This window comes from Pseudoflavonifractor sp. An85 (assembly GCF_002161235.1).
Lineage (GTDB): Bacteria > Bacillota > Clostridia > Oscillospirales > Oscillospiraceae > Enterenecus.
The window spans coordinates 1-57,671 of sequence record NZ_NFHE01000004.1; the positions used below are offsets into that span (position 1 = coordinate 1).

A 57,671-nucleotide genomic window follows, 5' to 3' on the forward strand; every position below is an offset into this window, starting at 1 on the left:
GTGGGAGGCTGGAGCCTGCTGGTGTACGACACTCGCACGAAGCTGTGGTACCGGGAGGACAACACCCAGGCCACCCACTTTGCCTTCTCAGGCGGAAATCTGCACCTGCTCAACCAGGCGGGGGAAATCTGGCTGGTGGGAGACGTGACCGACCCGCCGGAGGAGGCTCAGCAGGAGGGGCCGGTGGCGTGGGTGGCGGAGTTTGCCGACTTCACCGACGGCAGCCCGGACAAAAAGGGCATTGCCCGCCTCCACATCCGCCTGGAGGTGGAAGAGGGAGGCCAGGTGCAGGCCTGGGTGCAGGTGGATAGCGACGGCACATGGCGGCCCTTAGGCCAGCCCATAGGGCCCACCCCCAAGCGCAGCTTCCAGCTGCCCATGGTGATTCGGCGGGGGGACCATTACCGGCTGAAACTCACCGGCACGGGGGGCTGCAAGATTTACAGCATCACCCGGGAACGTTACAGCGGCTCAGCCTACAACGCCACCCCGGGTCGAACCTAAAGGAGGGAACACCATGGCGTATACTTACAACGACTTTTTGAAAAAGGCCACGGACAACGGCACCTTGTCCAGCTTCACCCCCGAGGAGCTGAGCTTAGCCAAGGCGTATCCGGAGTATGGCATTTCAGCGGCCAGTCTGAAGCAGGACCAGAACAACGCCACCACCAGCGCCCAGAGGGCGTTGGCCAACGAGGCCGCGGCGCAGCTGGCGGCCAGCTACAAGGCCACCAGCTATAACGGATTTACCGGCAGCAAGCAGGACGAGATCGACAAGATTCTGGGGGAGATCGGCAGCTTCCCCGACTTCTCTTGGGATCAGGAGGCTCCCACTTACGACAACAAGTACGAAGAGGAGCAGGACTCCATTCTGGACCAGATCGGGAAATACCCCGATTTCTCCTGGGACCAGGAGGCCCCCACCTACACCAACCCCTACGAGCAGCTGCAGCAGGAGTTGCTGGGCAAAGTGCTCAATCGGGAGGACTTCACCTGGAGCAAGGACACCGACCCGGTGTTTGGGGAGTATCAGAAGCAGTACCTCCGGGAGGGAGAGCGGGCCACCGCAAACGCTCTGGCCCAGGCCGCGGCGGCCTCCGGAGGCCAGACCTCCAGCTATGCCGCCACGGCGGCGTCCCAGGCGGGGAACTACTACGCCGCCCAGCTCAGTGATAAGATCCCCGAGCTGTACAACCAGGCCTACCAGCGATACCTCAGCGAATACGAGATGATGGCCAACGACCTGGGGCTGGTCAACTCCCAGCAGCAGCTGGACTACCAGGAGTATCTGGACCAGTTGGGCCAGTACAACCAGGATAAGGAGTTCGCCTACCAGCAGTACCTGGACGATTACAACAAGCTGCTCAGCTATCTGGACGCCGTCAACGGCCAGGAGCAAATGGATTATCAGGAGTACCTGGACAAGCTGGGCCAGTACAACGGGGACAAGGAATTTGCCTACCAGCAGTATCTGGACAACTACAACAAGCTGCAAAGCTACCTCGGCAACCTCCAGGATGTCAACAACGACGAGTACCAGAAGTATCTGGACGAGCAGGAGCAGAAGCGCTACGAGCAGGAGCAGCAGCAGGCCCTGCAAAAGCAGAAGCAGGAGATGGCACAGGCCCAGGTGGATGCTATCTTGCAGGCAGGCGGAACGCCGTCCTCTGCCCTGGTGTCGCAGTCTGGATACTCCCAGGAGTATATCAACTCCATGGTCAACTATTACCGCCAGCAGGCGGCGAAGGCTGCGGCGTCGTACCGCTCGTATAGTTCCGGCGGGTCGTCGAGCTCCAAGAGTTCCAGCAGCTCCAGTAGTTCGAGCAAAAATAACCACGGGATTGTATATGTGCCTAAGTATGGCGAAATTAGCTATGACGACGTGGAGATTCTGCAAAAGAAAGGCCTTGTACGGGTAGATGGGGTGGATTCAAAGGGAAACCTGAAAGTGACGCCGCTGAAAAACAACAATTATAGTGGATTCACTCAGTTGACCAGATAAGGAGGAATGCACATGCCATTCATCGGAAACGGTAATACGACAGCAAAGGAGCGCCTATTTGCTCAGGCTAAGATTGCACAAAAAAGGAAGGACGAGGAGGAAAGAAGAAAACAGGAGCAGAATGCACAGGTTAAGCAAACAAGCGTATCGAGCCAGACGGGATTAACACTCCCGTCTGGCCTAAGCCTGGGAGGGTCTGCGCCAATTCCGGCCAGTGCTGGAGTAAGTGCCCGGGGACTGGCAGGCATGCAGCTGGACCCGGCAGACTTTGCTAAGCTGGGTGGAGAAGCACTGACCTCCGGGACTGTACAGAGTGCAGCAAACAAGCTGGGAAGCTATAAGAAAACCACACAGCAGAATACAGCTGGCCCGGTCAAAGTGGACTGGATGGGGGTCACAGCGGAGCGAAACAGCCGCGTGAAGATGCTGGAGCAGACTTTGCGTGAGCTGGAGGAGAGGCGAAAAGAGGAAGAAAAAAAGGCGGCAACAACCCAGGAACAGCAAAAGGCGTTTTGGGACGCTCGGGCAAAGAGTACCGGGTACAGTGTGGATATTCCGGACATGAGGACTCAGGCCCAGAAGACGGCGGCCAAGACGGCCAGTGAGCTGAAGAACCAAGAACGAGAGATGAGCCAGTACGTCAAGTGGCTGGAGGCGGCAAACACACGGGATATTGCAGAGAATAGCTGGATGCCCCAAGATGCCCAGAGGGGATATGCCTCAGACATTGATCTGGGCAGCCTGAATGCGGAGAACCAAAAGGCCCGAGAGCTGGCCAGAGCGATCCAAGTTGATGAAATGGGTGGTGCTGCTGGTATCTCTGCCAATGCGAAGATGGCGCAGGCACTCACAGACCGGCAAAAGGATACGTTTATGGCTTTTGTTGGCCGGGGAGACTGGGACGGTGCCACCAGGTACATGGACACCATATCTGATTCGGTCAATCAACAAGTGGCCAAGAACACCTATGAATCCATGCCAACGGCGGGGAAAGCACTGTACTGGATCCCCAGCGGCTTGGACCAGTTTGCAAGTGGTATGGCTCAGCTGGGGCAGAGTGAAGCAAATACCCCAAGCGTGACCAGCCGCGTGAGCCAAATGGTGCGGGAAGATGCCGAGGAGATCAGCCCCGCCCTGGGCTTTGCATACGACATGGGGACAAGCATTTCCAACATGGCCCCGTCCATCTTACTGTCTATGGTAGCAGGCCCCGCCCTGGGAGCTGCAGGAATGAGCGCAGGGGCAGCTGGAACCGTGGCCAGTGGTGTTGGCTCTGCCGCCCTGGGCGCCTCTGCCGGAGGAAACGCATACGCGGAGAAAAAGCGCCAGGGATACGGAGACGATGAAGCCGCAGCATACGCCACTCTGGTGGGCGCTTCTGAGGCGGGCTTGCAGTATGTTTTGGGTGGTATATCCAAGCTAGGGGCTACACCGGCCTCCAAGGTGGCTGCCCAGGTGGCCAAGATCGACAATGCCTTTGGACAAGCGGCGTTGCACCTGGGAGCCAATATGCTCAGTGAGGGCGTGGAGGAAGGCTTGCAGTCTGTCCTGGAACCCGCCTTTGCCACTCTGATCCTGGATGAAAAATACCAGGTCAGCCCCCAGGAGGTTGTGACCAGCTTTATCATGGGTGCATTGACCGCCGGTATTCTGGAGGGGCCGGGGGCTGTCCGAGCCGGGAAAGCTGGCAAAACTGTTTCCCAGAACGGCGGATTTGACGCCACTATAGACGGCTACCTGGGAGCGGATGGTGTGGACTACTTCCGGGGCGTGAAAAACCTAGAAGGAACCGAGACGGTATATGAGATCCTGAAGAACTACTATTCCACTGTCCAGGATGGTGCGGGCGCCACACAGCAGGACATCACCCGTCAGTATACCATGTGTAAGGCTTGGTACGAGGGACAGGAGCAGGCCAGAAGAGCCACAGGGACCCAGCAGAATACCGCACAGACGGCCCAGGAGGCCCAGGAACAACCAACAACCGTCCAGGGCACCCAGGGACAAGGATGGAGCACACAGGCCCAGCAGGAGGCCACACAGCCCCAACGAGAGATTGAGGGGCTGAGATTGGGTGCTATGTGGGAGGACACCCAGCAGGAGGCTCAGAGCCAGGAAGGACAATTCCAGCGGGTACAGCCCGCACAGGCGTCCGAGCCGGAGGGCTTGACGATGGGGGCCATGCAGGCGGATAATAACCCCAGCAATACCCAAAATCTGAATGAAGGAGCGGGAATCCATGAGCGAACAGAAAATGCAGCCACAACAGCAGGAGCAGCAACAGACCCAGCAGGAGCAGGTGCTTTTGGTGGAGGACAAGGACGGGTTTACGGTGAGGGTACCGGCCAGCAAGCTGGAATCCTGGAAAGCCGCCCAGGAGCAGCCGCCCAGACCTCTGAACAAAGCCGAGCAGCAAGTGAGAGACTTGCTCGTGCAGCGAATCTTCGGGGACAAGAAGTAAGCAGCACGCAGCTGGGCATTTCCCGAGGCACAGACACCGCCAATGTACTGGTGATGCCTCAGGAGATGTGGGACGCCGAGATGACGCAGGTGGCCCAGGAGGTGCAGCAAAAGACCGGGGCCACCGTGACCTATGTCATGGGCGGAATGGAAGTGACCCACACGGATGGCAGCGTGGGAAAAGTGCGTGGGGTGCAGATGCCGGGGCAGATCATCGTCCAGGCGGATCACTCCAGGCTGTCCGTGTCGCAGATCGCAAACCATGAGGCGTTCCACGAGCTGGCCAGCCGAGACTCTGAGATGGTGCGTACAGCCGAGGAGCGGATCAAGGCCCGGTATGACGCCGACGAGTACAACGCGGTGGTGGCAACGTACATCCAGAAGCTGCAGGGCGTCATCGACATTCCGGTCAATGGAACACAAGAGCAGATTTTGGACGCATACTATAAAATCCTGGAGGAGATTTATGCTGATGCGTACGCCGGGATCAACGCCTTTGGGGTGCAGGCCAGCCAGTACCAGGAGACCGTCCAAGAGGTAGCACAGGAGCGGGAGATCGCGGCACCCAGCCGGGAGAACGCCCGGGCCACAGAACGAACAACCGGGCCGACCTCAGAGGACGAGGTGGCCCGGGAGACGCAACGGTCCAGGGATATTGAAGAAACCAGGAGAAGCCTCCGGGAAGCGTATGCAAACGGCTCCATCAGCGAGGAAGCATTTGACCAGGCTATGGACATTATCCTAGAGCAGGAGAGCTTAGACGATGTATCTATGCTGGAGATCCGAGGTCAGGAGGATGGCCGGGAGCGGTACTCTGTGAACGAAGAGTTCCAGGATGATATTGAAGACTGGAACCGACGCGGAAGACCAGACGATGAAGTGTTCATCATCGGTTCAACATCGGATGTATTGCAGGGGCTTGGAGCCATTGAGAATGACATCTACCTCAGAGCAGACAAGGTGAATAAAATTCTCTCAAAACACCGTGAGATTACGCTTCCAGAAATAAAAAGTATTCCGCAACTGATAGATGATCCAGTGTTTATTCTGAAAAGTGCTGGAAGAGAACGAGGGAACAGGCCGAACACCAGAATGGTACTATATGGGAGCGTTCTGGCACGCAACAGAAAGCCTATGTTGGCGGTTTTGGATTTGCAGCCAGTAGAGGGGAAATTGGTCATTAATGACATGCAGAAAGTCAACAGCGTATACACCAAGGACAACCCAATGTATATGCTGACCAACAGTGACGTTCTGTATGCAGACAAAAAAAGAACCATCCCGCTTCTTCGATCAATGGGCTTACACATAGGACCCAAAGATCTTCTGCAGAATGGTTCTATAGGTAGAATAACATATGGCTATAAATCCGTCAAGTTGGATGGAGTTCCGTTTCGGGAAGTGGTTGATCTTTCAGGAAGACTTACCGAAGAAATCCTGACCGAGACGGAAGTGGGCGACGACGGAAACATCTACCTTCCAGGTGGGCCTGTACCAGAGGCGGTGAAGCGGCAGCGGGCCAAGGACGAAGCCAGAAGCCAGGAGACGAAGCGGCAAGAGAAGTTCTCGGTGGAGGATGAAGAAATTCTGACCGAAACGGAAGTGGGAGATGACGGAAACATCTACCTACCAGGTGGGACGGTGCCGGAGGCCGTGAAGCGCCGCCGAGCAGTGGAACAGGGTACCAACACCACGGGACAAAGCTCCAGTGCGGCGGAACAGAGGGCCACAACAGCAACAGATAACACCGAGACGCAAGCGCCCAAAAAGAAGAAATCGAAGAGTAAGAAAGCCTTGAAGGACACCAAGGCTGTGGCACAGAGCAAGGCTATTATTGCCAAGAATGATTTGAACAAGACCATGATGAGCTTGTTCTCCATTCCGGACGGGAAAAAGCAGATGGCGAGCCAAATTATTGAACGCTATGCGGATAAGATGATCCGAGATGGAGAGCTGACCTATGAAGATCGAAATGCCCTCTTCAATCGGCTGTATGAGGAGGGCGTGGTGACCGTCGAGGCAGAAGACCTCTACCAAGAAGGCCGTAGGGCGGTAGCGCGGGGACGTGTCTATGTAAATGAGAAGGTCAAGGGAGAGTTTTCGGACGACTGGAATAGCTTTTACAAGCGCGCGTTTGAAGCCGGGGTATACCTCACCAACAACCCAAGCGACGCCACGCCGGACAGCTGGAATGTGGAGCTGTCGCAGAGCTTTCCAGGTTTGTTTGACCCGGGCGAGCTGAGCGAGAGAACCATTCTGGAACGGATTGTGGAGGTAGCCGAAGAAGGAAAAGCGGAGAAGATGACCCTGGCCGAGTATACAGCATCCATGGTGGGGCAGGAGTTCCAATCGCTGGATGATGCCATGGAGGGAATCGAACGGCAGATGGATTGGGCGTTGCGCACATTTGCAGAAAAGGCCAATCTGGAACTGTACCTCCGAGACCGAACGGGGAGAAAAATCCAGCAGGAGCGGGAGGCCAGTGCAGAGGCCAGACGCGCCCAGGAAATCCGAAACCAAGATGCAAGGGCCAAGGAGCGGGAGGCCAGAAGAAAGATCGTAGAGAGACAGCGAGAGCGGCGGGAATTGTCCGAACTCCAGCAAAAGACATTGAAACAGTTGCAGTGGCTGAGCAAGAATCGGTACCGTGCGCCCAATGAGCTGAAGAAGCAATTTGACGAGGTGCTGGGAGACATCGACATTTTGGCTGTAAACGCTGCCAATGAAATGAATTGGAGTAAAAAGCACCAGGCCACCTGGAAGGATTTGCGGCAGATGTATCTAACGGCCCAGAAGCAGGACCCGAACTTCTTGCCGAGCCCAGAGCTTGAAAGGATTGTCAGCCGATTGGACAAGGACAAGATCGGGGATATGGATGTTGATGCCCTGGGGGACCTGTACAGAGCAGCGATCGGACTGCGCACCGAGTTCTATAATCGAAATAATGTGCTGGGCTCCCAGAAAGGAGAATTGTTCAGCGAAGTATACCGTGATGCAGTCGATGAGATTACCAGCGCTCCGAAAAAACTTCCAGGGGAGCGTGGAGCAGTGGGCGAGGTAGCAGACACTATCTTCAACACAGAACTGCTGACACCATCCAACGTCCTGCAAAGAATGGCAGGGTGGGCCCCAGAAGGGGCTTGGCACGAAATGGCCATGCAGCTGGAACGCGGTGAGCGGGATGTGCGAAGCTACTACGTCAAGGCAAACAAGATGCTGGAAAACTTCCTGAAGGAAAACGAGGCGTGGGTGAAAACTGCGGACGGACAGGGAAAGAATGGCGTATGGCACGAGCTGGAGGTACCACAGCTGCTGGAGCTGAATATGGGGGACAAGCCTATTTTTGGCGACACAGTAAAGGTGTACATGACGCCGGCTCAAAAGGTGCATCTGTATCTGGAAAGTAAAAACACCGAAAATTTGCGCCACATTGCGATGGGTGGCCGGACATTTGCCAATAAGGAAATTTATTCAAAGGGGAAAAGAAAGGAAGCGTTTGCGGCAGGGAAAACCATTAGGCTGGCGCCGGAGAGCGTTAAAAAGATCGTGTCCGATCTGACAGAGCAGGAGATGGCTCTGGCAAATATCCTGGAGAAGTACTATAACAACTTTGCCAGGGAGGAAATGAACCGGGTATCAAATATCCTAATCGGATATGATAAGGCTGTAAGCAAGGACTATGCCCCGATTTACACCAACGAGAATTATTCCAAGTCTGAGATCGGCGTGTATGAAACAAAGGCGGAGACGGTCAGCAGAAGCAAGAGCAGACAGGAATATGCCTCCAATGCGACGTACAACATGTCGGCGTTTGAAGCATTTGAGCGCCATGTGGATGATATCAGCAGGTATGTGGGAATGGCTATCCCGGCTCGAAATTGGCAGACACTCATGAACTGGCAGGTGAAAGACGGGAGCATGAAGGACAGCATCACCCACCAATGGGGACAGGAGGGAGTGGATTACATCAATGAGTTGCTGACAGATCTTCAAACCTCCAGACGACCGGACAGCTCCAAGGTGGGGAAATGGGGAGACGCACTGGTGAGTAAATATATCTCATCCATCTTTGGCCTGAATCCATCCATTGTCCTAAAACAGCTGGGGTCAATTCCTCTGGCAATGCCGTATTTGGGTGCATCCAACATGCCGGGCCTGGTTAAGGTGGCAAAGATTGACCGTGCGCTCATCAGTAAGTACACCCAAGACCTGGACTATCGGCTCATGGGCTACTCCATGCCAGAGACGAAAATCCTGAAGGAGAACCCTGGGAAACTACAAACCAACAAGGTGTTAAACTTCACCATTGGAGGAGGAGCAATCACTGCCACGGACGGGTGGGCCGCCAGTGTCTTGTGGCCATGGGCAGAAAACAAGGTGCGCAAGGAACAGCCTGACCTGCTGGTGGGCTCCCAGGAGATGATTGACAGCGGCCAAAGTCCGTTCTACCAGGCGGTAGCGCAGGAGTTCGAGAGGGCGGTGAGCCGGTCTCAGAGTACCACGGCAACAATGTTCACCTCCAGGTTGAGAAAGAGCAGAAATGTTTTGGCCAGAACGTTGACCCTTTTTAAGACGGATGCGGCCCAGGGGTACAATACGCTCCGACAAATGGTGGGTGAAGCGCAGTATTACGCCCGTAAGGGAGACAAGAAAATGGCCAATCGTCTGAAGCTGCGCTTTGGGCAGGGGGTTGTCGGCCTGCTGGCTGGCTATCTCGGGTCGGAGGGAATCAACCTTCTCATGGAACTGTGGAAGCGCCAGGGCGACAAGTACAAGGATGAGGAGGGAGAACTGCAAGCGGAAAGCATGGCCCAGGACCTTGTTTTGGGTGTAGTGACCAGTATGTTCGGGCTGGTACCGCTGGCCGGAGAACTGGCGGAGCTTGTGGCCTCAAAAATGACGGGTGACAAATGGTACGGCATGGAGGTCATGGGCGTGGAGCAGATCAATGAACTGGCGGAGTATTTTACAGGAGCTGCTGGGGGGATTGCTGAAACTATGGAGGGGGCAGTAGATGTTTTGTCCAAGGGGGGAGATTTGCCCAAGTATCTCTCGGACAGTAGCGAGAAAATCATGAGCTGGATCAGAGATGCAGCGAAGATGGCAGGGCAGGTATTCGGCCTACCGGTGTCCAATTTTGAGACATATTTCTTGGGAGCTATGAAGTGGATCCGCCCAGAACTGGCCACAGCATATGAGGACATGCTGGGAAGCGGAACGAAAAGCAACCTGAGCGGCCTGAGAGGTGAGGCACTGGAGGCCAGAACCCAGTACATCCTGGAGCGCCGCGCCGGTGAGGTGAGCATGGAAACCGTGGAACAGTTGGCCCAGCTGTACGAAGCTGGTATGGCCGATGCCATTCCAGCAGAGCCGACATACAAGATAAAGACTTCTGATGGAGAACGAGAGATGACGGCGGCAGAACGGCAGCTGTATGATGCGGCCTGGGGCGAAGTAGGAAAGAGCTTAGAGGAGTTGGTGCAGTCTCAGGAGTTCCAGAATTTTGACCGAGCGAAAAAAACCAGCGCGCTGAAGACCCTGTATGATTACGCAAAGGCAAAGGCTGATGCCGCCGTAAACCCAGAGCACGAGGTGGAGAAGTCAGAAGCCGCCATTGACACTTTCCTGAAGGAAGGTGGAACCATTGAGGAATGGGCCACGCTGAAGGCCGGAACAAAGGATTTGCAATCTGGAGATAAGTACAGGGCCATTGCAGAATCGGACATGACCGAGGATGCAAAAATTGCCGCGATCGGGGCCGAGATGGGAACTGAGATGAAAACAGTCAATGGAAACCCCAGCCAGTACGCAAAAATGCTTAAGGTGCTGGAATACGGCACGGATCTGGATGAATACCTTGACCTCCGAGAGGAAGGAGAGGTAGATGCATTCCTGGCCCAAGTCGAAGCTGGGGTAAACATTGATGCCGACACATTCCTGAGGGCAGTAAAGGCCATTGAGGCCGTGGACGACAACGGAAGCATCACCCAAGCGGAGGCGGAAGAAGGGCTGCGAAACATCAGCGGCTTGACCGACGAGGAGCGGGCGGAGTTGTGGCAGCTCCAGGATAAGCGGTGGAAGCCAGAGAAAAACCCGTTTGATGTGGATGCAGGGAGAAGAATACTGAGTATGATTCAGGGATAAAGAAGAAGGCCGAGGGCATTAAGCCCTCGGCCTTCTTCTGTGTAAACAAGGGAACCCCGTTGCGGGGGTGGCAACGGGGTTCCCTTTAGGTGAAACAGATGCGAGTGAAGAAAATGGGGTGACAATAACAAGATAGCATTTGGGGAAGGTGAGGTCAACAGATGGAGGGGAAATGTGTGGTTTGGCGTTTGTAATTTCGTTTGTAATTTTTGCGTATGACGGGTGATAAAAAAGGATGTGGGACGGAAGAAAAAGACGCGAAAGAAAACCGGAAAACCGTTGGGAGAGTAAGAAAAATCCCTCAACCTGTTGCGACGCAACGGCTGAGGGATTGGTGGAGGCGAGGGGAGTTGAACCCCTGTCCGAAAACCATTCCACAGGACTTTCTCCGGGTGCAGACGGTTATTTACATTCCCTTCCTGTACCGTGAATCGTCACACCGCACAGGTTGGTAGAGTCATGATGCGTGGCACGGTCAACTCTTTCCGTACGCACGGGCACCACTAATTTGACGCCCCGGCCGGCTCGTGGTCCTTCCGGCAGGGACGGCCGCATTAAGCAGCGGCGAGAACGACGTTATCGTTGTTCTTTAATTTATAAGTTGCCCATTTTAAGGCGGCTGGGCGCCGCCACCCGCTTATCCTGCTTCCTAGTCCCCGTCGAAACCAGTACGCCCCCGTAGAGCCTCCCGGTTGTGCCGGGAGGCGTGGGTGTTTGAATTAGATGGTCTCAGGCTCGGGATACTCCACGCCGAAGGTCTCCACAGTGACGGTCTTCATGCGCTGATCCTGGAGAGGCTTGTCGTTGTAGTCCCGCTTGGTGGACACGATGCCGTCGGCCACTTCCATGCCCTCGATGACCTTACCGAAGGCGGCGTAAGCGCCATCCAGGTGGGGAGCCTTCTCCACCATGATGAAGAACTGGCTACCGGCAGAGTCAGGCCGCATGGAGCGGGCCATGGACAGCACGCCACGGTCGTGGGCCAGGTCGTTCTTGAAGCGGTTCTGAGCGAACTCGCCCTTGATGGAGTAGCCGGGGCCACCCATGCCGATGCCCTGGGGGTCGCCGCCCTGGATCATGAAGCCGGGGATGACACGGTGGAAGATCAGACCGTTGTAGAAGCCCTTCTTCACCAGGGAAATGAAGTTGTTGACGGTGTTGGGAGCCACCTCGGGATACAGCTCGGCCTTCATGATGCCGCCGTTTTCCATTTCGAAGGTGACGATGGGATTTTGAGCCATGGGAATTTCCCCTTTCCGCATATTGCGTATTTTTTATATTTTGTGCATCTGTTGAGTTGCTGCCCTAGGGTCTGGCCTTATAGGCAGAGAATATCGAATGGACGAGAGATTTTCCTGTCAGACAAGGCGCTTTTCTGAAGCCATACTTTGTGTATGGCAAGGGAAAGCAACGCAGTCTGGCGGGAAAAGATCCGGTCAGGCGATGTTTGATTGCTTATAATGACAGATCCTCAATATCTACCGCGGGAGAGTCGGTCCATCTCCCGCTTGGCGTCCCGCTTGGCGGCCGCCTCGCGCTTGTCGTACAGCTTTTTGCCCCGGGCCACCGCCAGCTCCACCTTTACCCGGGGACCGGAGAGGTAGAGAGAGAGGGGGACCAGAGAATAGCCGTCCTGCTGGACCTTGGCCTGGAGCTTGAGAATCTCCCGCTTGTGCAACAGCAGCTTGCGGGTGCGCCGGGGGTCCTTATTGAAGATGTTACCCTGCTCGTAGGGGGAGACATGCATGCCGTGGAGGAACATTTCTCCGTCCTTGACGATGCAGAAGGAGTCCTTCAGGTTTACATTTCCCTTGCGGATGGATTTGACCTCCGTTCCGCACAGTTCGATGCCGGCTTCGTATTTCTCTTCAATAAAGTAGTCGTGAAAGGCCTTACGGTTTGAGGCCAGCTGCTTCACCGATTGCTTTGCCACCTGGGACACCTCCGTTCTGAGCAGGGTAATAGTATATCACGGATTCCCACGGCATGCAAGGGGGAAATGGCTCGAAAATGGATAAAATCCGGTCTGGCTCGTGAAATATGCCGGATTAGTTGACAAAATTATAAAAATTTGTTTAATATAGAAAAGTGAAAGCGGATCCATGTGACCTGGCGAAAACAGAAAGGGGAACTGGTATGAATATCACAGAGTTTGCGGCGTTGGCTGGTGTGTCTAAGACTGCGGTGAGCCGCTACTTTAACAATGGATATCTCAGCCCGGAAAAGCGGGCCATCATCGAGGAGGCAGTGCGCCGCACCGGGTATTCGCCCAGCGAGACCGCCCGGGGATTGCGCACTCGCCGCACCCATCAGATCGGTGTGGTATTGCCCCGGCTCAGCGGCGAGAGTACCGCCCGGGTGGTGGACGGCATCAGTCTGGTGCTGGGAGACAAAGGCTATCGGATGTTGCTGGCCAACACCGCCAACCGGCCCGAGCGTGAGGTGGAGTATCTGGACACCCTGCGCCAGAGCGGGGTGGATGGGGTTATTTTTATGGCCAGTATCTTCACCCCTGAGCACCGGGCGGTGCTGAAAAGCATGCACATGCCGGTGGTGATCGTGGCCCAGCAGTATGAAGGGTACAGCTGTGTGTACCACGACGACTTAGGGGCCGCCCGGGACTTGACCCAGCTGCTCATCCAGCGGGGCACTCACCCGGCCTATATTGGTGTCACCGCCCAAGACCAGGCTGCCGGTCTGTCCCGTCGAGAGGGATACGTGCAGGCCATGCGTCAGGCGGGGCTGATGGTGCGCACGGAGGACATGGGCGTCACAGGCTTCCGTATGGAGGACGGCTATGAGATGGCCAAAAAGCTGCTGCAAACCCGCCACCCCGATGGCATCTTCTGTGCCACCGACAGTTTGGCCATTGGAGCCATGAAGGCCTGTCGGGAGCTGGGCGTTCAGGTGGGGAAAGATGTTCTCATTGCCGGCGTGGGGGATACCACCATGGGACAGGTGTGCGCTACCCCCCTTACCACTGCCCACCTGCACTACCAGACCAGCGGCCAGGAGGCGGCCCAGCTGCTCATGCGGTTGCTGCGCAGCCCTGGCGGCGGCGTGCGCAGCGTATGCCTGGGATACGAAATCATCGAACGGGCTTCCACCAATGGTTTGTGTGAAACCCTGTGAAACAAACAAGATATGAAAAGGATGTTTTGCCTGTAGACCAATAGATTTCCCGGTATATCCATGATAAAATAAACCCAACAAGATGAAAACGATTCCATATCGGTTTCATTGGAAACATGAAAAAGGAGAGGGAATTTCATGGATTACAGGAAAACAGCCATGGGCATTTTAAATGCCATTGGCGGCGCGGAGAATGTGGCCAGTGCGGCCCACTGCGCCACCCGTCTGCGCTTGGTGATTGCAGACGATCAGAAAGTGGACAAGAAGACCCTGGAGGATGTGGACGGCGTCAAAGGTGTGTTCCAGGCACAGGGCCAGCTCCAGATCATTTTGGGCACCGGAACGGTGAACAAGGTGTATGCAGAATTCATTGCCCTGTCCGGCACCGCTGCGGTGAGCAAGGACGAGGCAAAGGAGCAGGGGGCCAAGAAGGGAAACTGGTTCCAGCGGGCCATTAAGACCCTGGGTGACATCTTTGTACCCATCATTCCCGCCATTGTGGCCTCCGGCTTCCTGATGGGCATCATGGAGTCGCTGAAGTTCATGACCAACAACGGGTTCCTGGATCTGAACACCAGCAGCTCTCTGTTTGTGTTTGCCGACCTGTTTTCCAACGTGGCATACACCTTCCTGCCCATTCTCATTGCATTCTCCGCAGCCAAGGTCTTTGGCGGAAACCCCTTCCTGGGTGCGGTCATCGGCATGATTATGCTCCACCCCAACCTGCAAAACGCCTGGACAGTGGCCACCGAAGGCGTGCAGACCTATCAGGAAGTGTTCTTTGGCCTGTACAAGGTGCCCCTGGTGGGCTATCAGGGCCACGTGATCCCCGTGATTATCTCCGTGTGGCTGATGTGCACCATTGAAAAGAAGCTGCACAAGGTCGTACCTCCCATGTTCGACCTCTTTGTGACCCCTCTGGTGTCTGTGTTTGTCACCGGATATCTGACCCTGGCTGCCATCGGCCCTGTGTTTACCACCGTAGAGAACTTCGTCATCAACGGCGTGCAGTGGCTCATTGCCATTCCCTTTGGCATCGGTTCCTTTGTCATGGGCGGCTTGTACGCCACCACCGTGGTCTCCGGTATCCACCACATGTACACCATCATTGACCTGGGCCAGCTGGGCGCCTACGGTCTGACCTTCTGGCTGCCTCTGGCCTCGGCTGCCAACGTGGCCCAGGGCGGTGCTGCTCTGGCGGTGGCCCTGAAGACCCGCAACAAGAAGCTCAAGTCCATGGCTCTGCCCGCCTCCCTGTCCGCCTTTATGGGCATTACCGAGCCTGCTATTTTCGGCGTCAACCTGCGCTTTGTCCGGCCCTTTATTGCCGGCTCCATTGGCGGTGCTTGCGGCGCGCTGTATGCCTCCATTGTGGGGCTGGGTGCCACCGGCACCGGCGTCACCGGCATCTTCGGCGTGCTGCTCCATCTGCACCGCCCCGTTCAATATCTCATTACCATCGGCATTGCCACTGGTGTGGCCTTCGTCCTGTCTTGGATTTTCGGAGTCCGGGAAGAGGAGCCTGCCGCCCAACCTGACCAGGTTGTGGAACAGGCTCCCGCCTCCGCCCAGCTGGCGGCGGGCCAGGGCGAGGATGCAGTCTAAGCCCTCCCTCATCCAGGCGCCTCTGGGGAGCCCCCCGGGGGCGCCTGGGTTTTCCAACACAACCAAGATACGAGAAAACGAGGAGGACTACAATACCATGAGTAATGCATTGCAACGAGATCTGGAGCGGCTGGTGACACGGGTGGAGCGGGAAGACGGTCCCCGGGCGGCCGCAGATCCCTTTCGACAGAAGTTCCATCTGATGCCTCCGGTGGGTTGGCTCAATGACCCCAACGGTCTGTGCCGGTGTGGGGATTGGTACCATGTGTTTTATCAGTACGGACCTTTTGATGTCACCGGTGGCGTGAAGCACTGGGGCCACTATCGCAGTCGGGATCTGATCCACTGGGAGGCCCTGCCCGTCATGCTCTACCCGGACCAGCCCTGGGACATCCATGGGGTGTACTCCGGCTCCGCCCTGGTGGAGGATGGGGTGATGTATCTCTACTACACCGGCAACGTCAAGCACGCCGGAGATTACGACTACATCAAGGCCGGGCGGGGCCACAACACCGCTCTGGCCGTCTCCAAAGACGGGGTGACGGTGCAGTCCAACACCTTGCTGATGGAGAACAAGGGCTATCCCAGCAATTTGACCTGTCACGTCCGAGACCCCAAGGTGTGGGCCCAGGACGGGAAGTATTATATGGTGCAGGGTGCCCGCACCCTGGACGATAACGGCCAGCTTCTGGTGTTTGAGTCCACGGACAAGTACCACTGGACCTTCCTCCAGGCTCTGAAAACGCCCCAGCACTTTGGCTACATGTGGGAGTGCCCCGACCTGTTCTGCCTGGATGGGCAGTGGTTTTTGGTGTGCTCTCCCCAGGGCGTGCCCCATGAGGAGACCAAGTTCCAAAACGTGTACTCCTGTGGCTATTTCCCCCTCCACGGGGACTTCCGGGGGGAGTATTCTCTGGGTGAGTTTGTGGAGCTGGACGTGGGCTTTGACTTCTACGCCCCCCAGACCTTCCAGGATGAGGAACGCCGGGTGGTAATCGGCTGGATGGGCATGCCCGATGCCGACTACACCAATCCCACCACGGAAAGCGGCTGGCAGCACTGCCTCACCGTGCCCTGTGAGCTGCGGCGGAAGGGGGAGCGGCTGGTGCGTGTGCCTGTGGTGGAGGTGACCGCCCTGCGGGGCGCCGCCATTCCCGCCCAGGAGGCCCAGGTCTTTGACCTGGAGGCCATGACAGAGCCCAGTGGCCGGATGGTGTTCCGGGACGCCGCGGTGCTGGAGTGGCAACCGGGGCAGGTGACCCTCTCCTTCTTGCAGGGAGGGGCTGGACGCACGGTGCGACGTGTGGCCCTGGACCAGCTGCACACCCTGCGCATTTTGGGAGACAGCTCCAGCCTGGAAATTTTCCTCAACGACGGCCAGCAGGTGCTCTCCACCCGCTACTATCCTCAGCCGGAGGCCCGGGGCATTGCCATCACCGGGGCTCAGACCCGGGTGTGGGAGATGGGCGCCATGCAGGTGACCCAGGGGGAGAACGTGTAAAGAGAATAAGACCAAGCGGATGCGTCCTGGGAATGGGGCGCATCCGCTTTTGTGCGCCGTTTGGCCGCCGTGGCAGGAAGGTGCAGGGCTGGGAGAGAAAAACCGGGGATTCTGTGGGAAATCACCACTTGTTTTTCGGGAAGGAATGACATATAATACTATGGTTTCATACTTAAGGAATCAGGGAAGGGGACATCTCATGGACATGCGGCCCATTGGGGTATTTGACTCAGGACTGGGCGGGCTGACCGCGCTGCGGGAGCTGGCTCGTCTGATGCCCCAGGAGGATCTGGTGTACTTCGGAGACACCGGACGGGTGCCTTATGGCAGCCGATCCAAGGATACCATCATCAAATATGCCCAGCAGGATGTGGCCTTTCTCAGCACATTCCAGCCCAAGGCCATTGTGATCGCCTGCGGCACCGTGTCCACCACGGCGCTGGACACCTTGCGAGCGCAGTACGGCGTGCCTCTGTTCGGGGTGGTGGAGCCGGCGGCCCGCGCCGCGGCCCAGCGCACGAAAAACGGCAAGGTGGGCCTCATTGGCACCCAGGCCACCATCCGGTCCGGTGCCTACGAGCGGGCCCTCAGCGCCTTGCGCCCCTCCGCTCAAATCACCGCCCGGGCCTGTCCGCTCTTTGTGCCTCTGGTGGAGAATGGGCGGTTCCGCCCCGGCGACATCGTGGTGGAGACGGTGGTGCGGGAGTACCTGGAGGAGGTCAAAGCCCAGGGGGTGGACACCCTCATGCTGGGCTGCACCCACTATCCCCTGTTGCGGGAGGTCATTGGGGCGTACATGGGCCCTCAGGTGGAGCTGGTGGACGTGGGAAGCGAATGTGCCCGCTGGGTCAACGGCCAGCTGGCCGCCCAGAATCTGCTGGCCCCTGCAGAGCGCAAGGGAAGCCACCGCTATTTTGTCAGCGACAGCACCGGGGACTTTGCCGCCCTGGCCTCCATGTTCCTGGGGGAGGACGTCACCGGAGACGTGGAGCAAATTGACATTACTGTGTACTAAAGGCAGGGAGGATTCCATGACAGACAATGTGATTATATCCATCAAGGGCAAGCAGTTGTATGCGGAAAGCGGCCCTGACGAGATGGAACTGGTCACCGCCGGAGTGCTCCGCCGAGAGGGGGAGGGCCGCTACACCATCTCCTACCAGGAAAGTGAGCTCACCGGACTGGAGGGCACCACCACCGTGGTGCAGGTGGATGGCGGGCGTGTGACCCTGCTGCGAGAGGGCAGCATCAACTCCCAAATGGTATTTGAAGAGGGGGAACGGCACCTGTCCATGTACGAGACCCCCTATGGTTCTTTGTCCATCGGGATCGTCACCCGGCGCATGCGCTCCACTTTGGGCGAGGCCGGGGGAGACCTGGAGATCGACTACGCCATTGAGATCGACCATCTGGTGGCAGGACAGAATATGTTCCGTATGAATGTAAAAAAGGACCCGGCCATCACCCAGTGAGGGCAGGGCAGGAAGATAAAGGAGCGAATGAAGATGGCCAATTTGATTCAGACCGCCAAGGACCAGGTGGCGGAATTGACCCAGCGGGCCTATGAAAAGGCCGCCGCCCAGGGATTGCTGCCCCAGGGTGAGACCATCCGCGGCACCGTGGAGGTGCCCAAGGACAGCCGCAACGGAGACTTTGCCTCCTCCTTTGCCATGGCTGGCGCCAAGGCGTTGAAGATGGCCCCCCGCGCCATTGCCCAGATCATTCTGGACAACATGGACCTGGAGGGCACTCTGTTCCAGCGGGCCGAAATTGCCGGCCCCGGCTTTTTGAACTTTTTCTACTCCCCCAACTGGTACCAGCAGGTACTGGCTGCGGTGGAGGCTGACCCCGCCGGATACGGCTCCAGCGACGTGGGCCACGGTCAGAAGGTGATGGTGGAGTTCGTCTCCGCCAACCCCACCGGCCCCATGCACATGGGCAATGCCCGTGGCGGCGTGCTGGGCGACACCCTGGCCAACGTGCTCTCTCGGGTGGGCTACAACACCTGGAAGGAGTTCTACGTCAACGACGCTGGCAACCAGGTGCACAAGTTTGCCCAGTCCATCCACGCCCGCTACATGCAGATTCTGCTGGGTGAGGACGGCTTCGAGTTCCCCGAGAACGGCTACCAGGGCGAGGACATCAAGGAGTTGGCCCAGGCCTTCTATGAAGTGCACGGGGACAGCTACAAGGACGCTCCCGAGGAGAAGTGGCTGGAGGACATGAGCGCCTTCGGTCTGGAGCGCAACATCCCCAAGATGGAGGCGGACCTGAAGAAGTACGGCATTGAGTACGACCAGTGGTTCCTGGAGTCCGAGCTGCACAATTCCGGTTACGTGGCCGAGACCGTGGACATGCTGGCCCAGAAGGGCTGGACCTACGAGAAGGACGGCGCTTTGTGGCTGGACACCACCGCCCTTTTGAAGGCCAAGTACATGCGGGAGGGCAAGACCCAGGAGCAGGTGGACAAGCTGGATTTGAAGGACGACGTGCTGCGTCGTGCCAACGGCTTCTACACCTACTTTGCCGCTGACATTGCCTATCACCGCAACAAGTTTGAAAAGCGCGGCTTTGATAAGGTCATCAACGTCTGGGGCGCTGACCACCACGGCCACGTGGCCCGTCTCCAGGCTGCTCTGGACGGCCTGGACCTGGACGGCTCCAACCGTCTGGTCATCGTGCTCATGCAGCTGGTGAACCTGCTCCAGGACGGCAAGCCCGTGCGTATGTCTAAGCGCACCGGCAAGGCCATCGCCCTCCACGATCTGCTGGACGAGATCAGCGTGGATGCTGCCCGCTACTACTTCAACAACCGGGCTTCCACCAGCCCCCTGGACTTCGATCTGGATCTGGCTGTGCGTCAGGACTCCGACAACCCCGTCTACTACGTCCAGTACGCCCACGCCCGCATCTGCTCCCTCATTGCCAATCTGGCCGCCGAGGGGGTCCAGGTGCCCGCCTGTGACCAGGTGGACCCCACCGTGTTTGCCAGCGAAGAGGAGCGGGACCTCATTAAGAATCTGGCCCAGTTCCCCAACGAGATTGCTCTGGCGGCTCAGCACTACGATCCCAGCCGCATCAACCGCTATCTCACCGCTCTGGCCGGAGATTTCCACCGCTTCTACAACGCCTGCCGCATCAAGGGCGAGCAGCCCCAGGTGCAGCTGGCCCGGTTGAAGCTGGCCCACTCTGTGCGCCTGGTGCTGGCCAACGGCTTGGGCCTGTTGGGCGTCACCGCACCGGAAAAAATGTAATCTCCCATCCGCCCCCCGAGCTTGCAGGAGGGGGGCGGATTTTTGCGGGGAGAACATGGCAGAGTGCACAATATATGGGATATTCTTTCGTAGAGTTTTAATAGACTGTGGAGAACTTCTAAAGAATCTATTAAGAAATGGAAGAACCCCTTGCAAGTTGCGCGGAAAGGGAATAAAGTAGTACAACCAATCGGTGTGGAGCCCGATGGGTTGGAGATAAAAGAATGAATGAAAAAGAACGAAGTAAGGATATGAGGTGTCAAATATGTTGATGATGCTACAGAGATTCTGCGGCGTACTCACTCTGATGTTGGCGGTCTTGTATGTATACCAGGCGTTTTACGTCGTTGTGGGGCTGTTGCGCCGCAAGCGGCCCCTGTCCCAGCAGGCTCAGACCCTCCACCGATATGCGGTGCTCATCTCCGCCCGCAATGAAGAGGAGGTCATAGGGGAACTGATTGAGAGCCTAAAACATCAGGACTATCCCCGGGAGCTCCTGGATATCTATGTGATTGCTGATAACTGCACCGATGCCACCGCGCAGGCTGCTCGGGATGCCGGCGCCATTGTGTATGAGCGCTTTGACCGGGTGCGCGTGGGCAAGGGCTATGCCATGGACTGGTTCTTCCACCGGCTCAAGGAGCAGGGGAAGGACGAGTGCTACGACGGCTACTTTGTCTTTGACGCGGACAACATCGTGGACCCTGCCTTTGTGCGGGAGATGAACAACGTCTTTGACTCCGGCGACTATGCCGCCATCACTTGTTACCGCAACTCCAAGAACTACGATTCCAACTGGATTTCTGCAGGATACTCCCTGTGGTTCCTCCGGGAGGCTCGCTTCTTGAACTTCTCCCGTATGCAAATGGGCACCGGCTGCGCCATCTCCGGCACCGGCTTCCTGGTCTCTGCCCAGGTGGTGCGGGATAATGACGGCTGGCCCTATCACCTGCTCACTGAGGACATCCAGTTCTCCATTGACTGCGCCGTCCAGGGCCGCCGCATTGGCTACTGCGACAAGGCCGTGGTGTACGATGAGCAGCCCACCACCTTCCAGCAGTCCTGGAATCAGCGTATGCGCTGGTCCAAGGGCTTCTATCAGGTGGCCGCCCGCTATCTGGGCGCACTGCTGCGCGGCTGCTTTACCCAGAAGAAGGGCCGCTTTACCTGCTACGACATGATGATGACCGTGGCTCCCGGTATGCTGCTGACCACCGCCGTGCTGGGCTTCAATGCCATCATTGTTCTTTCCGCCTTCACCGAGCCCCTGCCTCTGGCTGGGGAGCTGGTACAGGATTCCTTCCTGTTTTTGTTGGATAACCTCTTCAACTTCTACATCTGCATGCTGCTCTATGGCGGCATGACCTTGCTGGTGGAGTGGAAGCAGATTCATGCCCGCCGCAGCGCCAAGATCCTGTATCTGTTTACCTTCCCCCTGTTTATGCTCACCTACATCCCCATTTCCCTGGCTGCTCTGGTGCGCCGGGTGGAGTGGAAGCCCATTCGCCACAACTCTTCGGCCAGCTTGAAGGCCAAGAACGGCTCTTTGACTTAACGTTCAAAACAACTCCCTGGGGTGTGAACTCCAGGGAGTTGTTTTTTGAAAGTGGATGTCGGGGAGAATCTGTCCTTCTCATGTTTCAAGGCATAGGCTTGCCAGCCTGGGTTCACGCTCCGCTGGGGTCCATTTTGAGTGGCCAAAATGGACGAAAAGCCACTTAGGGGCCTTGCCCCTAAGGACCCCGCTCGGGTCAGTAGCCCTAGGCTGCTGGAAGAACCCAAACCGGCCCAGGGGTAAGCTGATACTCTTATGCCGCTACATCCGCTGCCGCTCGCTGTCCCAGTGTGGAGAGTATTTGCCCCAGAAGCGCAGGGCCTGCCATCGGTAGTGACTGCCAGCCTACACCCAATCCAGACGCTGTTGCCAAAGAAGCACTACGGTTCTACACAGGAAGCATGAGCGGCAGCGGCGCAAGGAGGACAGACAATCCTCCTTACCTCAGCGTCGGTGGGGGATGCTCCAGCGCCATGCAAGGAGACCTCAGGGGGTACCTAGGGGGGAACGCCCTAGGCGATTCTTTCCCCGATTTCTCATCGTGGAGAAATCGGGCCTAGCGGAGCGTCCACTCTGCAGAGTGGACAGGGTGGAGAGGAAAAAATACACACCGGGGCTTGCAATCCCTGGACTGGTATGGTATACTGCTATCGTAAGTAGGGTAGTTTAGGTAAGAGTGAGGCATCCGCCTCACTCTTTCTTTTCGGACCGAGGAAAGGAGCTGTGAAAAATGGCCAAAGTTACCGAAGTGGTGGAAAAGCTGGCCCTCCCGGTGGTGGAGCAGGCAGGCTGCACCCTGTGGGATGTGGAGTACGTCAAGGAGGCCGGTGAGTGGTTCTTGCGCCTGTACATCGACAAAGAGGGCGGTGTGGGCATTGAGGATTGCGAGGCAGTCTCCCGCCCGGTGTCCGACCTGCTGGATGAGGCGGACCCCATCCAGGGGGGCTACACCTTTGAGGTATCCTCTGCGGGGCTGGATCGCCCCTTGAAAAAGCCCGAGCACTTTGCCGCTTGCGCCGGACAGCAGGTGGACGTGCGCTTCTATCGCCCCATGGACGGGCGCAAGGAGTACACCGGTACCCTGGTGGGCTGCGACGGGGACGGCAACGTCACCGTGGATGACAAGACGTTTGAGAAAAAGGACGTGGCGCAGGTGCGTCTTCACGTCACATTTTAAAGGAGTTCATTGATATGGCCAAGAAAAAGACTGCCGCAAAGAGCATGGAGCTGGACGCTAAGGAATTCTTTGCCGCCATCTCCGACATTGAGAAGGAAAAGGGAATCCCCAAGAGCTACATGATCGAGAAGATCACCCAGGCCCTGGTGGCCGCTTACAAGCGGGATCACGCTGGCATCACCGACAATGTGATTGTGGACGCCGACGAGGAAAAGTGCTCGGTGCGCATGTTCGTGAAAAAAGAAGTGGTGGAGGAAGTGGACAATCCCAACACCGAAGTGGCTCTGGCCGACGCCCGTCGGGCTCTGCCCCGGGTGCAGCTGGGCGATGTGCTGCGCATTGAGATTAAGCCCAAGAACTTCGGCCGTATCGCCGCCCAGACCGCCCGTCAGGTCATCGTGCAGGGCATGCGTGAGGCAGAGCGGAGCATGATCTTCGATGCCTTCTCCGCCAAGGAGCATGAGATCATCTCCGGCGTGGTCACCCGTGTGGACGCCCGCAACGGCTCTGTGTCCGTGCGCCTGACCTCCGGGTCTGAGTTCACCGACTCCTTCCTCTCCGCCGACGAGCAGGTGCCCGGCGAGGTGGTGAAGGAGGGCGACCGCATCCGCGTGTACGTGGTGGAGGTGCGCCAGGCCAACCGTGGTCCCCAGGTGGTCATCTCCCGCACCCACCCCGGCCTGGTCAAGCGCCTGTTTGAGCTGGAAGTGCCCGAAATCTACGACGGCACCGTGCAGGTCATGTCCATCTCCCGTGAGGCGGGCAGCCGCACCAAGCTGGCCGTGTGGAGCGAGGACGAGAACGTGGACGCCATCGGCGCCTGCGTAGGTCCCAAGGGCCAGCGTGTCAACGCTGTGGTGGAAGAGCTGCGGGGCGAGAAGGTGGACATCATCAAGTATTCCGAGGATTCCGCCGAGTACGTGGCCGCTGCCCTGGCCCCCGCTGAGGTGCTCAGCGTGGTGGAGCTGGAGCCCGGCAAGCGCTGCCGTGTGGTGGTGCCCGACGACCAGCTGTCCCTGGCCATCGGCAAGGAGGGCCAGAACGCCCGTCTGGCTGCCCGTTTGACCGGCCTGAAGATTGACATCCGTCCCGCCAGCGATCCCGAGCCCGCTGAGGAGCTGGTGGAGGAAGAGGCTGCTGTGCTGGAGCCCGACGAGGCCGAGACCCAGGAGCAGATGGTGGGCGAGGAGGAGTAAGCCCCTGCCCACACCAATCAAGCAACCAATATGGGGGTGAAGGAGAATGCCCAAGAAAATACCCATGCGCCAGTGTCTGGGCTGTCGCGAGATGAAGCCCAAGGGGGAGCTGATCCGGGTGGTACGCTCCCCGGCGGGAGAGATTTCCCTGGATTTTAAGGGAAAGAAACCGGGACGGGGTGCCTATGTATGCCCCAATCCTCAGTGTCTGGCCCGTGCCAAGAAGGCCAGAAGCCTGGAGCGAGCCTTTTCCGCCCCCATCGCCCCAGAGGTCTACGAGGCCCTGGAAGAGCAGATGAAGGCGGGTGAGGCGCAGTGAATGACAAGCTGCTAGGCCTGCTGGGGCTGGCCCTGCGAGGAAGCAACCTGGCCATCGGGGAGGCTCCGGTGGAGGAGGCATGCAACACCCGCTGTGCCCGCCTGGTACTCTATGCTCAGGATGCAGCGGAAAACTCCGTCTCCCGCGCCGGCCGTATGGCCCAGTGGGGCGGGGTGGAGATGGTGGGCTTGCCCTGCACCAAGCAGGAGCTGGGCTACGCGCTGGGACGCAACAGCTGTGCGGTGCTGGCCCTCACCGACGGGGGACTGGCCGCTGCGGTGGCGTCCCGTCTGGCCCAAACCCAGCCGGAGCTGGAGCCTTTGGCCCAGCGTCTGGCCCAGGGAGCATCCAAGGGTGGAAAAGCAACCAAGACTGTGGGGCGTCGCCGCACCCCACGCAACGTGTAACTTAGGAGGTGGCCGATTTGAGCCTTGCGAAATACAGTGCCCGTGACGTGGCCAAGGATTTTGGGGTACAGCCCAAGGAGATTCAGGGAATTCTGTCCCAGCACGGGATGGAGAATGTGTCCCCCACCAAGACCCTCACCGACAAAGAGTTGACGGTGATTTTTGAACATCTGACCCAGCACAACCAGGTGGCGTCCATTGAGAGCATCTACGCCGACGTCTACCACGAGAAGAAGGAGAGCGCTCCCGCTGCCAAGCCCCAGGCCAGCCAGCCTGCCCAGGCTGCTCAGGCCAAGCAGCCCGAGAAGGAGCCTGCCAAGGTGGAGCACAAGCCCCACAGCCGTACCCCCGAGAAGAAGATCGTGGACACCCGCAAGGGTGGCGGGGTGAACCTGGAGAAGTACGACCAGCGTCTGGAAGACCTGGCTCCCGACAAGGCCAACCGCATGCAGACCGGTAAGCAGAAGTTCCAGAACCGTGGCGGCAAGAACCGCAACCAGAACTTCGGCAACAAGCGCAAGCAGGAAGAGGCGGAGAAGATGCGCCGCCTGCAGCTGGAAATCGCCAAGAAGACCCCCCTCACCGTAAAGATTCCCGATGAGATCGGTGTGGGCGAGCTGGCCAGCCGCATGAAGAAGACCGGCGCCGAGGTGGTCAAGTGCCTGATGAAGAACGGCATCATGGCCTCTCTGTCCGAGATCATCGACTACGACACCGCCGCCCTCATCGCCATGGAGTTGGGCTGCAAGGTGGAGAAGGAAGTCATTGTCACCATCGAGGAGAAGCTCATTGACGTCTCCGAGGACAAGGAAGAGGATCTGGTGCCCCGCGCCCCCGTGGTGGTGGTCATGGGCCACGTCGACCACGGCAAGACCTCTCTGCTGGACTATATCCGCCACGCCAACGTGGTCTCCGGCGAGGCCGGCGGTATCACCCAGCACATCGGCGCCTACCAGGTGGAGGTGGATGGCAAGCCCATCACCTTCCTGGACACCCCCGGCCACGAGGCCTTTACCGCCATGCGTGCCCGTGGCGCCATGGTCACCGACGTGGCCATCCTGGTGGTAGCTGCCGACGACGGCATCATGCCCCAGACCGTGGAGTCCATCAACCACGCCAAGGCCGCTGAGATCCCCATCATCGTGGCCATCAACAAGATGGATAAGCCCACCGCCAACCCCGAGCGCATCAAGCAGCAGCTCACCGAGTATGGTCTGGTCAGCGAGGACTGGGGCGGCGACACCATTATCTGCCCCATCTCCGCCAAGACCGGTATGGGCATCGACAACCTGCTGGAGATGGTCACCCTCACCGCCGAGATGCGGGAGCTGAAGGCCAATCCCAACCGTACTGCCCATGGTACCGTCATCGAGGCCCGTCTGGACAAGGGCCGCGGCCCTGTGGCCACTCTGCTGGTGCAAAACGGCACTCTGAAGCAGGGCGACGTAATCATCGCCGGTATGGCGGTGGGCCGCGTGCGTGCCATGACCGACTACAAGGGCAACAAGGTCACCCAGGCCGGCCCCTCCGTGCCTGTGGAGATCATCGGTATGGGCGAAGTGCCCGGTGCTGGTGACGACTTCCACGCCGTGGCCGACGAGCGCATGGCCCGTGAACTGGTGGCCCAGCGCAAGGAAGAGATGAAGAACGCCACCACCGGCGCTGCCAAGCAGAAGGTGTCTCTGGAGGAGCTGTTCAGCCAGATCCAGGCCGGCGAGATGAAGGATTTGAACATCATCGTCAAGGCCGACGTGCAGGGCTCTGCCGAGGCCGTGAAGGCCAGCTTGGAGAAGCTGTCCAACCAGGAGGTCCGTGTGCGTGTCATCCACTGCGCCGTGGGTGCCATCAACGAGTCCGACGTGATGCTGGCTGCCACCTCCAACGCCATCATCGTGGGCTTCAACGTGCGTCCCGACAAGAACGCTGCCGACTCCGCCCACCGCAACAACGTGGATATGCGCATGTATCGCGTGATCTACCAGGCCATCGAGGAGATCGAGGCCGCCATGAAGGGCATGCTGGCTCCCAAGTTCAAGGAAGTGGCCCTGGGCGAGGCCGAGGTGCGCCAGGTGTACAAGATCACCGGCGTGGGCATCGTGGCCGGCTGCTACGTCACCGAGGGCAAGGTGGCCCGCAACGCCCAGATCCGTCTGGTGCGCGACGGCATCGTCATCCACGAGGGCGTCATGAACTCCCTGCAGCGCTTCAAGGACTCTGTCAAGGAAGTGGCCCGTGGCTACGAGTGCGGCATTGGCATTGAAAAGTACAGTGACATCAAGGAAGGCGACATCATCGAGGCGTTCCAGATGGAGCAGGTACAGCAGTAATTTCGCTCTATTTCGCGTGGGGGCGGGCGGCAACTCGCCTGCCCCCATCTTCTATATCTCACAACTGGAAGTGGTATTATGAAGCCCAAAGTATACATTGACGGCAAACAGGGCACCACCGGCCTGCAAATTTACGACCGGCTGGCCCAGCGGGATGACATTGAGCTGCTGCTCATTGACGAGGACAAGCGCAAGGACGTGGACGAGCGGAAGAAGCTCCTCAACGCCGCCGACCTGGTGTTTTTGTGTCTGCCCGACCAGGCGGCCCGTGAGGCTGTGGCGTTGGTGGACAACCCCAACACCCGCATCATTGATGCCTCCACCGCCCACCGCACCAACCCCGACTGGGACTATGGCTTTGCCGAGCTGTCGGAGAATCACCGCAACAACATTGTGATTTCCAAGCGGGTGGCCAACCCTGGCTGCCACGCCAGCGGCTTCATCGCCTCGGTGTACCCCCTGGTACAGCATGGGGTGATTCCCGCCCACTTCCCCCTGACCTGCTGCTCCCTCACCGGCTACTCCGGGGGCGGCAAGAGCATGATTGCCGAATATGAGGCGGAGGATCGGGATTCCTGCCACGACAGCTGCCGCATCTATGGCCTGACCTTGCAGCATAAGCACCTGCCCGAAATGCAAAAGATATGTGGGCTGGACCGGGCCCCCGTCTTTGCCCCCGTGGTGGGAGACTACCCCCAGGGCATGGCCACCACGGTGATGCTGCCCTGGGTGGATGCCAAGTTGGCCTATGAGGCTCTGTGTGAGCACTACGCCGGACAGACCCTGGTGAGCGTGGCCCCTCTGGGCGGGGAGGAGCCCATGATCTACTCCAACGCCCTCTCCGGCAAGGACACCCTGCGTCTGGTGGTGTACGGCCACCAGGGGCAGACCGCCGTCACCGCCGTTTTTGACAACCTGGGCAAGGGTGCGTCTGGGGCTGCGGTACAAAATATGAATCTGATGCTGGGCTTTGACGAAACGCGAGGCCTGAGCCTGTAACCAAAGGAGGAAACCAATATGGCAAGCAATCGCCTGGGACGCATCAACGAGGAGATCCAGCGGGAGCTCTCCGCTCTCATCCCCACGGTGAAGGATCCCCGCGTGACGGGGCTTATCTCCGTGACCCGGGTGGAGACCACCCCCGACCTCCACTTTGCAAAAATTTATGTGTCCATTCTGGATAAAACCGAGGCCGACAGTGTGATCAAGGGCCTGAAGTCCGCCGGTGGCTACCTGCGCCGGGAGCTGAGCCGTGCCTTGAACCTGCGCCACACCCCCGAGCTCATCTTCGAGCGGGATGACTCCATCGACCACGGCGCCCACATCCTGGAGATGCTGCGCAATCCCGAGGTGGTCAAGCCCGCCAACCCCGCCAACGCCCACATCGTGTTGGACGAGGAGGACTGAGGCTATGACCCACCAGGAAGCGGCTCAATTTCTCCGAGAGCACGACAACTATCTTATTTTGACCCACAAGCGCCCCGACGGGGACACCATCGGCTGCGGCGTGGGCCTGTGCAATCTACTGCGCACCATGGGCAAGACCGCTTGGCTGCTGCCCAGCCTGGACGCCACTGCCATGTTCCAGGAGTATCTGGAGGGGGTGCAGGCCCCCGAAGGGTATACCCCCGACACCGTGGTGAGTGTGGACGTGGCCACCTTGGGGCTCATGCCCCCCAACGCCCAGCCTTACCTGGAGCGCATTGACCTGGCCATCGACCATCACCCCTCCCAGGAGTTCTTTGCTAAGAACACCTGCCTGGAGGCGGACAAGGCCGCCTGTGGCGAAATCCTGTGGGAGATCGCTCAGGACCTGGGGGTCATGAATGAGGCCATTGCCACCCCCCTGTATGTGGCGGTGTCCACCGATACCGGGTGCTTTGTCTATGCCAACACCACCCCCCACACCCATCGGGTGGCGGCGGGGTTGATGGAGCAGGGCATCAACTTCCAGCGCCTGAACAAAAAGCACTTTCGAACCAAGTCTGTGGCCCGCATGCGCCTGGAGAGCCTGTTGCTCCAGGGCCTGTACCTGTGCCATGACAACACCGTGGCCGTGGCTACCCTGTCCTTGGACGTGATGGAGAAAGCGGGAGCCACCAACGACGACACCGAGGACATCGCCGCCTTTGTGGGTCAGCTGGAGGGCCTGCTCCACTCCGCCACCATCCGAGAGTTGAAGCCGGGAGAGTGCAAGATCTCCATGCGCACCAATGCCAACTACCTGGACGCCAGCGCCGTGTGTGCCCACCTGGGCGGCGGCGGACACAAGGCTGCCGCCGGCTGCACCGTGATGGGCAGCGTGGACCAGGCCAAGGCCGCCATCTTGCAGGCCATCGACCAGGAACTCAAACGCAAGTAACCGGGAGGAAATCAGGATGCCCAACGGAATTATCATCATCGACAAGCCCCAGGACTGGACATCCATGGACGTGTGCGCCAAGCTGCGGGGAGTGCTGGGGGAGCGGCGAATTGGACACGCCGGAACCCTGGACCCCATGGCCACTGGCGTGCTCCCGGTATTTGTGGGCCGGGCCACCCGGGCGGTAGAGTTTGCTGAGCGGGGAGACAAGGAGTATGTGGCAGGGTTGAAGCTGGGGATGGTCACCGACACCCAGGACACCAGCGGCAACACCTTGGAAGAGCACCCCGTGGCGGTGACGGAGGAGCAGGTGAAAGCGGTGATGCCCCAGTTCACTGGCGATATCCTCCAGGTGCCTCCCATGTATTCCGCCATTAAGATCAATGGTAAGAAGCTCTATGAGCTGGCCCGGAAAGGGAGAGAGGTGGAGCGGCCGGCCCGACCGGTGACCATCCACGCCCTTACCCTGGAGGGGCAGATTGCCCCCGACGAGTACACCATCCGGGTGAAATGCTCCAAGGGCACCTACGTGCGCACCCTGTGCCACGACATTGGGGCGGCTTTGGGCTGCGGCGGGTGCATGAGCTCTCTGCGCCGCACCATGGCCTGCGGCTTTGACCTGAGTGAGGCCCATCCCCTGGCCGAGGTGCTGGCCAGTGACAACCCCGGGGCGCTGCTGCGGCCCACGGATACCCTCTTTGCTACCCACCCCGCCCTGACCCTGGGCAAGCGGGGGGCGGACCGGGTGCGTCACGGCGCTCAGGTACATCAGCCGGAGGCGGAGGACGGCACCTACCGCATCTACGGCCCCGAAGAGGAATTTTTGGCCCTGGGCCGGGTGGAGCAGGGCAAGCTCCACATCGTCAAAAGTTTTTTTGATCCCACTTGAACGGAGAGAGAACCATCATGGCAGAGAAACAACGAGTCATTGCCCTGGGCTTTTTTGACGGGGTACATCTGGGCCACGGGGCACTGCTACGCCGCGCCCGGGAAGTGGCGGACCAGACGGGGGCTTTGGCCTGCGCCGTCACCTTTGACCACCACCCCCGGGACCTGACCCGGGGCGAGCCCACCCCCCTCATCAACACCCATCAGGAGCGGGCTACCATCATGGAGCGGTACTACGGCATAGACGAAGTGCTGGTGCTCCCCTTTGACCGCTCCATGATGCAAATGCCCTGGCGGGAGTTTGCCACCCACATCCTGTCTGAGCAGATGGGAGCTATCCATGTGGTGGCGGGCCATGACTACCACTTTGGGTACAAGGGCGAGGGTAATGTGGACCGGCTGCGGGAAATCTGCGCCGAGATGGGCATCGGCTGTTCCATCATCCCGGCGGTGGAGCTGGAGGGGATTACCGTCTCCTCCACCTACATCCGCCAGCTCATCGCCTACGGGGAGATGGAGCGGGCCTGCCGGTATCTGGGCCACCCCCATCTCATGACAGGTACGGTGGTTCACGGCAAGCAGCTGGGCCGCACTCTGGGCACTCCCACCGCCAACCTGGTGCTCCCCTCCAACATTCTGGTGCCTGCCTTTGGGGTGTACGCCACCCGGGTACGGGTGGCAGGAGGAACCTATCTGGCAGTGACCAATGTGGGGGTGCGCCCCACGGTGGACGACTCCCGCCAGGTCACCGTGGAGCCGTGGATTCTGGATTTCGAGGGGGATCTGTACGGCCAGTATATGGAGGTGGAGTTCTACACCCGCCTGCGAGGGGAGAAGAAGTTTGACGGACTGGATGCCCTACGGCGTGAAATTCTCCGCAATGCAGACCAGACCCGGGACTACTTCGCCCAGAGAGAGGCGCAAGTATGATTGCCACGGTGGTCAATGTCATCCTGGTGCTGGTGGGTTCGGCCCTGGGCCTGCTATTGAAGCGGCTCATCAGCCAGAGGATGATCGCGGTGCTCACCCAGGCCCTGGGTTTGTGCGTGGCGGGGGTGGGCATCAGCAGCCTCATTGGCACCCAAAACATGCTGTGCGTCATTGTGTGTATGGTGGTGGGTACCGTCATCGGGCAGGGCATCGACATCGAGGCCCGGTTGGAGCGGGGCGGGGAGTGGCTGCGGCAGCGGGCCGACCGGGGCAACCCCAACAGCCGCTTCACCGAGTCCTTTGTCAGCGCGGCTCTGCTCTTCTGCGTGGGAGCCATGGCCATCACCGGCTCCATTGAGGCGGGGCTGAACCAAAACTATGACATTCTCATCTCCAAGGGCGTCATCGACGGCGTGTCCGCCATCTCCTTTGCCGCCACCATGGGGATTGGAGTGGCCTTCTCCGTCATCCCCCTGTTTCTCTACCAGGGCCTCGTGACTTTGCTGGCCGGGTGGGTGGGACCCTATCTGCCCCAAGAGGTGATTGTGGAGATGTCGGCGGTGGGAGGCGCCCTCATTGTGGGTATCGCCATCAATATGCTGGGGCTGGGCAAGGAGAAAATCAAAGTGGGGAACATGTTGCCGGCCATGTTTTTGCCCCTGATTTATCTTCCAGTCTCCCAATGGGTGGGGGAAATCCTCCAAAATCTCCAACTATAAGGAGGAAATGGCGAGATTTCTTGCACGATGCAAAAAACGTTGGTAACCTAGTACACTAGGATACCAATGTTTTTTCTTTTTCCTAGACAAAATATACAAAAGGGTGTGAAAAACAGGGGGAGGAATGTACATATCTTTTGGGTAAATTTCCTTGCAAATGGAAGGGGAACGCAGTATACTTGAAACCAGGAAACGATGTTCCGGATTTTTTTGCGGCAAATTTGTTAAAAAAATAACGACAAATGAGCCGCAGACCTTTTTGGATGAAGTGTTAAAATTGTAACGAAATGTGATACTTTGGATGAAAAAAAGGGGAACTGGATGCAAATTTTGATTGCGAGGAGGCAATCCACATGTCATTTGTGAAGTTTGAAAAGCAGGGCAGCGTGGCCGTTCTGACCATCGACCGTCCCGAGGCCCTCAACGCTCTGAACTCCCAGGTTCTGTGCGACCTGGATGCCGCCATCTCCCAGGTGGAGGCCGACGACGAGGTTCGTGTTGTGGTGCTCACCGGCGCTGGCCGTTCCTTCGTGGCTGGTGCTGACATCGGCGAGATGGTGAACTTCTCCGCCATCGACGGCAAGAAGTTCGGCGTTCACGGCGGCTCTATCTTCCTGCGTCTGGAGAATCTGTCCAAGCCCGTCATCGCTGCCATCAACGGTTTTGCTCTGGGCGGCGGCTGCGAGCTGGCTATGGCCTGCGACATTCGTATTGCCTCTGAGAAGGCCAAGTTCGGTCAGCCCGAGGTGGGCCTGGGCATCACCCCTGGTTTCGGCGGCACCCAGCGTCTGCCCCGCATCGTGGGCATTTCCAAGGCCATGGAGCTGATCCTCACCGCCAAGGTCATCGGCGCTGCCGAGGCCAAGGAGATCGGCCTGGTGTCCCAGGTGTACGCTCCCGAGGAGCTGATGGACAAGGCTCTGGAGCTGGCCAACGCCATCTGCGCCAACGCTCCCATCGCTGTGGCTGAGTCCAAGCGCTGCATCCGCATGGGCATGCAGACCGACATCGCCACCGGTTCCGCCTTTGAGGCTGAGGCCTTCGGCGTGACCTGCGGCACTCAGGACAAGAACGAGGGCATGGGCGCCTTCCTGGCCAAGCGTGCTGAGAAGAACTTCCAGAACAAGTAAGTAATTTCCCTTATCATACATTAAGACTAGTATTAAGACTGGTCATTCCAGTGAGGAGGAACTTATCATGAAGAAAGTTGTAGTCATCGGTGGCGGCACCATGGGTCTGGATATTGCCCAGGTCTTCGCTCGCAAGGGTTTTGACGTGGTCGTCCGCGACATCAAGGACGAGATCATCCAGGCTTCCGAGGCCCGTCTGAACAAGGGTCTGGACAAGCTGGTTGCCAAGGGCAAGATGGACGAGGCTGGCAAGCAGGCCATCCTGGACAAGATGTCCTTCACCACCGACCTGAACGCTGCTGCTGATGCCGACCTGGTGGTTGAGGCTGCCATCGAGAACCTGGAGATCAAGAAGTCCATCTTCGCTGAGCTGGACGCCATCTGCAAGCCCGAGACCATTCTGGCTTCCAACACCTCTTCCATCTCCATCACCGCCATCGCTGCCGCTACCAAGCGTCCCGACCGCTTCATCGGCATGCACTTCTTCAACCCCGCCACCGTCATGAAGCTGGTGGAAGTTATCCGCGGCGCCAACACCTCCGACGAGACCTACAAGGCCATCTATGACCTGTCCGTGGAGATCGGCAAGGAGCCTGTGGAGGTCAACGAGGCCCCCGGTTTCGTGGTCAACAAGATCCTGATCCCCATGATCAACGAGGCCTGCGACCTGCTGTACACCGGCGTTGCCACCGCTGAGGGCATCGACACCGCCATGAAGCTGGGCGCCAACCATCCCATGGGCCCCCTGGCTCTGGGCGACCTGGTTGGTCTGGATGTGTGTCTGGCCATCATGGACACCCTGTACAACGAGACCCACGATCCCAAGTACCGCGCCTCCCTGCTGATGCGCAAGATGGTGCGCGCTGGCCACCTGGGCCGCAAGACCGGCAAGGGCTTCTTTGACTACACCAAGAAATAATTTGCTCCCATCCGGGGGGCGGCAATGCCACCCCCCGGTCTCATACTGATAAGGAGGAAACATTCCATGGATTTCAAACTGTCCAAAGAACAAGAAATGATGCGCAAGCTGTTCCGTGAGTTTGCCGAGAACGAGGTCAAGCCTCTGGCTGCCATGGTGGACGAGGAGGAGATGTTCCCCGAGAACACCGTCAAGAAGATGGCTGAGCTGGGCATGATGGGCATCTACTTCCCCAAGAAGTACGGCGGCGCTGGTGCCGACGTGGTGTCCTACGCCATGGCCGTGGAGGAGCTGTCCAAGGTGTGCGGCACCACTGGTGTTATCGTGTCCGCTCACACCAGCCTGTGCTGCGCTCCCATCTACGAGAACGGCACCGAGGAGCAGAAGATGAAGTATCTGCCCAAGCTGTGCTCCGGCGAGTGGCTGGGCGCCTTCGGTCTGACCGAGCCCGGCGCTGGTACCGACGCTCAGGGTCAGCAGACCACCGCTGTGCTGGATGAGTCCGGTGAGAACTGGATCATCAACGGCTCCAAGATCTTCATCACCAACGCTGGCTTCGCCAACGTGTTCGTGATCTTCGCCGTCACCGGCACCGTGCTGGACAAGCGCGGCCGCAAGAGCAAGGAGATCTCCGCTTTCATCGTGGAGCGCACCGATCCCGGCTTCAAGGTCGGTAAGCACGAGAAGAAGATGGGTATCCGCGGCTCCTCCACCTGCGAGCTGATTTTCGAGGATTGCGTTATTCCCAAGGACCGTCTGCTGGGCAAGCAGGGCAAGGGCTTCGCCATTGCCATGAAGACCCTGGACGGTGGCCGTATCGGCATCGCTGCTCAGGCTCTGGGTCTGGGCGAGGGCGCCGTGGAAGAGGCCATTGCCTACACCAAGGAGCGCGTGCAGTTTGGCCGCCGCATTTCCCAGTTCCAGAACACCCAGTTCCAGCTGGCTGAGATGCACACCAAGATGCAGGCCGCTCAGTTCCTGGTCTACTCCGCCGCTGCCAAGAAGCAGGCCGGTGAGAAGTACACCATGGACGCTGCCATGGCCAAGCTCTTCGCTGCTGAGGCTGCCAGCGACGTGACCCGTCGTGCCGTTCAGCTGTTCGGTGGCTACGGCTACACCCGTGATTACCCCGTGGAGCGCATGATGCGTGACGCCAAGATCACCGAGATCTACGAGGGTACATCCGAGGTCCAGCGCATGGTCATCGCTGCCAACCTGGGTATTAAGTAATTGAGGAGGAAGTGCGCATTATGAAAATCATTGTCTGTGTCAAGCAGGTGCCCGACACCTCCGGCAAGGTTGCTGTGAAGGCTGACGGCACCATGGACCGTGCCGCTATGGCCACCATCTCCAACCCCGACGATATGAACGCTCTGGAGGCCGCTCTCCAGATCAAGGATAAGAACTCCGACACCAAGGTGGTTGTCATCTCCATGGGCCCCCCTCCCACGGAGTCCATGCTGCGTGAGTGCCTGGCTATGGGCGCTGACGAGGCTGTTCTGGTGTCCGCCCGTGAGTTCGGCGGCGCTGACACCTTCGCCACCTCCACCACTCTGACCGCTGCCATCCGCAAGATCGGCGTGGAGAAGGACGACATCGTGTTCTGCGGCCGTCAGGCCATCGACGGTGACACCGCTCAGGTCGGTCCCCAGATCGCTGAGAAGCTGGGCATTCCCCAGGTCACCTATGTCACCGGCATCGACTACACCGACGGCCAGCTCACCGTTCGCCGCGAGCTGGAGGATGGCTACATGACCATCAAGGTGCAGACTCCCTGCCTGCTGACCTGCATCAAGGAGCTGAACACTCCCCGTTACATGCGTGTGGCTGGCATCATGGATTGCTACTCCAAGCCCTACACCGTGCTGGACTTCAACGCTCTGGTGGACGATCCCATGGTGGAGCTGGAGACTGTCGGCCTGAAGGGCTCTCCCACTCAGGTGTACAAGTCCTTCTCTCCCCCCGTCAAGGGCGCTGGCACCATGCTGGAAGGTGCCGACAAGGCCACCTGCGAGCAGCTGGTGTCCATTCTGGGCGAGAAGCACATCATTTAAGGGAAGGAGCACTGAATTATGGCTTTCAATAGTAAAGACACCGCCGCCTTCAAGGGCGTGTGGGTATTCTGCGAGCAGCGCGACGGCGTCATCCTGAGCACCGGCTACCAGCTGCTCAGCGAGGGCCGCAAGCTGGCCAACGATCTGGGCGTGGAGCTGTGCGGCGTGCTGCTGGGCCACGAGGTCAACGAGACCTACGCCAAGGCTCTGGGCGGCTACGGCGCTGACCGTGTGTACATCTGCGATCACCCCCTGCTGAAGGACTACACCACCGATGCCTACACCAAGGTCATCTGCGACCTGGTGGAGGACAAGAAGCCCGAGATCTTCCTCATCGGCGCTACCAACATCGGCCGTGACCTGGGCCCCCGTGTGGCTGCCCGTCTGAAGACCGGTCTGACTGCTGACTGCACCCACCTGGACGTGGATGTGGAGAAGTACAAGGCCTTCCTGAAGACCACCTCCACCATCGACGTGGACAACACCAAGTTCGAGGAGAACACCAACCTGAAGATGACCCGTCCCGCCTTTGGCGGCCACCTGATGGCCACCATCGTGTGCCCCGACTATCGTCCTCAGATGTCCACCGTGCGTCCCGGCGTGATGCAGACCCAGGCCTTCAACGAGGAGACCGCTGCTAAGACCGTGCTGGACAAGGTGGACGTGCAGCTGACCGAGGCTGACATCCATGTGGATCTGGTGGAGATCGTCAAGTCCGCCAAGAAGGCCGTGGACCTGATCGGTGCCGACGTGGTTGTCTCCGTGGGCCGTGGTATCAGCGCCGACCCCAAGCGTGGTCTGGAGATCGCTGAGGAGCTGGCCAACGTCCTGGGCGGCGTGGTTGGCGCTTCCCGTGCCGTGGTGGACGACGGCTACATCGGTGTGGACCACCAGGTTGGTCAGACCGGTAAGACCGTTCACCCCAAGATCTATGTGGCCCTGGGCATTTCCGGCGCCATTCAGCACGTGTCCGGCATGCAGGACGCTGAGTGCATCATCGCCGTGAACAAGAACGAGAATGCCCCCATCTTTGACGTGGCTACCTACGGCATCACCGGCGACCTGTTCAAGGTCGGCCCCATGCTGGCTGAGGCCATTGCCAAGTACAAGGCTGAGAAGGCCTAAGCAATGTAATGCAACATGGGTCCCCATCCGGGGACCCATGTTTTTTGCCATTTGACAGCAAGAAATTTCCAAATCCATGGATTTTGACACTGTTCCATGCGCTTTAGTATAGTAGAAAACTACCACTTGCAGTTCTGGGTAATATTGGAGAAAACCTGAAACCCCTTGCATACCAACGGGTTGAGACTGTGGAAAACTTTGTGGAAGTTGTGGATAACTCTCTGTAATGTCCCGGTAAAGCCAAAGAGAAGCGGGGGAAAACCCTTGACGGTTTGGGGCAGGGCATGGTAAGATAAACCTGCTGTATGACTGACGGAAGTGGAGTGACCACATGGAGTACAGCCGGCGTTTGTGCGCCGTATTGCCGACCGTCTGGGCGCACGAGAAATCAGTGCGCCCTTTTTGTTTTTGTGGCGCAGGAAGGAGCATGGAAGATGAAAACAGACATTCAAATTGCCCAGGAGGCAAAGATGCTTCCCATTGGTCAGGTGGCGGCTATGGCCGGTATCGACGAGAATTTGCTGGAGTATTACGGCAAGGTCAAGGCCAAGATTGACATCACCCCTCTGCGGGAGACACCCCGGAAGGGCAAGCTGATCCTGGTCACCGCCATCAACCCCACCCCCGCCGGAGAGGGAAAGACCACCACTTCCGTGGGTCTGGCCGATGCCCTGCGCCGCATGGATCGCAACGTGATGCTCTGCCTGCGTGAGCCCTCCCTGGGCCCTGTGTTCGGGGTGAAGGGTGGCGCTGCTGGCGGCGGCTACGCCCAGGTGGTGCCCATGGAAGACATCAACCTCCACTTCACCGGCGACTTCCACGCCATTGGTGCGGCCAACAACCTGCTGGCCGCCATGCTGGACAACCACATTCAGCAGGGCAACGCGCTGGGTATTGATGTGAAGAAGATCACCTGGCGTCGCTGCGTGGACATGAACGACCGCCAGCTGCGCAACATTGTGGACGGCCTGGGTGGCCGGATGCAAGGCGTACCCCGGGAGGACGGCTTCGACATCACCGTGGCCAGTGAGATCATGGCCGTGCTGTGTCTGGCCACCGGTCTGTCCGACTTGAAGGAGCGGCTGGGCCGCATGATCGTGGGTTACACCTACGACGACAAGCCCGTCACCGCTGCCGACCTGAAGGCCCAGGGCGCCATGGCTGCTCTGCTCAAGGATGCCATCAAGCCCAACCTGGTGCAGACCCTGGAGCACACCCCAGCCCTGGTCCACGGCGGCCCCTTCGCCAACATTGCCCACGGCTGCAACTCCGTCTCCGCCACCGACACCGCTTTGAAGCTGGCCGACTACGTGGTCACTGAGGCGGGCTTCGGCGCCGATCTGGGTGCTGAGAAGTTCTTGGATATCAAGTGCCGGGCCGCTGGGCTCACTCCCGACGCTGTGGTCATTGTGGCCACCGTCAAAGCCCTGAAGTACAACGGCGGCGTGCCCAAGACCGAACTGGGCGCGGAGAATCTGGAGGCCCTGGAGCGGGGCCTGCCCAACCTGCTCAAGCACGTGGAGAACATCACCCAGGTATTCGGCCTGCCCGCTGTGGTGGCCATCAACCGCTTTGCCAACGACACCGAGGCGGAACTGGACCTCATTCGCACCCGCTGCCAGGAGCTGGGGGTCAACGTGGCCCTGTCCGAGGTGTGGGGCAAGGGCGGCGAGGGCGGCCTGGAGCTGGCCCAGGAAGTACTGCGCCTGTGCGACCAGCCCAAGGCCTTCCACTACGCCTACGACCTGGACATGCCTTTGAAGGACAAAATCCAGGCCATTGTGGAGAAGGTATACGGGGGCGCCGGGGTGCACTACACCACCGCTGCTGCCAAGGAACTGGCACGTCTGGAGGCCATGGGCTTGGACAAGCTGCCCGTGTGCATGGCCAAGACCCAGTACTCCCTGTCCGACGACGCCACCCAGCTGGGACGGCCCGAGGGCTTTACCATCACCGTGTCCAAGGTGAAGGTGTCCGCCGGCGCTGGCTTCGTGGTGGTGCAGACCGGCGACATCATGACCATGCCCGGTCTGCCCAAGGTGCCCGCCGCCGAGAAGATCGACGTGGACGAAAATGGCGTGATCACCGGCCTGTTCTAAGAAAAATTATGGGAGGCCACCCCACTGGGGTGGCCTCCCATCACGGATAAAAAAGAAAGCCGCACAGCCTTCAGACTGTGCGGCCTTTTTTGCAGACTAAATTAGTCAGCGGGAGCAATGGCGCCCACGGGGCAAACGCCAGCGCAGGAGCCGCAGTCGATGCAGCTGCCAGCGTCGATCTGCATGTGATCGTCGCCCATGGAGATAGCGCCCACGGGGCAGGTGGACTCACAAGCGCCGCAGGACACGCAGGTATCGTTGATTGCATGTGCCATGTAAAATACACCTCCATCTTTAGAGTTAGAACCACTCTCATTGTAGCATAACTCTCCGAAAATGCAATAAGGAATTTTAAGAAATGGGCATGGAGAAAAATCCCGGCTGTGGGGGTATAAACCAGGCCAAAACAACCCATGATTGGAGGGACGACAGGAGGGATTCCATGGAAGACAGTAAGGAATGGAAGGATTGTCCTGCAACGGGCAAAAAAAGCGGACTGCCCCGGGATTCAGCCGGGTGGGGCGGAGAGATTCAGGCCACCCGGTCAGAGCGGGCCAGGGTGCGGGATGGGGGAGAGACCAAACTCACCGACCGCTATTCCCGGGATCTCACCCGCATGGCGGCCCTGGGACACTTGGATCCCCTCATTGGCCGAGACGAAGAAGTGGGCCGAGTGGTGCAAATCCTATCCCGGCGCACCAAAAATAACCCCGCCCTGGTGGGTGAGCCGGGGGTGGGCAAAACCGCCGTGGCGGAAGGGTTGGCCATGCGCATGGCCAGCGGTCAGGTGCCGCCTCCCTTGCAGGGAAAACGGCTGTTGTCTTTGGACCTGGTGTCCATGGTGGCGGGGACCAAGTACCGAGGGGAATTTGAGGACCGGGTCAACCAGATTGTGGCGGAAGTGCGCCGTGCAGGCAACGTCATTTTGTTTTTGGACGAGCTGCACAACATTGTGGGAGCGGGCTCCGCGGAAGGGGCCATTGATGCGGCCAACATTCTAAAGCCCGCTCTGGGCCGGGGGGAAATTCAGGTGGTGGGAGCTACTACCCTGGAGGAGTACCGCAAATATATTGAAAAGGACTCCGCCCTGGAGCGCCGCTTTCAGCCGGTGCGGGTAGCTGAGCCCACCCCCCAGCAGACCTTGGATATTTTAAAGGGGATTCGCCCCCGATATGAGGCCCACCACGGTATTGTCATCACCGACGAAGCCCTCCAGGCGGCGGTGGAGCTGTCCCGGCGGTATTTGCCCGACCGGTTTTTACCCGACAAGGCCATTGACCTCATGGACGAGGGGGCGGCCAAGCTGCGCATGCAGGGGGAGGTGCCCCACGCACTGCGGGGCCTGATGAACCGGGTGGAACAGGCGGCGCGAGAGCGCCGAGCAGCGGCGGCAGAGCAAAACTATGAGCGGGCGGCCATGCTCCGAGACGCGGAGTGGGATTTTCGGTGTGAATTGGAGAAAAAGCTGGCCCGCAAACAGCTCCCCTCCCATCAGAAGCTGGAGGCGGGGCACATGGCCGCCGTGGTGGCCCAGTGGACGGGTATTCCCGTGGAGACGGTGACCCGGGGAGAGGCCCAGCGGCTGCTGGAGCTGGAGGAGGAGCTGAAACGCCGGGTGGTGGGTCAGGACCAGGCGGTGGCAGCGGTGTCCGCCGCCATTCGCCGCTCCCGGGTGGGGCTGAAAGAGCCCAACCGCCCGGTGGGGGTGTTCCTCTTTCTGGGTCCCACGGGGGTGGGGAAAACCGAGCTGTGCCGAGCCCTGGCCGCCGCCCTCTTTGGCAGTGAGGAGGCCATCATCCGCTTTGACATGTCGGAATATATGGAAAAGCACTCGGTGTCCCGGCTGGTGGGGGCCCCTCCCGGTTACGTGGGCCACGAGGAAGGGGGACAGCTCACCGAACGGGTGCGCCGCCGCCCCTGGTCGGTGGTGCTCTTTGACGAGTTGGAAAAGGCCCACACCGACTTGCACAACATTCTCCTCCAGGTGATGGAGGATGGAGTGCTCACCGACGGCCTGGGCCGAAAGGCCGACTTTCGCAACACCGTGGTGGTGATGACCTCCAACATAGGGGCGCGCCACATGGTCAGCCGCACGCCCCCCATGGGTTTTGCCGGGGGAGATGCGGAGGATTTCCGCACTGGGGCGGTGATGGAGGAACTGAAACGGCAGTTTCCTCCGGAGTTTCTCAACCGGCTGGACGAGGTGGTGTTTTTCCACCGCCTGGACCAACCTCACCTGGAGCGCATTGCCGGACGGCTTCTGGGGGGTCTGGAGGGCCGTCTGGCCGCTCTGGGGGTGGGGTTGAAGGCAGACGAGAAGGCGGTGTCCCTGTTGGCCACCCCCACCAAGGACCAGGAGCGGGATCAGGGGGCACGTCCCATCCGTCGCTCGGTGCGTCGGAGGGTGGAGGAGCCAGCCGCCCAAATGCTCCTGTCTCAGGATCTACAGAAGGGGGATGTGCTGTGCCTGGGGGTGGAGGAGGAGAAGCTGGTGCTCCACCGGGAGAAAAAACAAGTTTGAGCTATGGGGAGGACGCCTGCAAATGTGGGCGTCCTCCCTATGCATACATGAATGAATATTCATTATAACATGAATAAACCCTGGATATTGTGGAATATTACCCATAAATTTTTGGGTGAGACTGAATAGTTATGCAAAATAGGGGGTTGCATTCTGGAAGAAGAGAGCGTATACTGGACTTCACTAAGACAGAGAAACGCATTGGAGGAATGCAACCATGGCAGAAGTGAAAAAAGTAGTGCTGGCCTATTCCGGCGGCTTGGATACATCCATCATCATCCCCTGGCTGAAGGAGAACTACGGCAACCCTGAGATCATCGCCGTGTCCGGCGATGTGGGCCAGGGTACCGAGCTGGACGGCCTGGAGGAGAAGGCCATCAAGACCGGCGCTTCCAAGCTGTATGTGGAGGACCTCACCGACGAGATGGTGGACGACGTGATCATCCCCTCCATGATGATGGGGGCCAAGTATGAGGACTACCTGCTGGGCACCGCCTTCGCCCGTCCCATCATCGCCAAGCGTCTGGTGGAGATCGCCAAGGCCGAGGGCGCCGACGCCATCTGCCACGGCTGTACCGGCAAGGGCAACGATCAGGTGCGTTTTGAGCTGGCCATCAAGCGTTTCGCTCCTGAGATGACCATCATCGCCCCCTGGCGTGAGTGGGACATCAAGGGCAGAGAAGAGGAGATTGCCTACGCCGAAGCTCACAACGTGCCCTTGAAGATCAGCCGGGAGACCAACTACTCCAAGGACAAGAACCTGTGGCACCTGTCCCACGAGGGCCTGGACCTGGAGGACCCCGCCAACGAGCCTCAGTACGATAAGCCCGGCTTCCTGGAAATGGGCGTGTCCCCCGCCATGGCTCCCGACCAGGCTACTTATGTGACCATCGACTTTGAGAAGGGCTGGCCCGTGGCCGTGGACGGCGAGAAGATGAAGGCCAGCGACATCATCCGCAAGCTCAACGACCTGGGCGGCGCCAACGGCATTGGTCTGCTGGACATTGTGGAGAACCGTCTGGTGGGCATGAAGGACCGCGGCGTGTACGAGACTCCCGGCGGCACCATCCTCTACCGGGCCCACGAGGTGCTGGAGATGATCACCATCGACAAGGACACCAAGCACATGAAGCAGAAGCTGTCCATTGACTTTGCAGACCTCATCTACAACGGCAAGTGGTTTACTCCTCTGCGGGAGGCGCTCCAGGCTTTCGCCGTGAAGACCCAGGAGTACGTCACCGGCACCGTGAAGCTGAAGCTGTACAAGGGCAACATCATCACCTCTTCCGTCACCTCCCCCTGTTCTCTCTACTCTGAGAACCTGGTGACCTTTGAGGAGAGCGACTACAACCAGGACGATGCCACCGGATTTATCAACCTCTGGGGCCTGCCTGATACCGTGCAGGCTCTGCGGGAGCAAGGCAAATTGAAATAAGTTCTACCCACGCAGGGGCGGCGAAAGGCCGCCCCTGCGCTTGGACTATCTTTTTATAAAAGGCAGTGATTGCATATGAAATTATGGGCAGGCCGGTTCCAAAAGGAAACGGATACACAGGTCAACGATTTTAACTCCTCCATCACCTTTGACGCCCGCCTCTATGAGCAGGATATCCGGGGCTCCATTGCCCACGCCACCATGCTGGGCAAACAGGGCATCATTGAGGAGCACGAGGCGGAGAAAATCGTGGAAGGTCTGAAAGCCATTTTGGAGGACATCGAGGAGGAGAAGGTGGAGTTCTCTCTGGACAACGAGGACATCCACATGAACATCGAGGCCCTTCTCACCCAGCGTATCGGTCAGACGGGCAAGCGTCTGCACACCGGGCGCAGCCGTAACGACCAGGTGGCCACCGACTTCCGCCTCTATGTGAAGGAGCAGATTCCCACCATCATTGACATGATTGTGGATCTGCAGAAGGTACTCATCCAAAAGGCCAAGGCCAATTTACATACCGTTATGCCCGGCTACACCCACTTGCAGCGGGCCCAACCCACCACCTTTGGCCACTACATGATGGCCTACGCCAACATGCTGCGCCGGGACGTGACCCGTCTGGAGGACTGCCTGGAGCGCATGGACGAGTGCCCCTTGGGCGCCGGCGCTTTGGCCACTTCTACCTATCCTGTGGACCGGTTCCAGACAGCTGCCGCCCTGGGCTTTGCCAAGCCCTGTGACAACTCCATGGACGCCGTGTCCGACCGGGACTACGCCATTGAACTGCTGTCCGCTCTGTCCATTTTGATGATGCACCTGTCCCGGTTCTCCGAGGAGATCATCCTGTGGTGCTCCTGGGAGTTTAAGTTCGTGGACCTGGACGACGCCTATTCCACCGGCTCCTCCATCATGCCCCAGAAGAAAAACCCCGACGTGGCCGAGTTGGTGCGTGGTAAGACGGGCCGGGTGTACGGCTCCCTCATCACCCTGCTCACTGTCATGAAGGGCCTACCCCTGGCCTACAACAAGGACATGCAGGAGGACAAAGAGCCGGTGTTTGACGCCATCGACACCGTGGAGCTGTGCGTGCCTGTGTTTGCCGCCATGCTGGACACCCTGTCCGTGCGGCCCAAGAACATGGCACGTGCGGCCTCCGGCGGCTTCATCAACGCCACCGACTGCGCCGACTACCTGGTGAAAAAGGGCATGCCCTTCCGGGAGGCCTACATGATCGTGGGTCGTCTGGTGAACATCTGCATCAAGTCCGGGGAGAGCCTGGACACCCTGCCTTTGAAGGACTTCCGGGCCATCTGCTCCCTGTTTGACGAGGATGTGTACGAAGCCCTCCAGCTGAAAACCTGTGTCAACGGCCGCACCGTGTACGGTGGCCCCTCCGAGCAGTCGGTGAAGGAACAGATCGAGGCCATGGAGAAGTTTGTGGCCCAGCGCAGCAAATAAAGGAGAATGGATATGAAAACGATTTCCGGCGGTGTCACCGCCCCCAAAGGATTCCGTGCCGCAGGGGTATACTGCGGCGTCAAGGCCAGCCACGCCGGTGTGCCCGGTACCCGTGGCAAGCCCGATCTGGCCATGATCGTGTCCGACTGCGAGTGCACCGCTGCCGCCACCTACACCCTCAACCGGGTGAAGGCCGCTCCCCTGTATGTGACCATGGGGCACCTGGAGGACGGAGTGTGCCGGGGCATTGTGGCCAACAGCGGCAATGCCAACGCCTGTGCCCCTCTCAGCCACGAAAACGCCGAGAAGATGTGTGAGCTGGCCGCTCAGGCCACTGGACTTCAGGCCGAGGACTTTGTGGTGGCCTCCACCGGCGTCATTGGCCAGACCCTGAACATTGCCGCCATTGAAAAGGGGATGCCCCAGGTGGCCGGGGAGCTGTCCTATGAGGGCTCGGACGCCGCCGCCCACGCCATTATGACCACCGATACGGTGAAAAAGGAGATCGCCCTCACTGTTACCATTGGCGGAAAGCCCGTGACCATCGGGGCCATCGCCAAGGGCTCCGGCATGATTCACCCCAACATGGGCACCATGCTGTGCTTCATCACCACCGACTGCGCCATCACCTCGGAGATGCTGGCCGATGCCCTCCATGACATCGTGCCCCGCACCTTCAACCGGGTCACCGTGGACGGGGACACCTCCACCAACGACATGTGCGTGGTGCTGGCCAACGGCATGGCAGGCAACCCCCAGATCGAGTGGAAGGATGACGACTTCACCGTGTTCTACAAGGCTCTGCACCAGGTGTGCGAGACCATGGCCCGTTCCATTGCCGCTGACGGCGAGGGCGCCAGCCGCCTCATTACCTGCACCGTGACTGGAGCACGCAGTGAGGAGACCGCCGAGCGTTTGGCCAAGGCGGTGGTGGGTTCCTCTCTGGTGAAGGCCGCTATGTTTGGCGCGGACGCCAACTGGGGCCGTGTGCTGTGCGCCATGGGCTACTCCAAGGCCCCCTTCCGCCCCGAGTATGTGGACGTGACCTTCTCCTCCATCCAGGGGGACATCCTGGTGTGCCAGCATGGCGCCGGGGTGGACTTTGACGAGGACCTGGCCAAGAAGATTTTGAGCCAGGACGAGGTGGTCATCGGGGTGAACCTCCACGAGGGGGACGACCAGGCCACCTGCTGGGGCTGCGATCTGACCTATGAGTATGTAAAAATCAACGGAGACTATCGCTCCTAAGAAATCGAAGGTGCTGAACATGGCTTATTCACTGGCAGACCGGGCCCAAGTGCTGGCGGAGGCTCTGCCTTACATTCAGAAATACAGCGGAAAGACCATTGTGGTCAAGTACGGCGGCAACGCGATGATCTCCCAGGAGCTGCGCTGTGCCGTCATTTCCGACATCATCCTCCTGTCCCTGGTGGGCATCCACGTGGTGGTGGTCCACGGGGGCGGCCCGGAGATCAACCAGATGCTGAAACGTCTGGGCAAAGAGGGCAAGTTTGTGGACGGTCTGCGCTACACCGACGAAGAGACCATGGACGTGGTGCAGCAGGTGCTGTGCGGCAAGGTGAACAAGGACCTGGTGGCCACCCTCAACCGCATGGGTGGCCAGGCTCTGGGCTTGTGCGGCATGGACGCCGACCTGTTCCAGGCCGTGCAGCTGGACGAAAAATACGGCCTGGTGGGGGAGATCACCCACGTCAACCCCAAGGTGATACAGGACGCTCTGTCCATGGGGTACATCCCCGTGGTGTCCACCGTGGCCCTGGGCACCGATGCCGACACCTCCTACAACATCAACGCCGATACCGCTGCGGCCAAGCTGGCGGTGGCCCTGGGGGCGGAGAAGCTGGTGCTGCTCACCGACGTGCGTGGCCTGTTGCGGGACCCCAAGGACGAGAGCACCCTCATCCACTCGGTGCCCGTGTCCGAGATTCCCGGCCTCATCAAGGACGGCATCATCAGCGGCGGCATGATCCCCAAAATCGACTGCTCGGTGGAGGCGGTGCGCTCTGGGGTGCACTCCACCGTCATTCTGGACGGGCGGATTCCCCATTCCATTTTGATCGAATTGCTCTCCGACGACGGAGCGGGCACCATGCTGGTGCGATAAGGAGGAACCTATGAATACGCAACAACTGATGGATTTGGACCATCAATATCTGATTCAGACCTATGGCCGCAACCCCATTGCCCTGGATCACGGCCTGGGCGCTACCATGTACGACCTGGAGGGAAAGGAGTACATCGACTTCGCCTCTGGCATCGGCGTTCTGTCTCTGGGCACTGCCCACCCCAAGTGGCTGGCAGCGGTGACCATGCAGGCGGCCAAGCTGGGCCACGCCTCCAACTTGTACTACACCCAGCCCTACGCCCAGTTGGCGGAAAAGCTGTGCACCCGGTCCGGCATGTCCGCGGCCTTCTTTGGCAACTCGGGTGCTGAGGCCAACGAGGGGCTAATCAAGCTGGCCCGTAAATATTCCTTTGACAAGTACGGCAAGGGGAGAGGCACCGTCATTACCCTCAACCGCTCCTTCCACGGCCGTACCATCACCACTCTGGCCGCCAACGGCCAGGAGGTATTCCACCAGTATTTCTTCCCCTTCACGGAAGGATTCCGCAGCGCCGACCCCACCATGGAGGCCATCCAGGAGGTGGCGGGCCACGACGTGTGCGCGGTGCTGCTGGAGCTGGTGCAGGGCGAGGGCGGCGTGCTGCCCATGGACAAGGAGTTTGTCCAGCAGCTGGCTCAGCTGTGTGAGAAGCGGGACTGGCTGCTGCTGGTGGATGAGGTGCAGACGGGCATTGGTCGCACCGGCACCCTCTTTGCCTTCCAGCAGTACGGCATTCAGCCCGACGCCTGTTCCTTTGCCAAAGGCATCGCCGGTGGCCTGCCCATGGGCGGCTTCCTGGTCAATGAAAAGTGCCGCAATATCCTGGGCCCTGGCACCCACGGCTCCACCTTCGGCGGCAACCCGGTGAGCGCTGCCGCCGGCTGCGCCGTGCTGGAGGTGCTGGACGACGAGACCATAGCCCAGGCCAAGGAGAAGGGCGCCTACATCCGCCAGACCATTGAGGACATGAACCTGCCCTGCCTGGGTAAGACCCGCGGTCTGGGCCTGATGATTGGCATTGATGTGGCAGAAGGGTACAGCAACAAAGAGCTGTGTGCCAAGCTCAACGTGGGAGGTCTGCTGACCCTCACCGCCGGGACAGGTCTTCGGTTCCTGCCCCCTCTGACCATCACCCGGGAGGAGATGGACAAGGGCCTGAGCGTGTTCCGGGACGTGCTGTCTCGGGTGTAAGAAAACAAGTTCCCAGGGAGGTTCGAAGAATGAAAAAGGATTTACTCAAGCTGTTGGATTTGAGCGGGGAGGACATCAAGGAAATTCTGGACACCGCGGACCAGATGAAGTACAGCCAGAAGCATGGCATTCCCCACGATGCGCTGCGGGGCAAGACCCTGGCCATGATTTTTGAGAAGAACTCCACCCGCACCCGTGTCTCCTTTGAGGTGGGCATGTATCAGCTGGGTGGCCACGCCCTGTTCCTCTCCGGCAAGGAGAGCCAGATTGGCCGTGGGGAGCCCATCGAGGACACTGCCCGGGTGCTCTCCCGCTACTGCGACGGCATCATGATTCGAACCTATTCCCAGGATGAGGTGGAGACCCTGGCCAAGTGCGCCTCCATCCCCGTCATCAACGGCCTCACCGACTTTGCCCACCCCTGCCAGGTGCTGGCCGACCTGATGACCATCCGGGAGAAGATGACCCGGCTGGAGGGGCTGAAAATGGCCTTCATCGGGGACGGCAACAACATGGCAAACTCCCTCATCGTGGGCGGCCTGAAGTGCGGCATGGATGTGTCTGTGGCCTGCCCCCAGGGGTATGATCCTGATCCCCAGGTGCTGGACTTCGCTGCCTCGGTGGAAGGGCCCAAGTTCCAGCTGTGCCGCAAGCCGGAGGACGCGGTGGTGGACGCCGACGTGGTCATCACTGACGTGTGGGCTTCCATGGGCCAGGAGGAGGAGCGCGCCGAGCGCGCCAAGGCCTTTGCCGGGTACTGCATTGACGACAAGCTCTTGTCTCTGGCTAAGCCCGGGTGTATGGTGCAGCACTGCCTGCCCGCCCACCGGGGGGAGGAGATCACCGCTGAGGTGTTCGAGGCCCACGCCGACGAGATCTTCGAGGAGGCGGAGAACCGGCTCCACGCCCAGAAGGCGGTTATGTACTTACTGATGAAGTGAAATTGGCTCCCCTGACCCAGGGGAGCCAAACAAAGAAGCCGATGCAGACCAAGTGTCTGCATCGGCTTTGGTTTGTTCTAGGATCAGAGATCCAGGTAATCTTTGAGCATGTTCTGCAACAGCTCATCCCGATCCAGCTTGCGGATGAGGGAGCGGGCGTTGTTGTGGTTGGTGATGTAGGTGGGATCCTCGCTGAGGATGTAACCTACGATCTGGTTGATGGGATTGTAGCCCTTCTCCTGCAAAGAGGCATAGACCGAGCTGAGGATGGAGCGAATCTCATCATCCTTGTTCATATTGACGCTGAACTTGCGTGTATAATCCATATCATTCATTGGGAGCACCCCCGATAAAAATCTATACGTCCGATTCATCGGATGAAAGTATTGTACCCCAAATGGGACAGGATGTAAAGAGCAATCAAGAAAATTCCCGTGGCGACCCAGGAAATGGATTGCCACGGGAAATAACTTGAAAACGCTTTTTGTGTAAAAAGCCTCGCAGAGTTCCGTCGCCCGCAGGTGACGGAATGAATTGAGATTTCGTATTTTCCCAGGACATGTGCATAGGAAAATACACTTCTCAGGCCGCAAACGTGCGAGCGCAAGCGAGTGCGATGCAGCGGACTGCAACTCTCTCATGAAAATGCTCGCATTTTCGTGAAGCGTCAGCCCATGCGCTTGACCGCCACCACGTAGTTGCCGTAGTAGCTGCCGAACAGAGTGTCGGTGCGCACGGTGTTGCTGGTGGTAGAGGCGTGGAGCACGGTGTTGTCGCCAATATACATCAGCACGTGGGTGGTGGGCAGAGTGCCGCCGGAGTAGTCATACTTGGGATCAAAGAGGAACACCAAGTCACCGGGCTGCATGTCGTCCACAGAAACAAACGTGCCGCTGTTGTAGTACTGGCTGGAAGAGCCGCGGGCGATGTTGACACCCAGCTGGTTGAAGATGTAGTAGAACAGGCCGGAACAGTCAAAGCTGTTGGGGCCGGCAGCGCCGTACACATAGGGCTTGCCCAGCTGCTGCTTGGCCAGGGCCACAGCCTTCTCACCCAGAGAAGAGGTGGAAGAGCTGCCGGAGTTGTTGCTGCCACCGTTGTTGCCGCTGGTGGAGATGTACTCAGCGGAGACATAGCCCACGCCGTTTTTGTAGGAAATCTTGTACCAGCCGTTGACCTCATCCCCCAGGATGGTCACGGAGTTGCCGGTGTACAGAAGCCCCAGGCGGGAGTAGTTGGTGCCAGCGCCGGAGCGCACATTCAGCGCGTCGGCGGTGACGTAGCCAGTGGTCTTGGTCTCGGAAGAACTGCCGTTGTTGGAACCGCTGTTGGAGCTGTCCCCTCGGCTGATGTAATCGGCGCACACATAGGCGCTGCCGCTGCCGTAGGAGATCTCATACCAGCCGTTGCCGCAGTCCTTGAGGATGGACACGGAGTTGCCGTTGTACAGATAGCCCACACGGGAGTAGTTGGTGCCAGCGCCAGAGCGGACGTTGAGGCAGGCGGTGTTGACGGTGCCGGTGCCAATGGGGGTGGCGGTGGAGCTGCCGGAGCCGTTGCTGTCGGACACCTTCACCCACTCCGCGGACACATAGCCGGTGCAGCCGCCGCCGGAAACCTTATACCAACCGTTGCCGCAGTCCTCCAGAATCATCACAGAGGTGCCCTTGTACAAAAGGCCCAGGCGGTTGTACACGGTGCCAGCGCCGGAACGCACATTCAGCGCGTCGGCGGTCACGGTGCCCTTGCCCTCCACGGCTTCGCTGCCGGTCTGGCTCACGTTCAGCCAATCGGCGGACATGTAACCCACCTGATCGCCATAAGAGACCTTGTACCAGCCGTCCAGCTCTTCCAGCAGGGTGACCACGCTGTTGCGGGGAGCCAAGGTGATGATGCTGGAGTTGGTGTTGGCCTGGCTGCGCAGGCGCAGGGCGTCTGCCGTCACGGTGCCCTTGCCAATGGAAGCCAGGGCGATGCCAGTGGTCATGACCAGTGCAAGGCCGGTGATGGCGGCGACCTTGACCAGTCTTCTCTTTTCGTGCATGGGAGCAAGCCTCCTACTTTCTTATTTATTTCCCCGACAGGGCACGCATCAGCCAGATGGAGCCCATGTCGATGGCGGAGAACAGATCAGGAAGGTCCGACTTCTTCACCACGCGGTCCCGGCTCTTCAGATCGGGATCGGTGAGTTGGAGCTCCAGGTGGACCTTATCGGCAATTTCCAGATCGCCGGATTTGGTGGAGCTCATGATTTGAATCATTACAATATACTTATCCGCCATGGAGCCGTAGTAAACCAGGTTGTCCTTACGGCGCAGGGGATGTCCTTTATACATGAGTGTGTTGCTCTTGTCAGCCATGATAGCCTCCTTAGAAAATACGCAGAAGATGTATTGTAACCAATTTGTAACTATTGTAACTCTTTGTTTCCCGCTTGTCAACCATATAAATTGTCGAAAAAGGCCTTTCTGCCACTTTTTTCTGGGCAGAAAGGCCTTTTGTCAAGATCGAATCAGAACGGCCACAAAAATCGCCGCATCCAGGACAACCAGCAGGGGAACTGTCACATAAAACTTGGGTTTGCGGATTTTGTGGTGAAAGAGATGCATCCCCACAAAGCCGCCCACGGCCCCACCGGCCAGACAGGCCAGGAGGAGGGATGCCTCGGGAATCCGCCGCCGCCCCAGCTTGGCCATAAGTTTATCCCAGCCAAAGAGGAGCAGGGTGAAGGCGGAGAGCACCCCCAGCCATACCAGGGTCAGGTACACCCCATCAGTCATGGTGCAGCTGAGCCTCCAGATAGTCCTCATAGCTCATGCGCTTGTCGATGAGTTTGCCGTCGGGGGTGAAGTCGAAGATGCGGTTGGCCACGGTCTGCACCAGCTGGTGGTCGTGGGAGGACACCAGCACGTTGCACTTCACCGCCTCCAGGCCGTTGTTCAAAGCGGCGATGGACTCCAGGTCCAGGTGGTTGGTGGGCTGGTCCAGCAGCAGAACATTGGCCCCGGACAGCATCATGCGGGAGAGCATGCACCGCACCTTTTCGCCACCGGAGAGCACCTTCACAGGCTTGAAGATGTCATCCCCGGAGAAGAGCATCCGGCCCAGGAAGCCCCGAAGGTAGCTCTCGTGCTGGTCCTCGGAGAACTGGCGCATCCAGTCCAGAATGTTCAGGTCACAGTCGTTGAAGAAGGGAGAGTTGTCCTTGGGGAAGTAGGAGAAGGTGGCGGTCTGGCCCCACTTCACGGTGCCCTCGTCGGGCTCCCACTCGCCGGTGAGGATCTTGAACAGGGCGGTGTGGGCGTTTTCGTTGTCACCCACAAAGGCGATTTTGTCCCCGTGGCCCACGATGAAGGACACTTTGTCCAGCACCTTTACCCCATCCACGGTCTTGGACACGTCGGTGACAAAGAGGATGTCCTTGCCCACTTCTCGGTCAGGGGAGAAGCCCACCCAGGGATAGCGGCGGGAGGAGGCGGGCAGCTCCTGCACGGTGAGCTTGTCCAGCAGTTTGCGGCGAGCAGTGGCCTGCTTGGACTTGGACTTGTTGGCGGAGAACCGGGAGATAAACTCCTGCAATTCCTTGATCTTGTCCTCGTTGCGCTTGTTCTGCTGCTTGATGAGGTTTTGCACCAGCTGGGAGGACTCGTACCAGAAGTCGTAGTTGCCCACGTACATCTTGATCTGGTTGTAGTCGATGTCCACGATGTGGGTGCACACGGTGTTGAGGAAGTGACGGTCGTGGCTGACCACGATGACGGTGCCGTCGTAGTCCAGCAAAAAGTCGTTGAGCCACTCCACGGCGGCAATGTCCAGGTTGTTGGTGGGCTCGTCCAGCAGCAGGATGTCGGGGGCGCCGAACAGAGCCTGAGCCAGCAGCACCTTCACCTTCAGACGGGCGTCCAGGGTCTCCATGTTGTTATAGTGCAGGTCCACCCCGATGCCCAGACCCTGGAGAATGCGGCTGGCGTCGGACTCGGCCTCGTAGCCGCCCATCTCGGCGTACTCCGCCTGGAGGTCGGCAGCCCGCAGGCCGTCCTCGTCGGTGAAGTCCTCTTTCTCGTACAGGGCGTTCATCTCCCGGCCGATCTCGTACAGGGTCTGATTGCCCATGATGACGGTGTCCAGCACGGTATAGGCGTCATAGGCGTTCTGGTCCTGCTTGAGCACCGACATGCGCACCTTGGGCAGGATGGACACCGAGCCGCTGGTGGGCTCCAGCTGGCCGGAGAGAATTTTCAAAAAGGTGGATTTGCCAGCGCCGTTGGCGCCGATGATGCCGTAGCAGTTGCCCCGGGTGAACTGCAGGTCCACATGGGAGAACAGGGGGGCGCCCTGGTAGCTCAGGGACAGGTCAGAAACAGTAATCATATCGGACTCCTTCGCTTATCGTGAAAGTTTTCTAGGCATAGTGCCCTATATCATACCATAAGGCCTGGGGAAATGGTAGCACAATTTTGCAAAAACAGGGGAGAAGCCTGGAAAATCAAAAAAATATGCCCCGCAATCAAGAACAACCTTGACAGGGGACAAAAGCTATGGTATCATAAATTGCTTTTAACATATGGTCAAAAAGCAGGGGAATACTCCCCCAGGCTAAGCACAGTATAGCAGACCATACCAGGAAATGCAAGAGGAAATTTTCTGAAAGTGACAACAACCCCGGGTGTGCGCGCCTGCGCCACCTGCAAAATTCTTACGAAGTGGAGCGTGATCAGCAAATGGCAAGAGCGGTCAAAGACGTCTATTACGGCAAGACCTTGCGCAAGAGCTTCGCCCGCAGCGAGGAAATTCTGGAGATGCCCTACCTGCTGGAGATCCAGAAGTCTTCCTACAAGTGGTTCTTTGAGACCGGGCTGCAGGAAGTGTTCAACGATGTGGAAGCCATCACCGACTATGCCGGGAACCTGGAGCTGAGCTTTATCGGCTTCTCCATGGACGATCCCCCCAAGTACACCATTGAAGAGTGCAAAGCCCAGGACGCCACCTACGCCGCCCCCATTAAGGTGCAGGTGCGCCTGCGCAACAAGGAGACTGGCGAGATCAAGGAGCAGGAGATCTTCATGGGCGATTTCCCCCTGATGACCGACGCCGGCACCTTCGTCATCAACGGCGCTGAGCGCGTCATCGTCTCCCAGATCGTGCGTTCCCCCGGCGTGTACTACGCCCGCAACGCCGACAAGGCCGACAACATCACCTACGCCTCCACCGTGATTCCCTATCGCGGCGCCTGGCTGGAGTATGAGACCGACCTGTCCGATGTGTTCTATGTGCGCATCGACAAAAACCGCAAGCTGCCCATCACTTGCCTCATCCGTGCCGTGGGCCCCAAGACCGACGCCGAGATTCTGGACATGTTCGGTGAGGACCCCCGCATTCTGGCCACCCTGGAGAAGGATTCCTGCAAGACCTATGAGGAGGCCCTGCTGGAGATCTACCGCAAGATGCGTCCCGGCGAGCCCCCCACGGTGGACTCTGCCGAGAGCCTGCTCAACGCTCTGTTCTTCGATCCCCGCCGCTATGACCTGTCCGCCGTGGGCCGCTACAAGTTCAACAAGAAGCTGACCATGTGGACCCGTCTGTCCGGTCAGAAGCTGGCTGCCCCCGTGGCTGACCCCTCCACCGGTGAGATCGTGGCCGAGGCTGGCGAGGTGCTCACCCGTGAGCGGGCCATGGAGCTAGACCGCCTGGGCGTCAACGAGGCCTTTGTGGAGGTGGAGGACCTGCACACCGGCACCCACATCGTCAAGGTGTTCTCCAATGGCATGGTCAACATGGCCGACTTCGTGGACTTCGACCCCGAGACCGTGGGCGTGACCGAGAAGGTGCGCTTTGTGGTCTTGAAGGAGCTGCTGGAAAAGCGGGACGCCGAGGGCCTCTCTCAGGAGGACTTTGCCGACCTCATCCGGGAGCGCATGACCGACCTCATCCCCAACCACATCATTGTGGATGACATGATGGCCACCATCAACTACCTCAACTGTCTGGCCTTTGGCGTGGGTACCCCCGACGACATCGACCACCTGGGCAACCGCCGTCTGCGCTGCGTGGGCGAGCTGCTGCAAAACCAGTTCCGCATCGGCTTCACCCGCATGGAGCGGGTCATCCGGGAGCGTATGACCATCCAGGACCTGGACATTGTCACCCCCCAGTCCCTGATCAACATCCGCCCCGTCACCGCCGCCATCAAGGAGTTCTTCGGTTCCAGCCCCCTGTCCCAGTTCATGGACCAGACCAACCCCCTGGCTGAGCTGACCCATAAGCGCCGTCTGTCCGCTCTGGGCCCCGGCGGTCTGAGCCGTGACCGCGCCTCCTTCGACGTCCGAGACGTTCACTACAGCCACTATGGCCGTCTGTGCCCCATCGAGACTCCCGAAGGTCCCAACATCGGTCTGATTTCCTACCTGGCCTCCTATGCCCGCATCAACCGCTACGGCTTCATTGAGGCCCCCTACCGCAAGGTGGAGAAGATTTACGACGAGAACGGCAAGTGTGTCGCCGCCCGGGTCACCGACCAGGTGGAGTACATGACCGCCGACGTGGAGGACGAGTTCAACGTGGCTCAGGCCACCGAGCCCGTGGCGGAGGACGGCACCTTCACCCACCGCCGTGTGGCCTGCCGTCACCGCAACGAGATCATCGAGGTGGACTTCAACCAGGTGGACTACGTGGACGTGTCCCCCAAGATGATGGTGTCCGTGGCCACCGCCATGATCCCCTTCCTGCAAAACGACGACGCCAACCGTGCTCTGATGGGCGCTAACATGCAGCGTCAGGCCGTGCCTCTGCTCACCACCCAGGCCCCCATCGTGGCCACTGGTCAGGAGTACAAGAACTGCCAGGACTCCGAGGTGGTTGTGCTGGCCGAGGGCGACGGTGTGGTCACCAAGGTGGACGCCACCGCCATTTCCGTGCGCTACGACGGCGGCGAGGAGAAGACCTACAAGCTGACCAAGTTCCTGCGCTCCAACCACGGTACCTGCATCAACCAGCGTCCCATCGTCTCCGTGGGCGACCGGGTGAAGGCCCGGGACACCCTGGCCGACGGTCCCTCCACCTGTGACGGTGAGATCGCTCTGGGCAAGAACATTCTCATGGGCTTTATGACCTGGGAAGGTTACAACTACGAGGACGCCATTCTGCTCAACGAGCGCATGGTGAAGGAGGACGTGTTCACCTCCATCCACATTGAGGAATATGAGACCGAGGCCCGTGACACCAAGCTGGGCCCCGAGGAAATCACCCGTGACATCACCAACGTGGGTGAGGACGCCCTGAAGGACCTGGACGAGCGCGGCATCATCCGCGTGGGCGCCGAGGTACGTGCCGGCGACTACCTGGTTGGTAAGGTCACCCCCAAGGGCGAGACCGAGATGACCGCCGAGGAGCGTCTGCTCCGCGCCATCTTCGGTGAGAAGGCCCACGAGACCCGCGACACCTCCCTGAAGGTGCCCCACGGCGAGTGCGGCATCATCGTGGACGTGAAGGTGTTCACCCGCGAGGAGGGCGCCGAGCTGGCTCCCGGCGTCAACCAGGTGGTGCGCGTCTACATCGCCCAGAAGCGTAAGATCAGCGTGGGCGATAAGATGGCCGGTCGTCACGGTAACAAGGGTGTTGTCTCCCGCATTCTGCCCCAGGAGGATATGCCCTTCCTGCCCGACGGCACCCCCCTGGACATCGTTCTGAACCCCCTGGGCGTGCCTTCCCGTATGAACATCGGTCAGGTGCTGGAGGTCCACTTGGGCTACGCGGCCCAGGCTCTGGGCTGGAAGGTGGCCACCCCCATCTTCAACGGCGCCGACGAGAAGGACATCGCCGACACCCTGGAGCTGGCCGGTTTGCGCCGCGACGGCAAGAGCTGGCTGTACGACGGTCGTACCGGCGAGCGGTTTGACAACCCCGTCACCGTGGGCTACGTGTACTTCCTCAAGCTCCACCACCTGGTGGACGATAAGATCCACGCCCGTTCCACCGGCCCCTACTCCCTGGTCACCCAGCAGCCCTTGGGCGGCAAGGCCCAGTTCGGCGGCCAGCGCTTCGGCGAAATGGAAGTTTGGGCTCTGGAGGCTTACGGCGCTGCCTACACCCTCCAGGAGATCCTCACCGTCAAGTCCGACGACGTCACCGGTCGTGTGCGCACCTACGAGTCCATCGTCAAGGGCTTCAACGTGCCCAAGCCCGGCGTGCCCGAGTCCTTCAAGGTTCTGGTCAAGGAGCTGCAGGCTCTGTGTCTGGACATCCAGGTGCTGGACGAGAACGGCAACCAGATCGAGCTCAAGGACGAGGACGAGGATACCTATCAGCCCGGCCGCTTCAAGGAGGATTACGACCGCTACCAGGATTACGGCAGCGAGAGTGATTTCGCCCAGGCTGGCTTTACCATGAAGGAGACCAGCGACGACGACGATCTGTCCGTGGCCATCAATGAGAATGATACCGCCGACCAGGATGACTCCTACGGCGACGAAGACTAAGAAAGGGAGGTTGAGGTAATGAGCTACGCTGAGTTTAACGCCATCCGCATTGGCATCGCCTCCCCAGAGCAGATCCGGGAGTGGTCCTACGGCGAGGTCAAGAAGCCTGAGACCATCAACTACCGCACCCTGAAGCCGGAGCGGGACGGTCTGTTCTGCGAGCGCATCTTTGGTCCAACCAAGGACTGGGAGTGCCACTGCGGTAAGTATAAGAAGATTC

General features: G+C 59.2%; 42 protein-coding genes, 1 other RNA gene, 2 pseudogenes and 1 riboswitch (1 of these 46 running past the window's edge). Of the genes and pseudogenes, 36 read left to right on the plus strand and 9 right to left on the minus strand.

Annotation, left to right across the window (positions count from 1 at the left end):
• The 3 genes and pseudogenes from B5G37_RS15155 to B5G37_RS03080 all read left to right on the plus strand — a co-directional run.
• Nucleotides 1-504: pseudogene (locus B5G37_RS15155) on the plus strand (hypothetical protein); the annotation flags it as partial.
• A gap of 13 nt (nt 505-517) precedes the next feature.
• Nucleotides 518-2,002 (plus strand): hypothetical protein, encoded by a 1,485-nt coding sequence (locus B5G37_RS03075; RefSeq protein ID WP_087253732.1) that lies wholly within the window; start codon nt 518-520, stop codon nt 2,000-2,002.
• 246 nt (nt 2,003-2,248) lie between these two features.
• Nucleotides 2,249-10,606, plus strand: a complete 8,358-nt coding sequence (locus B5G37_RS03080; RefSeq protein WP_143482863.1) for a hypothetical protein — start codon at nt 2,249-2,251, stop codon at nt 10,604-10,606.
• Nucleotides 10,607-10,938: 332 nt separating this feature from the next.
• On the opposite strand, the gene ssrA is transcribed toward B5G37_RS03080, so the two are convergent.
• The 3 genes from ssrA to smpB form a co-directional block, all read right to left on the minus strand.
• Nucleotides 10,939-11,284: a transfer-messenger RNA gene (gene ssrA, locus B5G37_RS03085) on the minus strand.
• A 41-nt stretch (nt 11,285-11,325) separates the two neighbouring features.
• Nucleotides 11,326-11,847, minus strand: a complete 522-nt coding sequence (locus B5G37_RS03090; RefSeq protein ID WP_087253738.1) for a peptidylprolyl isomerase — start codon at nt 11,845-11,847, stop codon at nt 11,326-11,328.
• A gap of 230 nt (nt 11,848-12,077) precedes the next feature.
• Entirely contained in the window at nt 12,078-12,539 is a 462-nt protein-coding gene (gene smpB, locus B5G37_RS03095; protein WP_087253740.1) for an SsrA-binding protein SmpB, read from the minus strand.
• Nucleotides 12,540-12,742: 203 nt separating this feature from the next.
• Here smpB and B5G37_RS03100 point away from each other — a divergent pair, with 203 nt between their 5' ends.
• From B5G37_RS03100 to B5G37_RS03215, 24 genes and pseudogenes are all read left to right on the plus strand, one after another.
• The gene (locus B5G37_RS03100; RefSeq protein WP_087253744.1) at nt 12,743-13,738 is read left to right on the plus strand and encodes a LacI family DNA-binding transcriptional regulator; all 996 of its coding nucleotides are present in this window, start codon (nt 12,743-12,745) and stop codon (nt 13,736-13,738) included.
• 138 nt (nt 13,739-13,876) lie between these two features.
• Nucleotides 13,877-15,256, plus strand: a pseudogene (locus B5G37_RS03105) (PTS transporter subunit EIIC); the annotation flags it as partial.
• A 184-nt stretch (nt 15,257-15,440) separates the two neighbouring features.
• Entirely contained in the window at nt 15,441-16,844 is a 1,404-nt protein-coding gene (locus B5G37_RS03110) for a glycoside hydrolase family 32 protein (protein WP_087253747.1), read from the plus strand.
• Nucleotides 16,845-17,043: 199 nt separating this feature from the next.
• Entirely contained in the window at nt 17,044-17,859 is an 816-nt protein-coding gene (murI, locus tag B5G37_RS03115; RefSeq protein ID WP_087253750.1) for a glutamate racemase, read from the plus strand.
• Nucleotides 17,860-17,875: 16 nt separating this feature from the next.
• Nucleotides 17,876-18,316 carry a DUF1934 domain-containing protein gene (locus B5G37_RS03120; RefSeq protein WP_087253754.1) on the plus strand — a complete coding sequence of 147 codons (441 nt, stop codon included), beginning with the start codon at nt 17,876-17,878 and terminating at the stop codon, nt 18,314-18,316.
• A gap of 33 nt (nt 18,317-18,349) precedes the next feature.
• Nucleotides 18,350-20,098, plus strand: coding sequence for an arginine--tRNA ligase (gene argS / locus B5G37_RS03125; RefSeq protein WP_087254109.1), 1,749 nt, complete (start codon nt 18,350-18,352; stop codon nt 20,096-20,098).
• 265 nt (nt 20,099-20,363) lie between these two features.
• On the plus strand, nt 20,364-21,653 hold the full coding sequence (locus tag B5G37_RS03130; protein WP_087253756.1) for a glycosyltransferase family 2 protein: 1,290 nt from the start codon (nt 20,364-20,366) through the stop codon (nt 21,651-21,653).
• Nucleotides 21,654-22,383: 730 nt separating this feature from the next.
• Nucleotides 22,384-22,830 carry a ribosome maturation factor RimP gene (rimP, locus tag B5G37_RS03135; protein ID WP_087253761.1) on the plus strand — a complete coding sequence of 149 codons (447 nt, stop codon included), beginning with the start codon at nt 22,384-22,386 and terminating at the stop codon, nt 22,828-22,830.
• A 14-nt stretch (nt 22,831-22,844) separates the two neighbouring features.
• A complete protein-coding gene (nusA, locus tag B5G37_RS03140; RefSeq protein ID WP_087253764.1) occupies nt 22,845-24,026 on the plus strand; it encodes a transcription termination factor NusA in 1,182 nt (393 codons plus the stop codon).
• A gap of 46 nt (nt 24,027-24,072) precedes the next feature.
• A complete protein-coding gene (locus B5G37_RS03145; RefSeq protein WP_087253767.1) occupies nt 24,073-24,345 on the plus strand; it encodes a YlxR family protein in 273 nt (90 codons plus the stop codon).
• A complete protein-coding gene (locus tag B5G37_RS03150) occupies nt 24,342-24,752 on the plus strand; it encodes a hypothetical protein (RefSeq protein ID WP_087253770.1) in 411 nt (136 codons plus the stop codon). Before B5G37_RS03145 ends, B5G37_RS03150 begins: the two co-directional genes overlap by 4 nt.
• A gap of 17 nt (nt 24,753-24,769) precedes the next feature.
• Nucleotides 24,770-27,079 carry a translation initiation factor IF-2 gene (gene infB / locus B5G37_RS03155; RefSeq protein ID WP_204217842.1) on the plus strand — a complete coding sequence of 770 codons (2,310 nt, stop codon included), beginning with the start codon at nt 24,770-24,772 and terminating at the stop codon, nt 27,077-27,079.
• A gap of 78 nt (nt 27,080-27,157) precedes the next feature.
• Complete coding sequence (gene argC / locus B5G37_RS03160) at nt 27,158-28,078, plus strand: N-acetyl-gamma-glutamyl-phosphate reductase (protein WP_204217844.1); 921 nt, start codon at nt 27,158-27,160, stop codon at nt 28,076-28,078.
• Between the two features lie 18 nt (nt 28,079-28,096).
• Entirely contained in the window at nt 28,097-28,486 is a 390-nt protein-coding gene (rbfA, locus tag B5G37_RS03165; RefSeq protein WP_087253779.1) for a 30S ribosome-binding factor RbfA, read from the plus strand.
• A gap of 4 nt (nt 28,487-28,490) precedes the next feature.
• Nucleotides 28,491-29,441 carry a DHH family phosphoesterase gene (locus B5G37_RS03170; protein ID WP_087253781.1) on the plus strand — a complete coding sequence of 317 codons (951 nt, stop codon included), beginning with the start codon at nt 28,491-28,493 and terminating at the stop codon, nt 29,439-29,441.
• A gap of 16 nt (nt 29,442-29,457) precedes the next feature.
• Entirely contained in the window at nt 29,458-30,330 is an 873-nt protein-coding gene (gene truB, locus B5G37_RS03175) for a tRNA pseudouridine(55) synthase TruB (protein ID WP_087253784.1), read from the plus strand.
• 17 nt (nt 30,331-30,347) lie between these two features.
• Nucleotides 30,348-31,259, plus strand: coding sequence for a bifunctional riboflavin kinase/FAD synthetase (locus B5G37_RS03180; RefSeq protein WP_087253787.1), 912 nt, complete (start codon nt 30,348-30,350; stop codon nt 31,257-31,259).
• Nucleotides 31,256-31,978, plus strand: a complete 723-nt coding sequence (locus tag B5G37_RS03185) for a DUF554 domain-containing protein (RefSeq protein WP_087253789.1) — start codon at nt 31,256-31,258, stop codon at nt 31,976-31,978. The genes B5G37_RS03180 and B5G37_RS03185 overlap by 4 nt, the downstream gene beginning before the upstream one ends.
• 353 nt (nt 31,979-32,331) lie before the next feature.
• On the plus strand, nt 32,332-33,108 hold the full coding sequence (locus B5G37_RS03190) for an enoyl-CoA hydratase-related protein (protein WP_087253792.1): 777 nt from the start codon (nt 32,332-32,334) through the stop codon (nt 33,106-33,108).
• Between the two features lie 67 nt (nt 33,109-33,175).
• Nucleotides 33,176-34,027, plus strand: a complete 852-nt coding sequence (locus tag B5G37_RS03195; protein WP_087231520.1) for a 3-hydroxybutyryl-CoA dehydrogenase — start codon at nt 33,176-33,178, stop codon at nt 34,025-34,027.
• Between the two features lie 66 nt (nt 34,028-34,093).
• The gene (locus B5G37_RS03200; protein ID WP_087253795.1) at nt 34,094-35,257 is read left to right on the plus strand and encodes an acyl-CoA dehydrogenase; all 1,164 of its coding nucleotides are present in this window, start codon (nt 34,094-34,096) and stop codon (nt 35,255-35,257) included.
• Nucleotides 35,258-35,277: 20 nt separating this feature from the next.
• A complete protein-coding gene (locus B5G37_RS03205; RefSeq protein WP_087253797.1) occupies nt 35,278-36,081 on the plus strand; it encodes an electron transfer flavoprotein subunit beta/FixA family protein in 804 nt (267 codons plus the stop codon).
• An 18-nt stretch (nt 36,082-36,099) separates the two neighbouring features.
• Entirely contained in the window at nt 36,100-37,206 is a 1,107-nt protein-coding gene (gene acrA / locus B5G37_RS03210; RefSeq protein ID WP_087253799.1) for an acryloyl-CoA reductase electron transfer subunit beta, read from the plus strand.
• Nucleotides 37,207-37,501: 295 nt separating this feature from the next.
• Nucleotides 37,502-37,591: riboswitch (ZMP/ZTP riboswitch) on the plus strand.
• 49 nt (nt 37,592-37,640) lie between these two features.
• Nucleotides 37,641-39,305, plus strand: a complete 1,665-nt coding sequence (locus B5G37_RS03215; protein ID WP_204217846.1) for a formate--tetrahydrofolate ligase — start codon at nt 37,641-37,643, stop codon at nt 39,303-39,305.
• A gap of 101 nt (nt 39,306-39,406) precedes the next feature.
• Here the strand turns inward: B5G37_RS03215 and B5G37_RS03220 are convergent, their stop codons facing one another.
• Nucleotides 39,407-39,580, minus strand: coding sequence for a 4Fe-4S binding protein (locus B5G37_RS03220; RefSeq protein ID WP_087253804.1), 174 nt, complete (start codon nt 39,578-39,580; stop codon nt 39,407-39,409).
• Nucleotides 39,581-39,747: 167 nt separating this feature from the next.
• Between B5G37_RS03220 and B5G37_RS03225 the strand changes: the two genes are divergently transcribed.
• From B5G37_RS03225 to argF, 7 genes are all read left to right on the plus strand, one after another.
• Nucleotides 39,748-41,826, plus strand: a complete 2,079-nt coding sequence (locus B5G37_RS03225; protein WP_242962739.1) for an ATP-dependent Clp protease ATP-binding subunit — start codon at nt 39,748-39,750, stop codon at nt 41,824-41,826.
• 217 nt (nt 41,827-42,043) lie between these two features.
• Complete coding sequence (locus B5G37_RS03230) at nt 42,044-43,261, plus strand: argininosuccinate synthase (RefSeq protein ID WP_087253809.1); 1,218 nt, start codon at nt 42,044-42,046, stop codon at nt 43,259-43,261.
• Nucleotides 43,262-43,336: 75 nt separating this feature from the next.
• Nucleotides 43,337-44,719, plus strand: coding sequence for an argininosuccinate lyase (argH, locus tag B5G37_RS03235; RefSeq protein WP_087253813.1), 1,383 nt, complete (start codon nt 43,337-43,339; stop codon nt 44,717-44,719).
• 12 nt (nt 44,720-44,731) lie between these two features.
• A complete protein-coding gene (gene argJ / locus B5G37_RS03240; RefSeq protein WP_087253816.1) occupies nt 44,732-45,967 on the plus strand; it encodes a bifunctional glutamate N-acetyltransferase/amino-acid acetyltransferase ArgJ in 1,236 nt (411 codons plus the stop codon).
• A 19-nt stretch (nt 45,968-45,986) separates the two neighbouring features.
• Nucleotides 45,987-46,844 (plus strand): acetylglutamate kinase, encoded by an 858-nt coding sequence (gene argB, locus B5G37_RS03245; RefSeq protein WP_087253818.1) that lies wholly within the window; start codon nt 45,987-45,989, stop codon nt 46,842-46,844.
• 10 nt (nt 46,845-46,854) lie between these two features.
• Nucleotides 46,855-48,036 (plus strand): acetylornithine/succinylornithine family transaminase, encoded by a 1,182-nt coding sequence (locus tag B5G37_RS03250; protein WP_087253820.1) that lies wholly within the window; start codon nt 46,855-46,857, stop codon nt 48,034-48,036.
• 29 nt (nt 48,037-48,065) lie between these two features.
• On the plus strand, nt 48,066-48,977 hold the full coding sequence (gene argF, locus B5G37_RS03255; protein ID WP_087253824.1) for an ornithine carbamoyltransferase: 912 nt from the start codon (nt 48,066-48,068) through the stop codon (nt 48,975-48,977).
• Between the two features lie 83 nt (nt 48,978-49,060).
• Here argF and B5G37_RS03260 read toward each other — a convergent pair whose 3' ends face one another.
• From B5G37_RS03260 to B5G37_RS03280, 5 genes are all read right to left on the minus strand, one after another.
• Complete coding sequence (locus B5G37_RS03260; RefSeq protein ID WP_087253827.1) at nt 49,061-49,312, minus strand: IreB family regulatory phosphoprotein; 252 nt, start codon at nt 49,310-49,312, stop codon at nt 49,061-49,063.
• 332 nt (nt 49,313-49,644) lie between these two features.
• Entirely contained in the window at nt 49,645-51,021 is a 1,377-nt protein-coding gene (locus tag B5G37_RS03265) for an SH3 domain-containing protein (protein WP_087253830.1), read from the minus strand.
• Between the two features lie 25 nt (nt 51,022-51,046).
• Nucleotides 51,047-51,337, minus strand: a complete 291-nt coding sequence (locus tag B5G37_RS03270) for a hypothetical protein (RefSeq protein WP_087253833.1) — start codon at nt 51,335-51,337, stop codon at nt 51,047-51,049.
• Nucleotides 51,338-51,478: 141 nt separating this feature from the next.
• Nucleotides 51,479-51,757: a DUF1294 domain-containing protein gene (locus tag B5G37_RS03275; protein ID WP_087253836.1), complete on the minus strand. Its 279-nt coding sequence runs from the start codon at nt 51,755-51,757 to the stop codon at nt 51,479-51,481.
• The gene (locus B5G37_RS03280; RefSeq protein ID WP_087253839.1) at nt 51,750-53,348 is read right to left on the minus strand and encodes an ATP-binding cassette domain-containing protein; all 1,599 of its coding nucleotides are present in this window, start codon (nt 53,346-53,348) and stop codon (nt 51,750-51,752) included. The genes B5G37_RS03275 and B5G37_RS03280 overlap by 8 nt, the downstream gene beginning before the upstream one ends.
• 350 nt (nt 53,349-53,698) lie before the next feature.
• Between B5G37_RS03280 and rpoB the strand changes: the two genes are divergently transcribed.
• Nucleotides 53,699-57,451: a DNA-directed RNA polymerase subunit beta gene (gene rpoB / locus B5G37_RS03285; protein WP_087253842.1), complete on the plus strand. Its 3,753-nt coding sequence runs from the start codon at nt 53,699-53,701 to the stop codon at nt 57,449-57,451.
• A gap of 18 nt (nt 57,452-57,469) precedes the next feature.
• Nucleotides 57,470-57,671: the beginning of a DNA-directed RNA polymerase subunit beta' gene (gene rpoC, locus B5G37_RS03290; RefSeq protein ID WP_087253844.1), read on the plus strand. 3,674 nt of this gene lie beyond the right edge of the window; 202 of the gene's 3,876 nt are visible here — the first part of the coding sequence; its start codon is at nt 57,470-57,472; its stop codon lies off the right edge, out of view.

Coding starts and splice junctions, on each gene's coding strand:
- argC (WP_204217844.1), top strand. CDS start 27,158: ATGAAGCCCAAAGTATACATTGACGGCAAACAGGGCACCACCGGCCTG.
- B5G37_RS03180 (WP_087253787.1), top strand. CDS start 30,348: ATGGCAGAGAAACAACGAGTCATTGCCCTGGGCTTTTTTGACGGGGTA.
- B5G37_RS03080 (WP_143482863.1), top strand. CDS start 2,249: ATGCAGCTGGACCCGGCAGACTTTGCTAAGCTGGGTGGAGAAGCACTG.
- B5G37_RS03195 (WP_087231520.1), top strand. CDS start 33,176: ATGAAGAAAGTTGTAGTCATCGGTGGCGGCACCATGGGTCTGGATATT.
- B5G37_RS03100 (WP_087253744.1), top strand. CDS start 12,743: ATGAATATCACAGAGTTTGCGGCGTTGGCTGGTGTGTCTAAGACTGCG.
- rpoB (WP_087253842.1), top strand. CDS start 53,699: ATGGCAAGAGCGGTCAAAGACGTCTATTACGGCAAGACCTTGCGCAAG.
- argJ (WP_087253816.1), top strand. CDS start 44,732: ATGAAAACGATTTCCGGCGGTGTCACCGCCCCCAAAGGATTCCGTGCC.
- argS (WP_087254109.1), top strand. CDS start 18,350: ATGGCCAATTTGATTCAGACCGCCAAGGACCAGGTGGCGGAATTGACC.
- B5G37_RS03260 (WP_087253827.1), bottom strand. CDS start 49,312: ATGAATGATATGGATTATACACGCAAGTTCAGCGTCAATATGAACAAG.
- B5G37_RS03110 (WP_087253747.1), top strand. CDS start 15,441: ATGAGTAATGCATTGCAACGAGATCTGGAGCGGCTGGTGACACGGGTG.
- B5G37_RS03190 (WP_087253792.1), top strand. CDS start 32,332: ATGTCATTTGTGAAGTTTGAAAAGCAGGGCAGCGTGGCCGTTCTGACC.
- B5G37_RS03275 (WP_087253836.1), bottom strand. CDS start 51,757: ATGACTGATGGGGTGTACCTGACCCTGGTATGGCTGGGGGTGCTCTCC.
- B5G37_RS03230 (WP_087253809.1), top strand. CDS start 42,044: ATGGCAGAAGTGAAAAAAGTAGTGCTGGCCTATTCCGGCGGCTTGGAT.
- B5G37_RS03185 (WP_087253789.1), top strand. CDS start 31,256: ATGATTGCCACGGTGGTCAATGTCATCCTGGTGCTGGTGGGTTCGGCC.
- B5G37_RS03225 (WP_242962739.1), top strand. CDS start 39,748: ATGGAAGACAGTAAGGAATGGAAGGATTGTCCTGCAACGGGCAAAAAA.
- rbfA (WP_087253779.1), top strand. CDS start 28,097: ATGGCAAGCAATCGCCTGGGACGCATCAACGAGGAGATCCAGCGGGAG.
- argF (WP_087253824.1), top strand. CDS start 48,066: ATGAAAAAGGATTTACTCAAGCTGTTGGATTTGAGCGGGGAGGACATC.
- B5G37_RS03270 (WP_087253833.1), bottom strand. CDS start 51,337: ATGGCTGACAAGAGCAACACACTCATGTATAAAGGACATCCCCTGCGC.
- B5G37_RS03250 (WP_087253820.1), top strand. CDS start 46,855: ATGAATACGCAACAACTGATGGATTTGGACCATCAATATCTGATTCAG.
- B5G37_RS03205 (WP_087253797.1), top strand. CDS start 35,278: ATGAAAATCATTGTCTGTGTCAAGCAGGTGCCCGACACCTCCGGCAAG.
- B5G37_RS03170 (WP_087253781.1), top strand. CDS start 28,491: ATGACCCACCAGGAAGCGGCTCAATTTCTCCGAGAGCACGACAACTAT.
- B5G37_RS03130 (WP_087253756.1), top strand. CDS start 20,364: ATGTTGATGATGCTACAGAGATTCTGCGGCGTACTCACTCTGATGTTG.
- argH (WP_087253813.1), top strand. CDS start 43,337: ATGAAATTATGGGCAGGCCGGTTCCAAAAGGAAACGGATACACAGGTC.
- argB (WP_087253818.1), top strand. CDS start 45,987: ATGGCTTATTCACTGGCAGACCGGGCCCAAGTGCTGGCGGAGGCTCTG.
- acrA (WP_087253799.1), top strand. CDS start 36,100: ATGGCTTTCAATAGTAAAGACACCGCCGCCTTCAAGGGCGTGTGGGTA.
- nusA (WP_087253764.1), top strand. CDS start 22,845: ATGGCCAAGAAAAAGACTGCCGCAAAGAGCATGGAGCTGGACGCTAAG.
- B5G37_RS03215 (WP_204217846.1), top strand. CDS start 37,641: ATGAAAACAGACATTCAAATTGCCCAGGAGGCAAAGATGCTTCCCATT.
- rimP (WP_087253761.1), top strand. CDS start 22,384: ATGGCCAAAGTTACCGAAGTGGTGGAAAAGCTGGCCCTCCCGGTGGTG.
- B5G37_RS03120 (WP_087253754.1), top strand. CDS start 17,876: ATGACAGACAATGTGATTATATCCATCAAGGGCAAGCAGTTGTATGCG.
- B5G37_RS03075 (WP_087253732.1), top strand. CDS start 518: ATGGCGTATACTTACAACGACTTTTTGAAAAAGGCCACGGACAACGGC.
- B5G37_RS03220 (WP_087253804.1), bottom strand. CDS start 39,580: ATGGCACATGCAATCAACGATACCTGCGTGTCCTGCGGCGCTTGTGAG.
- B5G37_RS03280 (WP_087253839.1), bottom strand. CDS start 53,348: ATGATTACTGTTTCTGACCTGTCCCTGAGCTACCAGGGCGCCCCCCTG.
- B5G37_RS03090 (WP_087253738.1), bottom strand. CDS start 11,847: ATGGCTCAAAATCCCATCGTCACCTTCGAAATGGAAAACGGCGGCATC.
- B5G37_RS03145 (WP_087253767.1), top strand. CDS start 24,073: ATGCCCAAGAAAATACCCATGCGCCAGTGTCTGGGCTGTCGCGAGATG.
- murI (WP_087253750.1), top strand. CDS start 17,044: ATGGACATGCGGCCCATTGGGGTATTTGACTCAGGACTGGGCGGGCTG.
- truB (WP_087253784.1), top strand. CDS start 29,458: ATGCCCAACGGAATTATCATCATCGACAAGCCCCAGGACTGGACATCC.
- B5G37_RS03265 (WP_087253830.1), bottom strand. CDS start 51,021: ATGCACGAAAAGAGAAGACTGGTCAAGGTCGCCGCCATCACCGGCCTT.
- B5G37_RS03200 (WP_087253795.1), top strand. CDS start 34,094: ATGGATTTCAAACTGTCCAAAGAACAAGAAATGATGCGCAAGCTGTTC.